General features: G+C 35.0%; 45 protein-coding genes and 1 pseudogene. 11 read left to right on the top strand and 35 right to left on the bottom strand.

All coding sequences use genetic code 11. The features are described from left to right. The 5 genes and pseudogenes from HMPREF1140_RS05125 to HMPREF1140_RS05105 form a co-directional block, all read right to left on the bottom strand. Positions 1–305, bottom strand: a pseudogene (locus HMPREF1140_RS05125) (N-acetylmuramoyl-L-alanine amidase family protein); the annotation flags it as partial. Between the two features lie 590 nt (positions 306–895). Next, positions 896–1,666 (bottom strand): ABC transporter ATP-binding protein, encoded by a 771-nt coding sequence (locus HMPREF1140_RS05120; protein ID WP_009662828.1) that lies wholly within the window; start codon positions 1,664–1,666, stop codon positions 896–898. After that, positions 1,663–2,739, bottom strand: a complete 1,077-nt coding sequence (locus HMPREF1140_RS05115) for a FecCD family ABC transporter permease (RefSeq protein WP_009662798.1) — start codon at positions 2,737–2,739, stop codon at positions 1,663–1,665. The genes HMPREF1140_RS05120 and HMPREF1140_RS05115 overlap by 4 nt, the downstream gene beginning before the upstream one ends. A 55-nt stretch (positions 2,740–2,794) precedes the next feature. After that, the gene (locus HMPREF1140_RS05110) at positions 2,795–3,850 is read right to left on the bottom strand and encodes an ABC transporter substrate-binding protein (RefSeq protein ID WP_009662819.1); all 1,056 of its coding nucleotides are present in this window, start codon (positions 3,848–3,850) and stop codon (positions 2,795–2,797) included. A 142-nt stretch (positions 3,851–3,992) separates the two neighbouring features. Further along, positions 3,993–4,808: an endo alpha-1,4 polygalactosaminidase gene (locus HMPREF1140_RS05105; protein ID WP_009662831.1), complete on the bottom strand. Its 816-nt coding sequence runs from the start codon at positions 4,806–4,808 to the stop codon at positions 3,993–3,995. 164 nt (positions 4,809–4,972) lie between these two features. Between HMPREF1140_RS05105 and HMPREF1140_RS05100 the strand changes: the two genes are divergently transcribed. Both HMPREF1140_RS05100 and HMPREF1140_RS05095 read left to right on the top strand, forming a co-directional pair. Further along, a complete protein-coding gene (locus HMPREF1140_RS05100) occupies positions 4,973–5,479 on the top strand; it encodes a hypothetical protein (protein WP_009662810.1) in 507 nt (168 codons plus the stop codon). Between the two features lie 9 nt (positions 5,480–5,488). Then, positions 5,489–5,686: a helix-turn-helix transcriptional regulator gene (locus HMPREF1140_RS05095; protein ID WP_007591857.1), complete on the top strand. Its 198-nt coding sequence runs from the start codon at positions 5,489–5,491 to the stop codon at positions 5,684–5,686. Between the two features lie 23 nt (positions 5,687–5,709). On the opposite strand, the gene HMPREF1140_RS13725 is transcribed toward HMPREF1140_RS05095, so the two are convergent. The 4 genes from HMPREF1140_RS13725 to HMPREF1140_RS05075 all read right to left on the bottom strand — a co-directional run bounded on the left by HMPREF1140_RS13725 (position 5,710) and on the right by HMPREF1140_RS05075 (position 8,357). Next, positions 5,710–5,865, bottom strand: a complete 156-nt coding sequence (locus HMPREF1140_RS13725) for a hypothetical protein (RefSeq protein WP_242822866.1) — start codon at positions 5,863–5,865, stop codon at positions 5,710–5,712. A 230-nt stretch (positions 5,866–6,095) separates the two neighbouring features. Further along, complete coding sequence (locus HMPREF1140_RS05085; RefSeq protein ID WP_009662807.1) at positions 6,096–6,338, bottom strand: hypothetical protein; 243 nt, start codon at positions 6,336–6,338, stop codon at positions 6,096–6,098. A gap of 94 nt (positions 6,339–6,432) precedes the next feature. Further along, on the bottom strand, positions 6,433–7,656 hold the full coding sequence (locus HMPREF1140_RS05080; protein ID WP_009662793.1) for a sensor histidine kinase: 1,224 nt from the start codon (positions 7,654–7,656) through the stop codon (positions 6,433–6,435). Next, the gene (locus HMPREF1140_RS05075; protein ID WP_009662813.1) at positions 7,653–8,357 is read right to left on the bottom strand and encodes a response regulator transcription factor; all 705 of its coding nucleotides are present in this window, start codon (positions 8,355–8,357) and stop codon (positions 7,653–7,655) included. The genes HMPREF1140_RS05080 and HMPREF1140_RS05075 overlap by 4 nt, the downstream gene beginning before the upstream one ends. A gap of 207 nt (positions 8,358–8,564) precedes the next feature. Here HMPREF1140_RS05075 and HMPREF1140_RS05070 point away from each other — a divergent pair, with 207 nt between their 5' ends. The 3 genes from HMPREF1140_RS05070 (at position 8,565) to HMPREF1140_RS05060 (ending at position 11,559) form a co-directional block, all read left to right on the top strand. Beyond that, on the top strand, positions 8,565–9,197 hold the full coding sequence (locus HMPREF1140_RS05070) for a flavodoxin family protein (RefSeq protein ID WP_009662811.1): 633 nt from the start codon (positions 8,565–8,567) through the stop codon (positions 9,195–9,197). Between the two features lie 137 nt (positions 9,198–9,334). Next, a complete protein-coding gene (locus tag HMPREF1140_RS05065; protein WP_009445948.1) occupies positions 9,335–10,051 on the top strand; it encodes an ABC transporter ATP-binding protein in 717 nt (238 codons plus the stop codon). Continuing rightward, positions 10,048–11,559, top strand: coding sequence for an ABC transporter permease (locus HMPREF1140_RS05060; RefSeq protein WP_009662805.1), 1,512 nt, complete (start codon positions 10,048–10,050; stop codon positions 11,557–11,559). The genes HMPREF1140_RS05065 and HMPREF1140_RS05060 overlap by 4 nt, the downstream gene beginning before the upstream one ends. Before the next feature lie 54 nt (positions 11,560–11,613). Here the strand turns inward: HMPREF1140_RS05060 and HMPREF1140_RS05055 are convergent, their stop codons facing one another. Next, the gene (locus HMPREF1140_RS05055; protein ID WP_009662820.1) at positions 11,614–12,036 is read right to left on the bottom strand and encodes a type II toxin-antitoxin system VapC family toxin; all 423 of its coding nucleotides are present in this window, start codon (positions 12,034–12,036) and stop codon (positions 11,614–11,616) included. Next, positions 12,011–12,307, bottom strand: a complete 297-nt coding sequence (locus tag HMPREF1140_RS05050) for an antitoxin (protein ID WP_009445945.1) — start codon at positions 12,305–12,307, stop codon at positions 12,011–12,013. The genes HMPREF1140_RS05055 and HMPREF1140_RS05050 overlap by 26 nt, the downstream gene beginning before the upstream one ends. Before the next feature lie 152 nt (positions 12,308–12,459). On the opposite strand from HMPREF1140_RS05050, the gene HMPREF1140_RS05045 reads away from it, so the two are divergent. Beyond that, positions 12,460–12,687, top strand: a complete 228-nt coding sequence (locus tag HMPREF1140_RS05045) for a type II toxin-antitoxin system HicB family antitoxin (RefSeq protein ID WP_009662794.1) — start codon at positions 12,460–12,462, stop codon at positions 12,685–12,687. Positions 12,688–12,755: 68 nt separating this feature from the next. Here the strand turns inward: HMPREF1140_RS05045 and HMPREF1140_RS05040 are convergent, their stop codons facing one another. Next, complete coding sequence (locus tag HMPREF1140_RS05040; RefSeq protein ID WP_009662804.1) at positions 12,756–13,286, bottom strand: GNAT family N-acetyltransferase; 531 nt, start codon at positions 13,284–13,286, stop codon at positions 12,756–12,758. A gap of 767 nt (positions 13,287–14,053) precedes the next feature. Here HMPREF1140_RS05040 and HMPREF1140_RS05035 point away from each other — a divergent pair. After that, positions 14,054–15,676, top strand: coding sequence for a malolactic enzyme (locus tag HMPREF1140_RS05035; protein WP_035619952.1), 1,623 nt, complete (start codon positions 14,054–14,056; stop codon positions 15,674–15,676). Positions 15,677–15,936: 260 nt separating this feature from the next. Here HMPREF1140_RS05035 and HMPREF1140_RS05030 read toward each other — a convergent pair whose 3' ends face one another. The 8 genes from HMPREF1140_RS05030 to HMPREF1140_RS04995 all read right to left on the bottom strand — a co-directional run bounded on the left by HMPREF1140_RS05030 (position 15,937) and on the right by HMPREF1140_RS04995 (position 22,705). Further along, positions 15,937–16,929, bottom strand: a complete 993-nt coding sequence (locus HMPREF1140_RS05030) for an SIR2 family NAD-dependent protein deacylase (RefSeq protein WP_009662795.1) — start codon at positions 16,927–16,929, stop codon at positions 15,937–15,939. 34 nt (positions 16,930–16,963) lie between these two features. Next, positions 16,964–17,584 carry an NUDIX hydrolase N-terminal domain-containing protein gene (locus HMPREF1140_RS05025; protein ID WP_009662827.1) on the bottom strand — a complete coding sequence of 207 codons (621 nt, stop codon included), beginning with the start codon at positions 17,582–17,584 and terminating at the stop codon, positions 16,964–16,966. Next, entirely contained in the window at positions 17,560–18,372 is an 813-nt protein-coding gene (locus HMPREF1140_RS05020) for a protein-ADP-ribose hydrolase (RefSeq protein WP_009662833.1), read from the bottom strand. Before HMPREF1140_RS05020 ends, HMPREF1140_RS05025 begins: the two co-directional genes overlap by 25 nt. 104 nt (positions 18,373–18,476) lie before the next feature. Further along, entirely contained in the window at positions 18,477–18,908 is a 432-nt protein-coding gene (locus tag HMPREF1140_RS05015; RefSeq protein ID WP_009662808.1) for an Rrf2 family transcriptional regulator, read from the bottom strand. Between the two features lie 72 nt (positions 18,909–18,980). Next, positions 18,981–20,036, bottom strand: coding sequence for a DMT family transporter (locus tag HMPREF1140_RS05010; RefSeq protein WP_009662826.1), 1,056 nt, complete (start codon positions 20,034–20,036; stop codon positions 18,981–18,983). 4 nt (positions 20,037–20,040) lie between these two features. Then, on the bottom strand, positions 20,041–21,372 hold the full coding sequence (locus HMPREF1140_RS05005) for a putative ABC transporter permease (RefSeq protein ID WP_009662802.1): 1,332 nt from the start codon (positions 21,370–21,372) through the stop codon (positions 20,041–20,043). A gap of 7 nt (positions 21,373–21,379) precedes the next feature. Next, positions 21,380–22,003, bottom strand: coding sequence for a methylated-DNA--[protein]-cysteine S-methyltransferase (locus HMPREF1140_RS05000; protein ID WP_009662806.1), 624 nt, complete (start codon positions 22,001–22,003; stop codon positions 21,380–21,382). A 9-nt stretch (positions 22,004–22,012) separates the two neighbouring features. After that, the gene (locus tag HMPREF1140_RS04995; RefSeq protein WP_009662822.1) at positions 22,013–22,705 is read right to left on the bottom strand and encodes a DNA alkylation repair protein; all 693 of its coding nucleotides are present in this window, start codon (positions 22,703–22,705) and stop codon (positions 22,013–22,015) included. Between the two features lie 113 nt (positions 22,706–22,818). Here HMPREF1140_RS04995 and msrAB point away from each other — a divergent pair, with 113 nt between their 5' ends. Further along, complete coding sequence (msrAB, locus tag HMPREF1140_RS04990; protein WP_009662818.1) at positions 22,819–23,949, top strand: bifunctional peptide-methionine (S)-S-oxide reductase MsrA/peptide-methionine (R)-S-oxide reductase MsrB; 1,131 nt, start codon at positions 22,819–22,821, stop codon at positions 23,947–23,949. A 72-nt stretch (positions 23,950–24,021) separates the two neighbouring features. On the opposite strand, the gene HMPREF1140_RS04985 is transcribed toward msrAB, so the two are convergent. From HMPREF1140_RS04985 to HMPREF1140_RS04955, 7 genes are all read right to left on the bottom strand, one after another. Then, positions 24,022–24,618 carry a DMP19 family protein gene (locus tag HMPREF1140_RS04985; protein WP_009662814.1) on the bottom strand — a complete coding sequence of 199 codons (597 nt, stop codon included), beginning with the start codon at positions 24,616–24,618 and terminating at the stop codon, positions 24,022–24,024. 115 nt (positions 24,619–24,733) lie between these two features. Beyond that, on the bottom strand, positions 24,734–25,942 hold the full coding sequence (locus tag HMPREF1140_RS04980) for an FprA family A-type flavoprotein (RefSeq protein WP_009662812.1): 1,209 nt from the start codon (positions 25,940–25,942) through the stop codon (positions 24,734–24,736). Between the two features lie 12 nt (positions 25,943–25,954). Continuing rightward, the gene (locus tag HMPREF1140_RS13240; RefSeq protein ID WP_009662796.1) at positions 25,955–27,865 is read right to left on the bottom strand and encodes an acyl-CoA dehydrogenase family protein; all 1,911 of its coding nucleotides are present in this window, start codon (positions 27,863–27,865) and stop codon (positions 25,955–25,957) included. A gap of 317 nt (positions 27,866–28,182) precedes the next feature. Continuing rightward, positions 28,183–29,370, bottom strand: a complete 1,188-nt coding sequence (locus HMPREF1140_RS04970; RefSeq protein ID WP_009662809.1) for a pyridoxal phosphate-dependent aminotransferase — start codon at positions 29,368–29,370, stop codon at positions 28,183–28,185. An 8-nt stretch (positions 29,371–29,378) separates the two neighbouring features. Then, positions 29,379–29,717, bottom strand: a complete 339-nt coding sequence (locus HMPREF1140_RS04965) for a NusG domain II-containing protein (protein WP_009662821.1) — start codon at positions 29,715–29,717, stop codon at positions 29,379–29,381. 7 nt (positions 29,718–29,724) lie between these two features. Continuing rightward, complete coding sequence (gene argH / locus HMPREF1140_RS04960; RefSeq protein WP_009662823.1) at positions 29,725–31,107, bottom strand: argininosuccinate lyase; 1,383 nt, start codon at positions 31,105–31,107, stop codon at positions 29,725–29,727. Positions 31,108–31,122: 15 nt separating this feature from the next. Next, complete coding sequence (locus HMPREF1140_RS04955) at positions 31,123–33,873, bottom strand: YfhO family protein (protein ID WP_009662816.1); 2,751 nt, start codon at positions 33,871–33,873, stop codon at positions 31,123–31,125. Between the two features lie 125 nt (positions 33,874–33,998). Between HMPREF1140_RS04955 and HMPREF1140_RS04950 the strand changes: the two genes are divergently transcribed. The 3 genes from HMPREF1140_RS04950 (at position 33,999) to ilvC (ending at position 36,521) form a co-directional block, all read left to right on the top strand. Beyond that, positions 33,999–34,796 carry a class B sortase gene (locus tag HMPREF1140_RS04950; RefSeq protein WP_009662830.1) on the top strand — a complete coding sequence of 266 codons (798 nt, stop codon included), beginning with the start codon at positions 33,999–34,001 and terminating at the stop codon, positions 34,794–34,796. Positions 34,797–34,939: 143 nt separating this feature from the next. Next, positions 34,940–35,437, top strand: a complete 498-nt coding sequence (ilvN, locus tag HMPREF1140_RS04945; RefSeq protein ID WP_007591794.1) for an acetolactate synthase small subunit — start codon at positions 34,940–34,942, stop codon at positions 35,435–35,437. 64 nt (positions 35,438–35,501) lie between these two features. After that, complete coding sequence (gene ilvC / locus HMPREF1140_RS04940) at positions 35,502–36,521, top strand: ketol-acid reductoisomerase (protein WP_007591793.1); 1,020 nt, start codon at positions 35,502–35,504, stop codon at positions 36,519–36,521. Between the two features lie 52 nt (positions 36,522–36,573). Here the strand turns inward: ilvC and HMPREF1140_RS04935 are convergent, their stop codons facing one another. The 8 genes from HMPREF1140_RS04935 to HMPREF1140_RS04900 form a co-directional block, all read right to left on the bottom strand. Beyond that, positions 36,574–38,733, bottom strand: coding sequence for an RNA degradosome polyphosphate kinase (locus tag HMPREF1140_RS04935; RefSeq protein ID WP_009662832.1), 2,160 nt, complete (start codon positions 38,731–38,733; stop codon positions 36,574–36,576). An 18-nt stretch (positions 38,734–38,751) separates the two neighbouring features. Then, a complete protein-coding gene (locus HMPREF1140_RS04930) occupies positions 38,752–40,269 on the bottom strand; it encodes a Ppx/GppA phosphatase family protein (RefSeq protein WP_009662815.1) in 1,518 nt (505 codons plus the stop codon). Between the two features lie 13 nt (positions 40,270–40,282). Continuing rightward, positions 40,283–41,554, bottom strand: coding sequence for an ATP-binding protein (locus HMPREF1140_RS04925; protein ID WP_009662803.1), 1,272 nt, complete (start codon positions 41,552–41,554; stop codon positions 40,283–40,285). Between the two features lie 19 nt (positions 41,555–41,573). Then, positions 41,574–42,464, bottom strand: a complete 891-nt coding sequence (gene pheA, locus HMPREF1140_RS04920) for a prephenate dehydratase (RefSeq protein WP_009662800.1) — start codon at positions 42,462–42,464, stop codon at positions 41,574–41,576. Between the two features lie 15 nt (positions 42,465–42,479). After that, positions 42,480–43,223 (bottom strand): lysophospholipid acyltransferase family protein, encoded by a 744-nt coding sequence (locus HMPREF1140_RS04915; RefSeq protein ID WP_009662824.1) that lies wholly within the window; start codon positions 43,221–43,223, stop codon positions 42,480–42,482. 16 nt (positions 43,224–43,239) lie between these two features. Continuing rightward, the gene (gene cls / locus HMPREF1140_RS04910) at positions 43,240–44,718 is read right to left on the bottom strand and encodes a cardiolipin synthase (protein WP_009662829.1); all 1,479 of its coding nucleotides are present in this window, start codon (positions 44,716–44,718) and stop codon (positions 43,240–43,242) included. Positions 44,719–44,876: 158 nt separating this feature from the next. Then, positions 44,877–47,468: an ATP-dependent chaperone ClpB gene (gene clpB / locus HMPREF1140_RS04905; protein WP_009662799.1), complete on the bottom strand. Its 2,592-nt coding sequence runs from the start codon at positions 47,466–47,468 to the stop codon at positions 44,877–44,879. Between the two features lie 266 nt (positions 47,469–47,734). Continuing rightward, positions 47,735–49,450, bottom strand: coding sequence for an IS1634 family transposase (locus HMPREF1140_RS04900; RefSeq protein WP_009662801.1), 1,716 nt, complete (start codon positions 49,448–49,450; stop codon positions 47,735–47,737). Positions 49,451–49,677: the final 227 nt, after the last annotated feature.

Here is a 49,677-nt window from a genome sequence, read left to right as displayed (position 1 = left end):
TCGATATCTTTTGCAAGAACCCAACGATTAGCTGCCATAGCTCCATCAGCATTCAAATAGTAAATGCCATCGCCTATTGTAACCATGGAATCTTTAACTATATTACCGTCATCACCTAAATAGTACCATGCGTCACCCGACATTCTCCAAGCTTCATATACCGGATTATTTGCGCTATCAAGGTATTTCCACTCCCCACTTGTACTATCCCATCCTTCTGCATGAACAGTAGTTGTAAAACCTAAAAAACACAGAGTAGAAACTGCCAGTAATCCTGCGTAATTAAGTATACTTTTCTTTTTCATATATCACCTCTATTTTTCTTTTCGTACAAAATAAAATCATTATCTTGTTATCCTCCATGAAATATAAAGAATCTAAAATCGTATTTTTCGCACCTTAAACAAGAGTTTCCTACCTAGCCCATGTAAGTTACCCTTGTTTTTATTCTCAAAATAAGGGTTTCTTACCTAGCCCAAGTAATCTGCCCTTGATTTTATATCCTTTATTTTACCTTTGTTTACCCTCTTGCATAGATAAACTGCCCAATTTAATTTAAAACAATCTTCTTAGTAGAAGAATGAAATTTGTTTATACGAATCTAGCCCTTATCCATATAAACAAAGACTTCATTTTATTGCATTCTTGCTTTGCAAAAAAATGAAAATTTACCCGATTAACCCTACACCTCCTTAATAACAATAAAATTTGATTTTTAAATCCCTACTATTCTACTCTATTTTTTATGTTTTTGGAACTATCAAATGATACTTTGAAAGTTTTTTTCTTAAACTTTTCTTATTTTTTATATTTATAATGTTTTATACAGCTGTCTATAAAGCAAAAAATAGTGCAAATGATAATCTCATTCACACTATTTATTATCCTGTGTCTTTTACAGCTCCGGCATAAAGATTATATTCAGTCTGCCGGTTTTCTCATTTTCTATTATCATTGTATCTATATCAAAAAGCGCCCTAATATTTTCTCTTGTCAGCATCTCTTTCGGACTTCCGACATCAAATATTTTCTTGTTTTTCATCAAAATAATTCTGTCACAATATGCTGCCGCTATATTAAGATCATGTACACAACAAAGTATTGTCAGGCTTTGTCTTTTAAGTATATTCATGATTTGATACTGGTATCCTATATCCAAATGATTTGTAGGTTCATCCAGAAGTATTAAGGATGCTTTCTGGCTCAATGCTCTCGCCAGTAAAGTTCTTTGCTTTTCTCCACCTGATAATGAAAGAAAATGTCTGTTTTCATATCCCGAAAGTCCAACCTCCTTGATATACTCATTTACAATAATTCTATCCTCTTCACTGCTTCCCGAGAAAAGTTTTTGATGTGCAAATCTTCCAAGCATCACCATATCATAAACTGTCATATCAAAATCCACAATATTTTCCTGTTGCATTACAGACATCTTTTTTGCCGTTTTTCTGTTGGAAAGTTTTGACAGATCCTCTCCGTCTATAAATGCCGCACCGCTATCCGGAGTAAATACCTTATAGATATTTTTTAGAAGTGTAGACTTACCGCAACCGTTAGGTCCTACAATACCTACAAGCTCTCCTTCTTTTACGCTTATATCTATTCCGTCAATTATGATTTTTCCGTCAATGGAATAAGTGATTCCCTTTGTTTCCAGCTTTATCATCCTCTTCCTCCGTTATTGGATTTTTTAATCAAGTATAAAAAGAATGGTGCTCCAAAGAATGCGGAAACAACTCCTATAGGCAATTCTTCCGGTGAAATAATAACTCTTGATATGACATCAGCCACCACAAGGAATGTTCCTCCCACCAAAGTTGCGGCAGGTATAAGCCTTGTATGCTTACTTCCGACAATTGACCTTGTAATATGTGGAATGGTAAGCCCGACAAATCCTATTACTCCGCTTATTGAAACGATAACACCGGTAAGCAATGTCGCCACCAATATCATAATCAACTTCAACTTTGAAGTATTTACACCAAGTGTCATTGCCACATCATCACCTAACAGCATCGCATCAAGCATTTTTCTTATGGAATAAATAACTATAAAACAAAGTAAAAATGTAATGCTTACGTATAAAAGCCTTTCCCATGTTGATCCGCTCAGCGAACCCATCATCCAGTACTGTGCGGTTTTTACTTTATCCGAGCCTGTTCTTTGCATATAAATCATCAGATTTGTTGCAGCTCCGAAAAGCGCGGCTACCGCTATTCCTGCAAGTATAAGCTGTGTTGCCGTTATCTTATTTCTTATTTTTGCTATATTAAGCGCAATGATTATAGAAATTACAGCACCTATAAATGCACCAAGCATTGTACCGTAAGGACCGTAAAAAAACAAAGATCCGTACATTATCATAAATACCGCACCTGCAGATGCTCCCTGTGAAATACCGAGTACATAGGGATCTGCCAATGTATTCTTTGTTAAAGCCTGCATTATAATTCCGCAAAGTGTAAGTCCTGCTCCAACAAAGAATGCAACGAATACTCTTGGGAATCTGATATCCCATACTATAGATTCAATACTTTTATCCCATGTGACTTCCACTACTCTCCTACCACTGAATTTATTGGCTAAAAATCCCGCAATGTCCTTAAGTTCAATGTCCACACTTCCTAAAATTATTGATATTACTATTGAAACACAAAGTATCAGTACCATAATTAATATAAATCCTAAATATGTACTTTTTGACTCAAGCGGTAAAAAGTGTTTTTTAAATTTTGACATATTAACTCCTAAAATAAAACTGCCACAATCAGTGACAGCTTTAAATGTTAAAATATTATTTGAATTTATCAGGATAGAATTCATTTGCCATAAGCTTTACGGCATTTGCAGAACCGGCAGAGCCCTGCATATCTGAACAACTTGCACTGTAAATTCTACCTTCCTTTACTGCACGAAGATTTTTTGTGAATTCATTTGTCTCAAGGAACTTCTTCTTTGCCTCAGTATCATGATCATAGTCAAGTATAAGTATTACATCAGGATCTCTTGCAACAACCTCTTCCCATGAAGGAGTTGCCCATCCCTTATCAATATCATTAAAGATTGAAATACCGCCTGCAAGCTTAATCATATCTCCCGGTATTCCTTGACAAGCTGTAAAAGGTGCATCCTCACCCGAGTCATATACAAACACTGAAACAGGGTTTTTATAAACATCTTCACCAAGCGTATTCTTTACTTCTTCTATTGTATTCTTCATAACCTGAACTCTTTGCTCGGCCAAATCACTTACACCGAAGATATGTCCCAGAGTATCATAATCCTTATATACATCTTCCATAGTTGCCTTATCTGAACATGAATATGGGAAATAAGGAATAATATTATTCTTTAGACACCAGTCTACAGAGAAATTGTCATCTGAGAAAAGAGAATCCCATCCTATCATAAAATCCGCATTTAAACTTAGGATTTGCTCCTTAGATGCTTTATTAAGATTTTGTCCGTCAGGTAGAATCTTATTTAATTTATCTCTTGCCGGAAAATCATTTACCGTATCAAGGCATGAACCTCTTGTAAATCCTGCTATATGATCTTCAAGACCTAAATCCAGAAAAAAATCAACCATCTGATCACCGTCTGCTACCACCCTCTTTGGTGCTGAGGTAAATGTCTCTTCCATATTTTGTCCGGCACCCGATCTCTCAAGATTTAAAGTGATTGTATATGGCTCATATTCCTTTTCTGAAGAGTCATTGTCAACCTTTTGTACATCCTTATTTACTGTATATTGATCTCCCTTGGAACCTACAACTCTCTTTTGATTACTACATCCTGCCAATGCAAATAACGAAATACCGATTCCGGCAAATAATGCTATTTTTTTCATTTTTCTCCCTTCAAGTAATTCAAATTAGTATATAAAAATAAAAATTTGTAACAAATAGATATTTTAGCATTCTAATAAATAAAGTCAATATATAATTCTATATTTTTATGCAATATGGCTATACCCCTTTGGGTATTATCAATTAACTTAATTCCAAACTTTTTGCATTATAAAAGTGAAATCCGTTTTCATTGCAAAAGTTTTTAATTTCTCTTAACATACTTTTGTTTGCACCGTATTCTAAAATATAAACTTTAAGTCCCTGTGATTTAACATTTTCCAGATATTTGATGAAGTACCCTCTTTCTTCCATGCTCTTTTCAGTATATGTTTTATGTTCAAAATCTATATCTGTAAATACACATTCCTGATTGACTCCATCAAACATTTCCTTTGCATTTTTTTCATCTATACATTTGCTTACAAATGTATCTCCGCCGTTTATTATAATATTAAGATTATATTTTCGAATTCCCTTAAGTATAGAACAAAGTCCGCCAAATATCTTTTCATTCTCAAACTGATAATACACATCACAGTTATCTATAAAAAATCCGTCAAAGCCTTTATCTGCGATACTTTTCCCAAGATCATCTACTATAAGGTCTTGCCAGTTCTTATCAGATACGTCCATCCATGACTCATCTTTCCAGTTCTCATATGTACCAAGTGTTTTATCTTTAAACTCCTCATAGTATGGACGATAGTTTTCCAAAGCCCCTATATTAAGATAGGCATATATCTTTTTATTTTTCTCATGTAGTTTCTTTATATCATCTTTATTAAATTCAGTCGGTTCAAGTACAAGGACTTTGTAATTATTAAGCTTCATTCCATCTTCTTTGCTGATTCCAATAAATACACCATAATATTTATCCGCCATAAAATCAGCTTTAGCAAAAGCAAAAAGAACAAGACCGCAGACAACAGCCACTACGATAAGCACGAATTTCTTCATAGGAAAACTCCTTTCTATTTTGATACATCCTATTTATATCAATTATAAATGCTTTAATCAAGTATATAATCTTACATAAGGTAAAATATACTTGACATAATGTAATTATAGAGTTATATTGATGATGTAAAACATATATGACATTTTGTCTGGAAGGAGTTTTTATGGAATATTTTATGATTGGTTTATTTTTTGCAGGTGTATTTGGAGTTTTGGCTTTTAATTCAAAAAAGTCGAAAGAAGAATATGATGAAAGACAGTTGGCTGTTAGAGGACGTGGTTATACTTATGCATACTTTACCGTAATGATACTTTCACCTTTACATGTATTCACAAAAGATATTGTATCATTACCTATTTCAAATGATCTCATAAGTGTTATAATACTTTTTATATCAGGTATTGTGCTGAATACTTATATTATTTTTAATGACGCCTGCGGCAGTTATAAAAAGAATAATTATATAAAGCAATTTATCACCTATATCATTATATTTTTATTAAATGCCTACTACTTAATAAGGTCTGTATCAGATCACACATTGTTTAAAGATGGAGTATTACAGTTTAGAGAAGGCATAAATCTTATTGCAGCTGTTGCCATTATTATTTTAGCTTTAAACTTGGTAATAAAATTGATTATAGACAGGTATAAAAAAGATGAGGAATAAGGGAGAACTATGAAAAACCTTAAATTAAAATCCGCCAGAGCTGCCAAAGACCTCTCCCAACAGCAGCTTGCGGATCTGGTAGGAGTCAGCCGTCAAACAATAAATGCTATAGAAAAGGGAGACTACAATCCCACAATTCGCCTATGTCTATCCATCTGCCGCGCACTTGATAAGACTTTAGATGAATTGTTCTGGGAAGAAGAATAAGAGGGTACTTGCCCTCTTATTTTTTAACCTACTTCTTCGCCAAACTTAGATAATGTAATTTTCTTGTATGCATTAGATTTATCATTAGGGTGCTGTTCCAATCCGATGACGGTAATATCGTTTTTTTCCGGTCCGTACACCCAAAAAATCCTACCTGCTCTCGGAGTATTATTTTCCAAATATGACTCCCACACCTTTAATCCATATCTATTTGATAAAGAATCTATCTCATGTGTTTGCAGACCCGGATATCTTGGATTTTCCGACAATAACTTAAGTGCTTTACCTATCTTTTTATATTGCTTTTATTCATCCTTATTTGCAGTTTTATTCTTTACCTTTGATGAGAGATTCTCCCAAAGACTTTTCATCTCAGGTACACCCAATTTTATTTTATGCATATCTCACCTTAGAACTCAGACAGGTCGATTTCATCTGATGTAATCCCGGCTTTAATATTTTCAACTGCTGTATCCATCATATGTAATGTATTCTCAGAAATTCGGAAAGGCTCTCTAAGTTCACGAGGCTCAAGCAGTATTGTACCGTCTTCTTTCTCTTTCACATGGTAGTACTCAAATATACATCCTCTTAAAGTAATCCTTTTCTTTGAATCTAACTTTGCATCATATTCTCTTATACTTGTATTCATAAGTTCCTCTAAAATAAATGCTTAATTTGTGGGAATTCCCACCTGTGTCTATAGAATAACATTATAATAAATCACTGTCAATCTTCACTACTACCTATTTTATTTCCATCCTACACACAAATCCCACATCCTCACCGTTATAAAATCTCACCTTCCATCTATGAAATGCTGCTACTTTCTTAACTATCTTAAGTCCAAGTCCATGTTTTCCTACACTTTTGGTCTCAGCATATGCATTTTGATTCAGCCTTTGCAAAATTTCAGCCGATACCCCGATTCCGCTATCTCCTATCTCCAAAATCGTTTTTTTATTTTCTTTATATAGATTTATATATACTTGGCATCCGTCGGGATTGTGACGAATAGTATTATTTAAAATATTTACAACAGCTCTCTCAAACAGTTCTTCATTTAATAAAACTTCATATTTTTGCATTTCGTCATCTATGTTCAGTTCAAAATCATACTTATACTGTGCGTCAATATCAAGTGAATTTATCGTATTACTTACAATCTTTCTAATGAGTACACTTAGAAAAACCTTAGTTTTTTCAAATCTTTTTGTACCGAAATCCAGCTTACTTGTAATATTTAAATTCTCTACCAAGGCTCTGATACGAAGCCCCTGACTTTCAATAATCTCGGATTTTCTTTTTATTTCATCAATACTGCTTTCTTTAGGAATCATTTGTGCATTACCTAAAATAACAGCAAGCGGTGTTCTGATATCATGAGAAACTCCGGCAATCCACTCTACCCTTTCTTCCTCTATTCTTCTTTGTCTTGCCTTATACATCCTTATCGAAACAAAGATAAACAAAATTATATTAAAAATAAATAATACAGGTGTTATTTCCAAGAATGTCAAAACATTATTTGCATCATATTCCAAAGTATATTTCCATATATCCGCATTCAACTTTCCGACTATAAGCAATCTGTCTTCACTGACTATATAAGTACGTACAGGATAGTCATCCAGATAATACCTTGTAAACTTAGCTACATCCTGTAAAGTATACTTTGATTTTTTTAAAGATTCAGGCATGTTTTCAGACCATGTAATATTTCCGGTACTATCAAGTAAAAAAGCAAATTCATTATTCTTTTGTAACTGTGTACTTTCTTCATCACTTAAAATATATTCACCGCTATTATATGATAAGCTGTCCATTATATCGCTTGCATCCGTATAGTTTATATCTGAGCTTTTGTACATCACAGCCATACAGATTATGAAATCCACAAACAATATGGCTATGGCAAAAACAAGTACCCACAGTATAAATTGTAATCTTCTCTCCGGGCTTTTTCTCATATCTTCTCCATCTTATATCCCAGACCTCTTACCGTCTTTAGAAAAATCGGTTTTGAAGGATCTTTTTCTATCTTTTCTCTTAAATGGCGCATATGCACAATCAAGGAATTTTCAAGTCCGAAACTGCCGTCCGGCCAAAGCTCTTCACAAAGCATATCTGTGGTTACTATCCTACCTCTATTTCTATAAAGAATTGAAAATAATGCAAGTTCTTTGGCTGTCAAGGTTATGACATCTCCATTCTTTTTTACAATACCTCCATCTATAGAAACTCTGCTTTCACCTAAAATAATATCTGATGTGTTTTCATCAAGTGAATAACATCTTCTAAGTACCGCACCGATACGTAGTAACAATTCTTTTGGAAGGAAGGGCTTTGTTATATAGTCATCCGCTCCCAATCCAAGACCGTGAAGTCTGTCTTCATCCTCATCTCTTGCCGACAGGAAGATAACAGGAAGTTTTGGAAATATGCCGACTCTTTTTAATTCCTCATAAAAATCAAATCCGTTTCCGTCACCAAGCATTACATCAAGTAAAATAAGATGAATCTGAGTGCTGTCTATTTTCTCTCTTCCTTTCTTTAGATTATCGGCATATTCTATATCAGTATATCCGTCACTTTTTAAAATATCTCCTAAAACCTTTGACAGTTCTGTTTCATCATCTATTATCAGGATTTTACAATCTTTCTTTTCCATATATACTCCTAAATTATTTTGTTTTCTTATTATATCGCATTTAAGTAAAGTCGCTATATAAAAATACTTTTCTTAATGTAAACATAATGTGAAGATAATCGGATCAAATTGTTCTTAGAATAAAACAAGATTTATACTTGTTGTCCGGAGAGACTTATACTATAATGTTTCACTATAAATTTGCTCAAATTTTCAGGAGGAAAATCAATGAAAGTCTTATTTGTAAACGGCAGCAGTCACAAAAACGGTACTACAATGCAGGCTGTAAAAGAAATGCAAAAAGTATTTGAATCACAAAATATAGAAACCGAAGTGATTCAGCTTGGAAATAAGCCGATACAGGACTGTATACAATGCGGATACTGCTACACACATGCTAAATGTGTATTTAATGACGATGTAAACGAGTTTATAGAAAAGGCAAAGGAAGCTGACGGTTTTATCTTTGCAACACCTGTATACTATGCTCACCCTTCAGGAAGAATACTTTCATTTCTTGATCGCGTGTTCTATGCGGCAGGAGGTATTGAAGAAAATCCTTTTAAGTTTAAGCCGGGGGCATCTGTTGCTGTAGCAAGAAGAGGCGGAACAACAGCATCTTTTGATGTGCTCAATAAATACTTCGGTATTACTCAGATGCCGATAGCAGGCTCAACCTATTGGAATATCTCACATGGGGCAGTAGCTGAAGATGCCGCTAAAGACCTTGAAGGAATGCAGACAATGAGAAATCTTGCAAAAAACATGATTTGGATGATGAGAAGCTTTGCACTGGCAAAAGAAAACGGTATCCCTTATCCGGATACTAAAAAAGACGTACATACAAACTTCATAAGATAAAACCAAGCGATATGGGATATTCCATATCGTTTTTTAGTTTCAAGTTTAAACTCTTAATGTAATCATAATGTAGAGATAATCTTCCTTTAATCTTCAGTTATTATCATACTCACATATCAAGCAAAAGGAGAAAAACAATGACTGATACAATACTTGAAACAAAAAATTTATCTAAAAAAAATCGTGTACATGATTTATCCATGAGTGTACCTAAATCCTGTGTATACGGATTTCTTGGACCAAACGGAGCGGGAAAAAGTACTACATTGAAAATGATTTTAGGACTTATAAAGAAAGACTCGGGAGAGATTAAACTCTTTGGTGAAAAAGTTTCAAACAAGAATCTTTTAAATCTGCTTCATCAAACAGGTAGTCTTATAGAAAATCCCGGCGGATACCCTCATTTAACAGGACTTGAAAATATGCAAATCATAGCAAAGTTAAAAGGTGTCAAAGAAGCTGAAATAGAAAAAGCTCTGAAAACAGTAAGACTGTATGAACAAAGAGATAAAAAGCTTGCCGCTTATTCACTCGGTATGAAGCAAAGGCTCGGTATCGCTATGGCACTTCTGGGAAATCCGAAATTACTTATATTGGATGAGCCTACAAACGGCCTTGATCCTGCCGGAATAATGGAGATAAGAAAACTAATAACTTCCCTGCCTAAAGAAAGAGATATAACTGTAATTATCTCAAGCCATCTGCTTAATGAGATAGAACAAATGGCTGACTATGTGGGTATTATAAATCACGGTCAAATGCTCTACCAAGGAAAGCTGTCAAATCTTGAATCATCAGGTCAGAGTTTGGAGCAGATTTTCCTTAAGCTTACCGGAGAAAAGGAGTCATTATGAAACAAATCAGCTTAAACAAGTCACTATCCATTGAATTTACAAAAAATAAATTCCTGATTTCATTATCATTATTATTTATTGTAACAGGACTAAACTATTTCTACATCTCATATGGAGATTTACCTAAAGGACAGGAATGGCAGATGATTTTCAGTTCGATTCCGTTTTTGAATACAATGTTGATTTCCATTATGATGTCGGTACTGGCAAGCAGATGCATTGATATAGAAAATAAAGGAAATATGTGGAATACTCTTCCTACACTGGAAAGCAGGAAAAAACTCTTTTCTTCCAAACTTTTATTCGGCTTAATACATATAGCTTTATTTTGTTTTATACAGACAATAATAATTTTATATTTAGGTATTAAATTTATGATTGGTGGAGGATTCCCAATCTTTGCATTACTTCAGACTGAATTTGCAGAGATTATTTTCGGAATGATTATATTTCAGCTTCAATGTCTGCTGTCATTAAAGTTCAGGAATCAATTTGCAGCACTTTCAATCGCATTCGGAGGCACACTTGCAGGTGTATTTATTGCTTTTGTAAGTAAAGCGGCACTTACTCCATGGTCCGTACTCTTTTCTTTAAGTACAGTTACTATGGATTATGACTCTGCTACAAGAGATATGCTGCTTTCATGGAATGCAATAGATATAAAAGCGATATTTATAAGCTTTTTATATTTCTTTGTTACATATAAGCTTAGTCTATCCGTATTTAATGATCCTGAAACAGGTAATTTTAAGATTGCTCATGTACATAGGAAAAGCAAAAACGCTCATACACTATTGCCGGCCGAACTTATCAAGATGAAGAGAAACCCTGTATGGATTCCGTTTGCATTGATTCCGTTAATATCTGCCGGCATCGGTATTATAAATTTCCTTTCAAATCAAGGAGTATTATCATTTGACTGGGCAGCCCTTTGGACACAGGAGTCATTATTTTTAGGTTTGTTTTTCTTATCACCTTTAATTGCCATACTTGCAAGCCTTGATTTTCGTATGGAACATCTTGGAACCAACTGGAATATAATGCTTACATCAAGCTCACGCTTCAAAGTATTAAAGGATAAATGGCTTACTGTAGCTGTCATTTCAACTGTTTGTATGTTATGGATTGCATTTATCTATGTTGTTTCAGGAAAGCTTATCGGTATTACCGGAAGCATACCGAATGAATTCTATTTAAGAATCCTTGCAAGTATACTTTGTATAATTGCCGTTTCAAGTTTTCAGTGTATGCTTTCACTGATAATACCTTCATTTGCAATACCTGTAGGACTTTCCTTCCTTGGAAATATTTTAGGACTTCTCCTCACAGTAAAGGGATTTTTCTATGCAACACCTTTTTCAATGCTTATATACTCTATGGGCAGCACAAATATAACCGGTGAAATAAATCTACCTGTTGTAATAATAACTTGTTTACTTTATATTCTTATATCTTTTGCTATAGGATTACTTTATCTGAACAGAACCGATATAAAAACGGGAAGGTAGAGGAATATTTAACAAAAATACAGCCTTGATACTTATTGAGATTGAGGCTGTATTTTATTTGAATATTCGGTAAAATTCATCCGGTGTTACTGCCGGAACTTCAGAATTTTCAAAGTCTCTAATATTACAAGTAATAATATAGTCCGCTCCGATATCCTTTGCACATTTATCTTGTAGGCAATCTTCAAAATCTGAAAAAGAATCATTTTCTATTGCAGAAAGAATTTCTGATTGTGTGGCAGATGCAACTGTAAAAATCTCACATAAATCTTTTAAGCTCTGTCTTCTTTTACAATCATCCCATTTTCTAAGCACATACCAAATTGTAGGTAATGTATGAAAGGCAATATACCCAATACATTCTCCTGTTGCACATAATCTAACAATATCACAAGATTGTTGACCGTATATTGCATCTCTATTTGTCAAATAATTTAAGAGAACATTTGTATCAATCAACAATACCATACTTTTCATTCATTGCCTCCTCTCTTTCTTTATTAAAATCAATTTCTTTTTTATTTTCTCTTCTTATTGCCTCTAATCTTTCAAATGCTTCTATTTTTCTGTTATTATTATTGCTTTGATCTGCTAAAGGAGCTTTTATAATAAAAGGAATACTTCTCTCTCTCAACGCAGTTCTTGTAAATGTCTCATAGAAAGTTTGCTTAGTCTGTCCCATTTCATCAAGCATATTTCCTAATTCTTCATAAATTGAATCTTCCAGTCTAATACTTATAGTCTTCATAGCTTTCTCCTTTTCCTATTTTGACTCAATTATCTCATTATTTGAGTCAAATAGCAAGCTATACATTTCAAATCATCAAAAATAATATTGCATATATTTTGTGTTGTTCAATCAACTTTAATAATATACAATATAGATTAGGAGGGACTCATATGAATAATACTATTATGTATAAAGGATATATAGGAAGCGTTGAATTTTCTGAAGAAGACTGTATTTTCTTTGGAAAAGTTCTAGGTATAAGATCGTTGATCTCTTATGAGGGTGAAAATGCTAAAGAACTGTTAGATGATTTTCATGGTGCTGTTGATGACTATCTTGATATCTGTAAGTCCGAAGAAACTTTAAATAATTCTGCTGCTGCCAAGATAAACATATAAAATGTCCCCACATCAGATTTTTTATCCGGTGTGGGGTTATACTCTTTTATCTATTATTGTTATTGTATCTATTTCTCTCTTAAATCGAGATACATCAAATCCGCATCTATATACTCACCTTTTATTTTTGAAAAAGCAGGCATTTGTCCGATTTTTACAAAACCGAACTTTTTATAGAGGCTAATCGCACGGATATTATCACTCCTTGTATCGAGGTTTATTATTTCTATTCCGTTATCTTTTGCAAAAGAAATACATTTTTCTAAAAGTGCACTTCCAATTCCGCTTCCCCATTCCGATTTGGCTACACTGATAGCAAAGTTTGCTCTATGACTCATTCTTCGCTTCATACCGCTTATATTTGCACATCCGACTATATCATCATTTTTCCATGCAAAATACATCACAGACCTCGGATCTGAATTAATTCTTTCGATAAATTCTTTCTCTACCTCAAGTGCATCTCCTATACCTTCTTTTCCGAAGCTTAGATTATCGGTTTGTGCACCTACAAACTTTGTGTATTCAATCAGCTTAGCTGCATCTTCAGGTTTTGCTTCTTTTATTATTATGTTTGCTTCAGGTGTAAATATACTCATTTTTTCTCCACTCCTTTACTCTTCCATCTCACTTTTATCATTATAAAATAAGAATAAAAGCTTATCTTTAAATCTCGGGTAAAAGGATAAATAATAATCCTTACTTGCTTCCTTCACTATTTATTTTTTGCATACAGACTTCTAATTTTTATATTGTACTTTATCTGAAAATCATTGTAAACCGTCCGTAACAACTGTAAGTAGAATATGTTATGAATAAGGAAAAAACATCGCTATCTTTTTTGATTATCTTAAGTGCTTTTATGGCATTTACATCTTTGTCAACCGATATTTATTTACCTGCTATGCCTTCTATGCAGGCGGATTTAGGAGGTCGTGCGGAATTGACTGTAACAGGTTTTGTTATCGGATTTGCACTTGTTAATATAAGCCGGCTTCTTGCCATATCAACTTCTCCGGCCTTTATTTTTTCTGTGATTTTGGCTATAATGGGAGTAACACATTCATTTGGACTGTTAGGAATTGTTATACCTATGTTTTTGGTATTCAGTATGAACGGAATCGTTGCGGCATGTGCAAATGCCGCCGCACTAAATACTGTATCAAGTGATATGTCAGGTTCTGCCGCAGCCCTCTTAGGATCCCTCCAATATGGAAGCGGCGTTGTACCGTCAGTGCTTTTGGCTGTATTTGCAGATAAAACTGCGGCCACTATGACAATTATTATTGCAATTTCAATTTTTCTGTCAGCATTAATGGCTTGGTTAGAAAGAGAAAAATTATCGTGTACAAAAGGAGGTATTATTATGACTGCACATGATATTTTAAATAACCCTTTCCTTAATAAAGGAACTGCCTTTACATTGGAGGAACGTAAAAAACTTGGGCTGATTGGACTGTTGCCGCCTTATGTTCAAACTATTGAAGAACAGGCGGCGCAAACTTATGCACAAATGCAAACAAAGGTAAATGATTTGGAAAAAAGAATTTTTTTGATGGAAATCTTTAATACAAATCGTACACTTTTCTATTACCTTTTTTCTCAACATTTGGAAGAATTCAATCCTATTGTGTATGACCCGACTATTGCAGATTCTATTGAAGGTTATAGTGATCTCTTTGTAAATCCTCAGTACGCCGGATATTTGGATATTAACCACCCTGAAAATATAGAGGATACTTTAAAAAATGCGGCGGGTGAACGTGAGATTCGTTTGATTGTTGTAACAGATGCAGAAGGAATACTTGGTATTGGTGACTGGGGAACAAACGGTGTGGATATTTCTGTTGGAAAATTGATGGTTTATACTGCTGCAGCAGGGATCGATCCTTCTATGGTGCTTCCTTTAGTTATTGATGCAGGTACTAACCGTGACGAACTTCGGAACAATCCAAATTATTTAGGAAATCGTCACGAACGTGTCCGTGGTGATCGTTACTACAACTTCATTGACCAATTTGTCAAAACTGCAGAACGTTTATTTCCTAAGCTCTATCTTCACTGGGAAGATTTCGGTCGCTTAAATGCTGCAAATATCCTTGAAAAATATCGTAAACAAATTCCAACATTTAATGATGATATTCAGGGTACAGGAATTGTAACTTTGGGAGGTATCTTCGGTTCTCTTGATATTACCGGTGAAAAATTAACGGATCAAATTTATCTCTGTTATGGTGGCGGTACTGCCGGAGCAGGAATTGCCTCTCGTGTTTTACGTGAAATGATAAATCAAGGTCTATCAGAAGAAGAAGCCTATAAACGCTTCTTTATGGTTGATAAACAAGGTCTTCTCTTTGATGACATGGAAGACTTAACCCCTGAGCAAAAGCCTTTTGCCAAGAAGCGTTCAGACTTTGCTAATGCAGATAAGTTGACAGATCTTTTGGAAGTGGTGAAGACAGTCAAGCCGACTATTCTTGTAGGAACTTCAACTCAACCTAATACTTTCACTAAAGAAATTGTAGAAGCTATGTGTAAGAATACCGAACGTCCAATGATCTTCCCTCTCTCAAACCCTACAATTCTGGCAGAAGCAAGTGCTAAAGATTTAATTGAATGGTCGGACGGAAAAGCATTTGTTGCAACGGGAATTCCTTCCGGTACCGTTTCTTATAAAGGTGTGGACTATATTATTGGCCAGGCTAATAATGCCTTGATCTATCCGGGTCTTGGACTTGGTATGTTGGCCTCTGAAGCAAGTCTTTTGACAGATGAAATGATTGGAGCAGCCGCACATTCATTGAGTGGTATTGTAAATCCCGGGCAAGCCGGTGCACCTGTCTTACCACCATTTAAGTATGTAGCCGATGTTTCTATTAAAGTTGCCGAAGCGGTAGCTAAAAAAGCACAAGAACAAGGTCTTGCCCGTTCACAAGAAACAGATATGGCAAAAGCGGTTCATGACTTAAAGTGGTACCCGAACTACTAAAATATTAATTAAATAACACAGGAATGAAGTGTACTAAGCCTGATTCTATACTGCTTAGTACACTTTTTTTAAAATTTAAGAAAAGATTTGCATAAAGATATTATTAACTTCTGTTGATTTGATGGGGTACACTTCTGTCATTAAGAATTTCCGGATAAAAGACTTCTCCATAATTTAAACAGGCATATATCGCTTTTTGATTGTCATATGTCATCTGCCAAAAAGGATATTATATCTGTAATAAAGTAGCCTTATAACTATTACTTTTCTTTAATCTGTGACAGAATTTCACCAATATCCCCGTCAATACATATACTTCTATCATTTATCTTCTCAGGGCAGAAGGCTTCTCCATAATTTAAACAGGCATATACCGCCTTTTTATTGTCATATGTCATCTGCCAAAAAGGATATTTTATGATAACAGGTGTATTTGCTCCTACTCCAAGTTCCAAAAAGAGTATATGCAAGTTTTCATGTCTTCTTATAAAATCAGCATAATTACTTGAAGCATTATGCCAGCCTTCATCCTCTACGAAAGTATCATCAGCTCGAAGATTTGTAGTCACATTATCACCGGTTGGAGTCTTCGGTATAAGGTCAGTAGGTATTTCCATAATAATCTCTCTATCATTAGGTACTATAAATACACCGCTCTCATCTTGAATAAATCCCTGTGCTTTTAAGGCTTTTTCTACCCACTCCTTATTATCAAAGGTAACTTTACAATCCGGATTTGTACTTTGAAAAAGTCCGTAATCTCCCTGAGTGTAGAAAAGTCTTTTCTTATCAAATCCTGCTCTTTGAAACTGATGGTCTACATTTGTGGTAATTACAAAATAGTCCTTATCCTTAACCAAGTTAAATAAGTCCTTATATACAGGTTTTGGCGCATCAACATATCTGTTAAAATAAATATGCCTTGCCCACCATGCCCAAAATATCTCTTTTTCAGGAAACGGATAAAAACCGCCTGAATATATATCTTTTATACCGAAAGCCTTTCCAAAATCAAAGAAATACTTATCAAATCTCTCACCGGAGTATGATAATCCTGCAGATGTGGAGAGACCTGCACCGGCTCCAATCAAAATTGCATCACAACTTCTAATTTCATTCTTTAATCTTTGTAACTGCTCTTCTCTGTCGCCGGTTCCATAATTGACTCTGCCCTTAAAATACTGTATTGCAGCTATTCCTTTGCTGATAGACTCTCTGTAACCGTCAGATATTTTTAAAACTTCAATATCCATAGTTCTGATCCTTTCTGTGAATTTTCTAAAATAATTAATCCAATAATGTTTTCCAATTATCTGATTTATAAGCCTCAAAACACATTTTGATTTGTTCTACAGTATTTTTCTCTGTTGCCAGTTCAGGTAATTCTGATATTGAAAAATAACGATATTCCGTCGTTTCATTATTCTCTTCAAATTTACCACCAATTACAGAACATTGGACAAAAATTTTACATATTCCATATGCATAGACGGGTAGATTATGTTTTGATCTGTCTTGAATCGCTATTACTTTCTCTGTGATAACATCCAACCCTGATTCTTCCTTAACCTCTTTTACTACATTTTCGCCTACTGATACATTAACATCCACCCATCCTCCGGGTAAAGACCATTTGCCGTCATTTTCATGTACAAGAAGAATTTTTTCATCTTTAAAAATGGCGGCTCTGGTGTCAAGTTTTGGTGTCTGATAACCACTTTCATTGCAGAAAAGATCTTTAACTTTCATATTTGGAATATCTGTCATAAATGAAACTATTTCTGCAGAAATATCTCTAATCCTCTGATATCTTTCTTTATCATATATATCTTTACAATAATTAAGACCTATCTGTGCCAGACTTTGTAATTCTATTGCCCACTTTAACCAACATTCTTTTTTATCCATAGTTCCCTCTCGTAATATTTCTTATCCTCATCCTTAAATACATTAAATATTATTCTATCAATTTTGCCTTGATTTTCTTTTAACCATTCTCTTACAGTTGCTACTGCAATTTCTGCCGCCATTTTATTCGGAAAATGAAATACTCCGGTAGATATACAGCAAAATGCCACGCTTCTCAATCTGTTTTCAACGCAAAGATCTAAAGTGTTTTTATAACAGTTTTTAAGATCTTCCTCATTCCTTTTGCTAAGTCCCCCTTGTACAATAGGGCCGACTATATGAACAATCTTTTTTGCGGGAAGATTGTAAGCATCTGTGAGCATAGGAATTGCTGTAGGTTGTTCATAATCCCTGCCATAACGAATCCTTAGCCGGTTCATTTTTTTGTTACATTCATTTCTAAGCTCCACACCGGCAAATGTATGTATACAATTATCAATACAGGTATGCATAGGAATAAAGCAACCGAGCATCTGTGAGTTTGCAGCATTAACTATTGCATCCACCTTTAACCTTGTAATATCTCCCTGCCATATAGAGATATTATCTTCCACTGTATCTATATCCGAAAGATATACTATACCGTTTTCATTTATAGCTTCTCTAAGATATTCATCTTGTATTTTTAATACCTCAGTATTCATTTCCCTTGGCATTCTGATATTCATAAGAGAACGCAGTATTCTTTTCTTCCCTTCTGTATCTACAGGTACTTTTAAGTTCTTATACTCTACGGAATCTTCTTTAAAAGCTTCTATGAGATAATCAAGTCTTTCATTTTGATTCATACTTGCCTCCTTCAAAAACAGAACACATGATAGTTGTAATATAAAATATTACATCAAACTTGTCAATACTTTATATTAAAAAAGATGCCTGTTATAAGCATCTTTTAGTCTTTAATCTCTTTAATACCCTTTTCAATATCCAAAAGAGTATAGCTTTTCATCTTGTTTTCCATCGCTTCCTGTATTTCACTAAGCTTACCGTCCAATATTCTATGTATATTTTTTCCCACAGGGCAAGCAGGATTCGGCTCCTCATGGAAATGAAACAGTCCCTCTTCTTTGACTGCTTCAACCGCCTTATAAACATCGTAAAATGTTATCTCAGACGGATCTTTTAAAATCTCTATACCTCCGGTTCCTCTGACTACATTTATAAGCCCGGCTTTCTTTAACTGAGAAAGAATGTTCCTGATAATTACAGGATTTGATCTTATACTGCCTGACAGAAAGTCACTGGTTATCTTCTCTTTATCTTTAAAATATTCTACACATGCAAAAATATGTAATGCTATTGTAAATCTGCTGGATATCTGCATTTGTATACTCCTTTTTTAGTAAAATAATATAACCTATTTAATGTAATGTCAACATTTACATTAAATATAAATCTACACACCCGTCTCATGCATCCTCTTATGCTCCACACTGTTTATATAATCATCATGACTGTGAGAATGTTTTTCTTCTGAAACCAAATGAGAGTGAGTATGCTCATGCTTAATTACATGCTTATGTGTTGAGCCGTTATGTGTATGAACAATCGTATGTATATGGTAATGAATATGATTTTTTAACATCGTATCATATACAACAATCACGCTTCCTATTATCATAAATATAAGTCCGATAAAATAAACTTCTGTCAATCTGTCACCGTCTACCACAAATGATAAGAATGTACCTATAAAAGGAGCTATTGCATAATATGCACTTGTTTTTGCGGCTCCCAAATCTCTTTGTGCCCTGATATATAAAAATATACTGAGACCATATGCCACAAACCCAAGCAACATTGAAATCAAAATATATTTTATATCCGGTATCCACTCCCCAAGTATTATTGCAATTATAAATGAACCTGTACCTGAAAATATTCCTTTTAATATTACTATCTCATAAGTACTCTTTTCCGAAATCATTCTTGTACAGTTGTTTTCAAGTCCCCAACAACATGTTGCAAGTATTACAAACAATGAGCCCAAAGAGAATTTAAAACTTTCGCTTCCTTCAAATGATAGAACTATGCTTGATAATGTAATAAATCCTATGGCAAGCCACAGCCTTGATGTTACAACCTCTTTGAATATCAAAAGAGCGATGAGTGTGGTCACTACGATTTCAAAGTTTCCAAGTAATGATGCATTTGAAGCCGAACCTATATTTATTCCGATCATTAAAAATATAGGTGCCAAAATATCAAGAACAATCATCCCTAGAGTATATGGCAAGTCTGTCTTTGACAGCTTTTCAATATTCTTCTCTCTTTTTGAATTAAACAGATACATTATACCTACACCGATACCGGCTCCCAGATACAAAAATGAAGCCATAAATGTCGGTGTAACATTTTTCAAAAGTACTTTAGAAAAAGGAGTATTTATCGCATAGAATGTTGCCGCAAGTAATGCCATAATTACAGCCATACTTTTTTTGCTCTTTTTCATATATCTACTCCTCCAAAAAATTCATATTCGGCCAAAGCTTTCTTACCACTTTATTTGGATATTCATCATCTATGAACTGCTCTATCACATTCCTTGCTTCAGGGTGTTTTTTTCTGTCTGTAGTCCTTATCATCACCATTGAAGTAACCGTTCCGTTACAGATAAAAAACAGCGCTATAAATACTGCAAGGACTGAACCTGTGACAGGCGGAATTTTCTCTATAAACTTTGAAAAAGGAGGGTATATAAATTTAAACCATACCAAAGCCACTATGCCCCAAAAGAACATAAACAAAAGATTTGTTCTGCCGTCAATATTAAAAGGCATATGTGAATAGTCCCAAAACTTCATACCGAAGAATACTTCAGTAAATACGGAGCACAAGTATTCAAATACTCCTCCAAAAAAGAAACCTGATATAAATATAGACAGATTATTCTGCCTTTTTACTTTTGAAAGTGCTAAAGTAAGTATTACCGCACCCAGTCCCCACACAAGGCTGAAAGGTCCGAGTACAAAGCTTGAGCGTCTCATAAGTTCATGGCCTACAATAAGTACATATATGGTTTCTACGATATCTCCGATAAGTGAGGATATAAACAGCACCCAAATAAGCTTAGCGGCATTTATTCCTCTTGCAAATATAATGCCCTGTTCTTCAAGTAATTTATCCGCATCTGAAATACCTTTATTGCTGTCTTCAAAATCATCTGACAAAAGACTTGGGTAAATTTTATAAATTCTCTTCCAGATGTTTTTTGAAATCCATTCTCCAAAAGTATTTTTTCTCTTGGCTATATTGCTGTCCATACTTTGCATAGGGTATTTTCTGACAAAAATATATGTAAACACAATATCCGAAATCAGAAGCAGTAAGAGAACAATGGCAATTATATTTACTATTATTCTTGGAATCAGCGATACCAAAGAAAATATAATAGGCTGTAAAGTTTTTAAACAGGTAAAACATACAGCTGTTATAATAATCGCATTTATTAAACTAATCTTCAGGTTCTTACCATATCCCAGCCTTTCAGGGCTTATTTCCTTTTTTAAAAGAAGCCTTTGTGAGAAGAACAGTCCTAACTTATCCAGTATAAAATAATCTATAAAAGCCATCATAAGCATTCCGTAATAGCTGACATTTTTTCCTGATGATACTATTATCATCAAAATCATAATTAAGGCAGGACATATAAGAATCGGAATATTTAAAACACCTGTATTTATATACTTTTGTTCTTTTAAACTGTATATGACCGTATTCAGTACCCAAGCCAAAAGCCCATATATAAAGAAATATATAATTAGGTCCGCACCTCCAAATAACTTCATAAGACTCCTATTCTAAACCATACTTTGATAAATCCACTTTATTATCTTTAACTTCTATTCCCTCAGCCTCTAAAAGCTTTCTCTGTTCACCGATTCCTCCAAAGGCAAATTCAGGTGCAAGCTCACCTTTTGAATTGACTACACGAAAGCAAGGAATATTGTCAGGATCCGGGTTTTTATGAAGAGCATTTCCTACCGCTCTTGACATCTTTTTATTTCCCGCCATCTCTGCCACCTTGCCATAGGTTGCAACCTTGCCTTTAGGTATTCTCTTTACCGCCTCATATATCCTTTTTGTAGGTGAATCCGTTACCAAATCATAGCTTTCGGCAATCATCCTCTTTATATCATCTTCCTTTATACTGCCGTCAAGTATTATAGTATTCCAATGCTCCTTATTCTGATGATACCCTGGAATTACTGAAGCATATGTACTTCTCCAAAAGTCTCTCCACGCAGGGTCAACTTTTACATTTAAATTTACAAAACCGTCTCTTTCATAAATACAAAGAAAGGCTTTCTTATTGTCCTTTACTCTGATCAGTTGCCAATCCGCCTTTCTAAAGGGCTTATCCAAGTATGTATTTTCAAATTCCAGCCCGAAACTACAGGCCTCCTCTCTTGTCCTCAATAAAACACCTTATCCCTTCTTTACTTTCAGCTCTTTTAAATAAGTTTTTCTTTCTGTACTTATTCTATAACTTTCCACCGCCTTTTGTATAGCCTTATTATGGGTCCATATATCAAGCCTTCTGTTTTCAATAAAGGGTAGTACACTCTCATACCGCTTTACCAGTGCCGTTGCAAAATACCAGGCAATCATCATATTTACATAGTATTCATCTGACCTTATATTTGAAACCGTCTCGAGGTAACTTATATCGAAATCCTCATCCAAGAAATGTTCCATAAGCATACCGATACCGAATCTAACAGTATATACTTTATCAGATTTTAGCCATATTTCTATATAGTTTATCAACTCCTTATGATATTTTTTAAATACTTTCGGTGAGAGCTGGTCACAAGTCGCCCAGTTATCTACATAAGGTAAAAATTCATTCACTTTATCAACGCAGCTCTTAAAATCCTTTATTTCAGATACAATAAATGCATGAAGCTGATTCTCATCAAAATATTTATGTGGTAATGAATGCAAAAATTCTTCGATATCTTCTCTTTTAGCAAGTTGCTTGGCATACTTTCTAAGTTCAGGTGTTCTTACCCCTATAAAAAGACTCTTATCAACCGTAGGTATCAACTTACTGTTAAAATCTCTATACGCTGTATCCTGCATTTTAAATAATTCATTTCTTATTTCATCCAAAATCATATCACACCCCTTTTAAAAGTTTTACCAATCCTTTACCTTGTAAGTCGTATTATAATATATATCATTACCAAATCCAATATATTGGAAGTCAAATATAATAGAAAGGAACAAAAATGAATAAAAACAAATTACTTTTGATAATACCGGTACTTTTAGTAGTAACAGCTGTATATGTTTTTGCCATGTATTTTAAAAACAAAGATAAGACTCTTACAAATGACGATACAACCGAATTTACAGTTAATGATAATAATACTGTAGATTCAGTAAAGCTTAAAGAAATCTATCTTGCCGGAGGATGTTTTTGGGGACTGGAAGCATATATGCAAAAGATTAAAGGTGTTGAGGATGCCGTAAGCGGATATGCAAACGGTAAAACCGATAATCCAAGCTATAAAGATCTACATACAAGCGGTCATGCTGAAACTGTAAAAGTTGTATATAATCCTGATATGGTAAGTCTTGAAGAACTGCTCGAATATTATCTTCGTGTAGTAGACCCCGTAAGTATTAATAAACAAGGTAATGATACAGGTACTCAGTATAGAACCGGGGTTTATTATACAAATAATTCGGAAAAAACTATAATAGAAAAAGTTTTAGCAAATGAACAAAATAAGTATGATAAGCCTATAGCAATAGAAGTACTCCCTCTACAACAATTTTTTATTGCAGAGGAATATCACCAAGACTACCTTGATAAAAATCCCGGTGGATACTGCCATATAGATCTGTCTCTTGCAGACAAACCGCTTTCTGATAAAGATATATCAAAAAACAATGAACCTGAAATAGATGCTTCAAAATATCCAAGACCTTCAGATGATGAACTCAAAAAACAGCTTACAGATGAGCAATACCAAGTTGCTATTAACAGTGATACTGAAAGACCTTTTGCAAATGAATATTGGAACAATTTTGAAAAGGGAATTTATGTAGATATTACAACAAAAGAACCACTCTTTGTCTCAACAGACAAGTTTGAATCAGGTTGCGGTTGGCCAAGTTTTTCAAAACCTATAAATGAGGATGTAGTAAAATACAGTGAAGATGACAGCTTCAATATGAACAGAACAGAGGTAAGAAGCAGAAGCGGTAACGCCCACTTAGGTCATGTTTTTGATGACGGTCCAAAAGAATCAGGTGGCAAAAGATACTGTATCAACAGTGCATCTCTTGAATTTATTCCATATGAAAAAATGGATGAACGAGGATATGGATACTTAAAATATCTGCTTGAATAATATATTTTAAAGGCTGAGAATACATGTAAAAATGATCTCAGCCTTATCTTTACTTATATATTTTCTATACCATTAGACAATCTTATTATAATATCCCTCAAATACAAACTTATCAGGATGCTCTTTTATATATTTCATCTCGAATGCATAGTCATAGTCATACAAATCGTATACAACACTGTCGGCCTTATCCAAAAGTTCCTCAAAATTTTCACTCATTTTATCCATAGCTTCCCATCGCTCTTCTCTGTCAAATGGAATCTTTCCTCCAAACAGTTCTACAATCTTTTTGAAATTATCAGCCAGTTCTTCCATGCCGAACTCCTTAAGTCCGTTTAGGGCATCTTCCCATACTATTCCTGTAGAGTTGTCAAAAAACTGAAAATGTCCTCCGTTATTTACTTCCATAAAATACCATGATATTGCGTTAAGATATCTTTGCTCCAATGTGAAATCCTTGGCGGAATTTAAGTACTTCTCATATGAACTGTAAATATCTACAGTCCAGTATATCGGATCCAAAATATCCCAAAATTCATCCGTTTTTTCAATATCCTCTACAGTTATTTTTGCATAGGTTTTTCCGGCTATATCTTTATCAAGTTCCTTCTTACTGTTATGCACAGTTGTAGCATTCTCTTTATTATCAAAGTTGTTAAATGAGTTCATACTACTCCTCCAATAATATTTTATTATCTGGTCATATTCTTAAACCAAAAATTCTTTTTGTCAATATAAAAAGGTCGGAGAATACTCCCCGACCCGAAATTATAATTATATTAAATTATTTTTTATTAAATGAAGCAACAAGAGCGTCTACCAATGCATCCATATCACTTTCATTGTTCTCTCTGTATGAAGATGTTATATTCACTTCATCATCCAAAATATCCATATGCTTCATCTCTTCAAGCTCTGCCTTCATCAAATTTCCTGAATTTGGTGCCCATGAGCCGTTTTCAACTATGGCACATGTTCTCTTTTGCAGATTGAGAGCCTTAAGATCCATAAGGAAGTTGTGCATCGGAGGGAATATTCCAAGATTATATGTCACAGATGCAAGCACCAAATGGCTGTATTTGAACAAATCCGAGATAAGATAGCTCATATGTGTACTTGAAACATCATAAAGTCTTGTCTTTGTAATACCTTTTTCACAAAGCTTTCTTGCTAAAACTTCTGCAGCGGCCTCAGTATTTCCATACATAGAAGCATATACTATCATTATACCCTTCTCTTCAGGCTCATAGCTTGCCCAGTGCATATATTTGTCCAAGATATAAGGAATATCTTTTCTCCAAACCGGACCGTGAAGCGGGCAGATATACTTAATAGGCAGAGTAGAAGCCTTTTTTAATACCTGTAAAACCTGCGGACCGTATTTTCCGACTATATTTGTATAGTACCTTCTGGCATCATCAAGCCATTCTTTATCAAACTCTACTTCATCAGCAAAAAGTTTTCCGTCAAGTGCTCTGAATGAACCGAAGGCATCTGCCGAGAAAAGTACACCGTTTGTAGTATCAAAGCTGACCATTGCCTCAGGCCAATGTACCATCGGAGCCTTTACAAATGCAATTGTATGTTTTCCGAAACATCTGCTGTCGCCTTCTGTAACTTCATCAACCTGCTCAGGTCTGATATTGAAACCGAACTGACGAAGTATCATAGCCGCCTTCTCAGTTGTAATAATCTTCACATTCGGCCAACGAAGTAAAATCTCAGGAATAGAAGCCGCATGGTCAGGCTCTACATGGTTTATAAGTAAGAAATCCAAGTTTCTCTCACCTAAAACACCTTCTACATTGTCAAGGAACTGTCTTCCGACCGACCAGTCGGCTGTATCTACCAGAACTGTTTTTTCATCCATTAAGAGATATGCATTATAAGATACTCCATGATATATAGGATGAATATTTTCAAAAAGACTTAATCTATGGTCATCTCCACCTACCCAATACAAATCATCTGTAACTTTACGGTAATTATACATACTCTCCTCCTCTTATACTTCAATCTCTATGAAATTGTCTGCAGCTTCACCACAGTGTGGACATACCCATTCCTTCGGAAGGTCTTTAAACTCCGTTCCCGGTCTTACATCGCCCTCTTCATCTCCCAGAAGTACATCATATTCATAACCACAACCGTTACACAGATAGAGCTTTCTTGAAGGTGTATGTTTCTTAGCTACAGCTCTCTTGATTTTCTTCATCGGTGGCGCAGGTTTCTTCTCACCTGTATCAAGTGCTTTTGTAAGCGCAGGTAATACCTCATTTACATCACCGACTATACCGTAATCACAATTTTTAAAGATTCTCGCATTCGGGTCTTTATTAATAGCAACTATTGTAGAAGCATTCTTGATACCTTTTAAATGCTGTAATGCACCTGATATACCGCAGGCTATGTAAAGATTTCCTTTAAACTTTTGGCCTGACATACCGACATATCTGTCAAGCGGTAAATATCCAAGAGTCTCCGCTACAGGTCTTGAAGAACCTATTGCGGCACCTGCAGCCTTGGCCAAATTCTCTACAAGTTTCATATTCTCTTTTGAACCGATGCCCTGTCCTGCACTGACAACTCTTTCTGCAGCTACGATAGGTGTATCCATAGGAATGCCGACGCTAAAGTCATAGCCGTCCTTTTGAAGATTTGATACAAGCACATCAATTTTTTCTTTTATTGAACCTTCTCCTATGATCATTCTCTTTCTCTCACCGGTTTCAGGTCCCTTTGTTTTCTTAACGGCAGCAGTTTCACCTCTTGATATCTTACCTAATATATGAGCTGCTATAACAACTCTTTGTATCTCATTTGTTCCCTCATATATAGGAGTAATTCTGGCATCTCGATACATTCTCTCTACAGGCATTCCCTTTAAGTATCCGTTTCCACCGAAAATCTGAAGTGCTTCTGAAGTTATCTCAAGTGCAACATCAGATGCATACTGCTTTGCCATAGCCGATTCCATTCCGTACGGAGCATGAGCTTCTTTAAGTTCCGCAGCGGAATATACAAGCATTCTTGCACATCTGAGCTTTGTAGCCATATCCGCAATCTTAAATGCAATTGCCTGCTGTGCGGCTATAGGCTTTCCAAACTGCTCTCTTTCCTTACTGTATTCAACAGCTTCTTCAAAAGCTCCCTGTGCAATACCAAGTGCCTGAGCTGCAATTCCTATTCTACCGCCGTCAAGTGTAGCCATTGCAATCTTAAATCCCTGACCTTCTTTACCAAGTAAATTCGCCTTTGGAACCTTTACATTATTAAAGTTAAGCTCACATGTAGCGCTTGATCTGATTCCGAGCTTGTCGTAGTGATCACCGAATGTAAATCCTTCCATACCCTTTTCCACTATAAGTGCTGAGATACCTCTTGTACCTATATTAGGTGTGGTAAGTGCAAAGATTACATAAACATCGGCTTCACCGCCGTTTGTGATAAATATCTTATTTCCGTTTAAGAGATAATAATCTCCCATATCCTCAGCAGTAGTTTCCGTGCCTCCCGCATCGGATCCGGCATTCGGTTCCGTAAGTCCGAAAGCACCTAAAAGCTCACCGCTGCAAAGTCCCGGTAAATATTTCTTCTTTTGCTCCTCATTACCGAAAGCCGCTATAGGATAAGTACCAAGCGAGGTGTGTGCTGAAAGTATAACACCTACACCGCCGTCAACTCTTGAAAGTTCTTCTACCGCTATGGCATAGCTTATAACATCAAGACCTGCTCCACCATATTTCTTTTCATATGGCAATCCCATAATGCCAAGCTTTCCCATGTTCTTCACGATTTGAGTAGGAAATTCGCTCTTTACATCAAGACTGAAAGCTACAGGCTTTATTTCTCTCTCCGCAAACTCACGAACCTTCTCTCTAAGCAACTCATGTTCCTTTGTTGTTTGATAAGACATACATTCCCTCCACTTATATTGTTGTATCGACATAAAGTCGATATTTTGAGCTGTATATTACAACTCCGATACATTATAGAAAACTTACTATAATGTAATAAACACATATCTGATTATATGTATTTTTAAAAAGTTTACTCTTATAGTAAAGTATAAAACATTATATATAATAGTCAATATACTTTACCAATAAAGTATAAATTCGGGGTAATGCACAATAAAAGGCTATAGAACTGTTCAACATTACAGGTTCTATAGCCCTAACAGGAGTATTATTTTGTATATTCTTACAAATGTTTTAGTTTATTTTATACATATCAGAGATTGTACTCATCCATTAACTTCTTAAATACATCTATTGACTTTTCTATCTTCTCTGTATCCACACAAAAAGACAGTCTGACATATTCTTTCATTCCGAATCCCTCTCCCGGAACCAAAAGTATATGATATTTTTTTGCTCTTTCACAAAATTCGTTTCCGTCGCCGCTTGGTGACTTGATAAACATGTAGAAAGCTCCTCCCGGATTTGCAACCGTATACCCAAACTTCGGCAGTGACTCAAACAAGATATTTCTGTTAGTCCTGTACACTTCAATATTAGGCTGTGCGTCTACACAGTTTTTTATCACATACTGAAACATGGAAGGCGCACAGACATACCCGAGTACTCTTGCCGCTCCGCCTACCGCCGCGAACACATCTTCATGACTTTTAACCTTATTTGGAACTAGGATATAGCCGATTCTCTCACCCGGAAGTGATAGAGATTTTGACCATGAATATGCTACAAGTGTATTATCATATATATTCGGTAAAAACTCAGGTTTCTCATTTGTAAACACAAGTTCTCTGTACGGCTCATCGCTTATTAAAAATATAGGATGTGAATATTCTTTTTGTTTTTCCTGCAAAAGCTCTGCCAGTGCTTCCAAATTCTCCTTAGGATAGATTACACCTGAAGGATTGTTTGGAGAGTTTATAAGTACAGCCTTTGTATTTTCATTTATCTTGCTTTCAATTTCGTCTATATCCAGATGAAGATTCTCACTGCATTTTACAAATATCGGCTTCCCCCCCTGTCCCTCTATAAAAACTTTATATTCAGGAAAATACGGAATATTTACTATTATCTCATCATCATCCGACTCTATAATTGCCTTAAATATAATATTAAGTGAAGCTGCGGCACCGCAAGTCATAAAAATATTGTTTTCATTATAGTCTGTAGCAAAACGCTTATTCAAGTTTTTTGCAACTGCAATTCTTGTATCGGTGTTTCCTGCTGATGATGTATAACTGTTGTACTCCTTTGGAGAAAGCTCCTCCACCATATATTTTATAGTATTTGCTACCTCTCTCGGAGCCGGAGTGCTTGGATTGCCAAGGCTGAAGTCAAGTACATTTTCCGCTCCGATCTCCTTTGCAAGCATACTTCCATACTCAAATATATCTCTAATAACCGACCTCTTTGTACCGAGGTCAAGCATCTTTTTTGAAACCATAATCTCTCCTATTCACTGATAATCGTGACTGAAGCCTGTGCCGGCAAGCAGATTGCCGACTCACCGATATTTTTTATATAACCGAATCTTTCACAGATGTGGTCGGGGCATTCACTTTGAATAAATGCTATTGCACCGTCCTTTATATCAAGATGTATATCTATTCCGTTACTTTCCAGATTGATTTCCCTGTCCTTTGACAGATCGATATCCATACTTTGATTATTTCCGTACTTTAAAACGGCTTTGCCGCCCGGCTTCTTATTTAAGTAAATATAAAGTCCTGCAACAATTCCAAGAATAACTGCAACAATTATCAGATATATATCATTCTTTCTTAATTTCATAAATTTCCTATTTCTTTATAGACTCTAAAAGCTTTTTTGATTCTTTTATTTCATTCATTATAGCTGTAAGTCCCGGAGCTCCCTTGGTATTTCTCTTTTCCACGCAAGTTTTTAAAGAAATAGCATCATAGATATCATAATCAAAATATTCAGATATATTTCTAAACTCCTCAAGTGAGAAATCATCAAGTGCCTTTCCATGCTCAATTCCGTAAAGTACAAGCCTGCCGACAATCTCATGTGCATCTCTGAAGGCAACATTTTTCTTTACAAGATAATCTGCCGCATCGGTTGCATTTGTAAAGCCTCCTCTTGCACTTTCTGCCATTCTTTCATTATTGAACTTCATACTTGAAAGCATTCCGCTCATAAGTTTTATCAAACTTTTTACAGTATCTATAGCATCAAAAGACATCTCCTTGTCTTCTTGCATATCTTTGTTATATGCAAGCGGTAAGCCCTTCATTGTTGTAAGAAGAGATATCAGACTTCCGTATACTCTACCGCTTTTTCCCCTTATAAGCTCTGCAATATCAGGATTTTTCTTCTGCGGCATTATAGATGAACCTGTAGAATATGTGTCATCCATCTCCACAAATCTGTATTCATCTGTATTCCATACGATAATTTCCTCTGACAGCCTGCTAAGATGCATTGATATTATAGCAAGGTCAGATAACAACTCCAAAAGATAATCTCTGTCACTTACGGAATCCATACTGTTTCTTGTAGCAGTCTCAAACTCCAAAAGGCTTGCCACATAATCTCTGTCAAGATCATATGTCGTTCCTGCAAAAGCTCCTGAGCCCAAAGGTGAAAGATTCATTCTCTTTCTTGTAGAGCGTAGCCTGTCAAAGTCTCTGATAAACATCTCAAAATATGCACCGAAATGATGTGCCAGAGTTGTAGGCTGTGCCTTTTGTAAATGTGTAAATCCCGGCATATATGTTGTAGTATTTTCTTCCATTATACGAAGAACTTCACTAAGCAGTTCATATAGAAGGTCCTTAAGCTCATCAATCTCATCTCTTACATAGAGTTTCATATCAAGTGCCACCTGATCGTTTCTGCTTCTTCCGGTATGAAGCTTCTTACCTGTATCTCCTATTCTCTCAATCAAATGTGCTTCAACATATGAATGAATATCCTCTGAACCGTCATCAAATTTTAATACACCGCTTTCTATATCCTTTTCTATAGAATTCAGTCCTTCAATGATTTTATCTCTCTCATCATCTGTAAGTATATTTTGTTTTGCAAGCATCTTTACATGAGCTATACTTCCTCTGATATCCTGCTTATAGAATCTATGGTCAAATGAAAGTGATTCATTAAAACTCTCCACCAGTTTATTTGTTTCTTTTGTAAATCTTCCACCCCAAAGTTTCATATATACACCGTCTTTCTATTTCAAATCTTCATCATTTGTATTTTCATCAGTTTCAGGATTATAGTTTTTTGTAAGCAGTTCAACTACACCTTTTCCACCGCCTGTGGTTATATCAACGTATACACGTTTATTTTCACCGTTTTTTTCTTCAGATTCGTCATCGTATTCTTCATCATCATCGTCTTCATCGTTATCTTCATCATCATCCGAATCTTCTATATCAAGTTCTTCAAACTCATCGTCTTCAATAACTTCTTTCTTTTTGAATTTGATTCCGCCGTTTTCAATAACTTTTTTCACAAGGCATATCAGTAATAATAAAGCCAATGAAGCCGCACTTATTATTGCACCTTCAATAATACCTGAACTTAAATATTTAAATTCTATTTCATGCTGTCCTTTTTCAAGTTTTAAGCCGATAAAGGCATCCATAATCTTTATCTTTTCAGCTTTCTTTCCGTCTACATAAACACTCCATCCTTCATCATATGGAATAGAAGTAAACAATGTGGTATTTTCAACCGCATGAACATTTCCTGACAGGTATGAATCTGAAATCTTACTGAGATATAAAGGATTCTTATTTAGGATATAATACAATTTCTTCAGAGAATCATAGTTGACTCTATAAACTCTTGCATCAATTGATTCATCCTTATCATCCGTACTTACAAATCTTCCGTTTTTCTCTCCCTCAAGAGTTCCAAGCTCCAATATATAATGTCTCTTCAGATTCTTAAATGACTTTTTAACATCTCCGTCTCCATAACTGAATTCCACTTCGTCAATTGCCGGATTTGTAACATAGGCATAGTATTCACCGTCTATATCGGTCTGAAAGTTTACGGAAGTAGACTCCTTTATAGTCTCTATTTGCTCAAATATATCAGGTAAACCGTAAACGGCGGCCAAATCATTTTGAACATCTATAGGATCTCCGAGATTCAAGTTCCAATCATCTGTAAATCTTTCATCAACCATATATCCAAGAGGCAGAGTATAAGGATTTTCATATAAATAACTGTTTCCTGATATATCCACATAAGAAATATTTGTATTTCTTGACTCACCGGTATATATTGCATATTTTACCGCAAAAAGCATATCTAAAAGAGGTGTTTCTCCGGTTATAGAATATGCATTTGTAGATGCTTCATTTCCAAGTTTTTCAAATAATTCAGTAAGTGAAGCGTTTGCCGTAGATGAAAAAATAGATACCGATTTAAAATTCAACCATGCACCGTCATCCTTTGTCTTTCTGTCCACCTTATCTATACGATAAAAATCATCCATCGGCAATTTCTTAAGCAAAGCTCTTACATCGGCATTGTCATTTATATAATTACTTCTGTTTATTGTTGTCACACTTGTAACCGACATATTGACACTTGATTCAATTACCACTATTGCAAGTGTAATCAAAAATAAATATGTTTTTGATATTCTCTTTGCCATATGCAAATACATTAACATCGCATATATGCTTATAAAAATCATTGCCGCATAAAATACTGCAAAATGGAAATCCTCATTATTTACTATCTTTTGTGCAAGCAAAATATATATCATACTGATTCCGAATGCCAATCCAAGATCCTTGGTTGTATTCGCACTGAAATTATCATATGCCTTTGCACATATAAAGAGTACAAGGAATATATAGATAAAACTCTGTCTCGCAGGTAGTGAGTTCGGGTAATGAAGTCCGTGCCATATATAATTCAATACATTTATTGAAAAACCTGCAAGAAAAAATACAAGCAATGAAATATAAACCGCTTTTTCTTTCTTGGAAATCTTTCTGTTCAATATGTACAGAACAACAAATAAAAATATTCCAACACCACAGAATATATTCGGCCAATGATCAAGTCCGATTTCAACTTTTACATTGCCCATATGTCTGGCAATCATATCGAAAATAGAAAAATATGAATTAAATGTACTTGGAAAGTCAAAGTCTCCCGAGGCTGTAAGCTTAAGTGCATATATTTCAGGCAATAAAACAAGTGCACTCAGTCCTCCTGCAAGCAATGAATAAACAGCAAATCTGATTGAAGCAATTACAAATTTTCTCCAATTGTTTTCATTATCCATTAGATTAAGAGAAATGAAGTATATTACCATAAACAGACAAATCATTATTGAAATATAATAATTTGACAGTATACATAGACCGAGTATTAGTGTATACAGTAAACCTTTTCCTGTTTTTACAAGTCTTTCAATACCCAAGCATACTATCGGAAAAAGTATAATACAATCCAGCCACATAATGTTCCAGCTATATGCCGCCATATATCCTGAAAGTGCATAGAATATTCCGAAGAATAATATTCCGGCTTTGTTTCCTGAAGTATGTTTAGATAAATAATATGTGAAACCAAGTCCTGAAAGTCCTATCTTTGCAACTATCATATATGTCATAAACTCTATCACATATTTTTGCGGACATAGAATAATAAGCCAGTTTAGAGGGCTGGCAAGATAGTAGGCATAAAGTGCCGAGAAATTTATTCCCATACCGAGGTCCCAACTGTAAAGAAGTGAACCTCCATTACTCAGCTTATATTTAAACTCTGAAAAAAACGGAGCATACTGATGATACATGTCAGTTCTCAAAAAGCTCTCATCACCAAACGGGAATATTCCTCTTTGTATGAATATTAATATCATTATAAAAACCGGTATTAAAAAAGATAAAGCAAATATTGCCCTTTTATCCATTATAATTTCATCTCTCTGATTCAAATTCAAATCGTTCATTTTTCTCCTCCGTCTTCTCACTAATTATAGTAGAGGATTTTTTTTTTATCAATCTAATTCATAAGATTTATATACAATAGTAAAAAAAAATGCTATACTTCTACCTAAAAGTCGTTAGGAGATATATGAAAAAGAAAATTTTATTACCTATTTTAGCTTTCGCAATATTACTTACAGCGATTGCAGTCATATTTTCAAATATAAAAAACAAAAATAAAGAACCTGAAACTACTCTTGAAACTACCACCACTCAAGAAGAAACTACAACCGAGCCGCCTACAAAGGCTTATGAGACTGATGAAAATTATACAAGAAAAATTGATTTTGATTCGTTAAAGGCTACAAATCCGGATGTTATCGCATGGGTGTATATTCCCGGAACTGTAATTGATTATCCGATATTATGGAAAGAATATGATATAGAATATTATTTACATCATGATATAAACCATCAGGAATCATATTATTCCGTATATATGGACGGCTACAGTAATTCGGATTTTTCAACTCTGAATAATATTATCTACGGTCATCATATGAAAGACGGTAAAATGTTTACCGATATCACTAAGTTCAAAAAAGAAGATTTTTTTAAAGAACATAGAATGATATATATTTATACTCCGAATAAAACTTATAGATTAAAGACTGTTGCCGCTCTTTATACCGATTCGGCACCTGAAAGAAGACAGACATATTTTGACGATATGGATTATTTCCACAACTATGTGGACAGAATGACAGAAAAATGTACCTTCAGAGAGATTCCTGAAACCGGTGTAAATAAGATTTGGTCTTTTATAACCTGTTCATATGAGGGTGATGATACAAGAACTGTTTTATACGCATATGAATTGGATGATAATGATGAACCTGCACAATATGATTTATCAACTATTGATTTTGGAGAAGATCACAGGTAAAATATATACTGTTTTTTTGTATTATAACCTCAGGTTATAATAATTATATTATATAATAAATTGACATTTATCATAATGGTGCTATAGTAAATTGAAAACCAATATGATTTTATTAATTACTACTTTTAATATTGGGAGGTAAAATGAGACGAGTATTTTCACTTATTGTAGATAATTCTGCAGGTGTTTTAAGTCGTGTGTCAGGTCTGTTCTCAAGGAGAGGATACAATATCGACTCTCTCACTGTTGGAGAGACAGCCGATCCGCGCTTTTCAAGAATGACAGTTGTTTCTATCGGAGACGAGGATACACTTGATCAAATAGTAAAACAGCTGAGAAAACTTGAAGATGTAAGAGATATCAAGGTTTTAGAGGAAGGCAAAAGTGTTTTCCGTGAAATTATAATGATAAAGGTAAAAGCCGATGCTTCACAGAGACAGGATATCGCAGCTCTTTGTGATATTTTCAGAGCTACTATTGTAGATGTAGCCAAGGATTGTTTGACAGTTATGCTTACAGGTGATAATTCAAAACTTGAAGCGCTTTCAAATCTTCTTTCCGATTATGAAGTTTTGGAACTTGCCAGAACAGGACTCACTGCTCTTTCAAGAGGAAGTGATGATGTAGTTGTTTTCAACTAGTTTTTATTTTGATGGTTCCCCAGCCTAAATGGGTTAAAATAGAAGTTACTTAGGAGGTATTTATATGTCTAAAATTTATTATCAAGAGGATTGTAATCTTTCAATGCTTGAGGGTAAAACTATCGCAATCATCGGTTACGGTAGCCAGGGACATGCACATGCATTGAACTTAAAGGAAAGCGGATGCAATGTAATTGTCGGCCTTTATGAAGGAAGTAAGTCATGGGCAAAGGCAGAGGCACAGGGACTTAAGGTTTACACAGCTGCAGAGGCTACAAAGAAAGCAGATATCATAATGATTCTTATAAACGATGAGCTTCAGGCTGATTTATATAAGAATGATATCGAGCCGAATCTTGAAGCAGGAAATATGCTTATGTTCGCTCACGGTTTCAATGTTCACTTCGGTTGTATCACAGCACCTAAGGATGTGGATGTTGCAATGATTGCTCCTAAGGCTCCTGGACATACTGTTCGTTCAGAGTATCTTGAGGGTAAGGGAACACCTTGTCTTGTAGCTGTAGAGCAGGATGCTACAGGTAAGGCTCTTGAGCTTGCACTTGCTTACGGTGCAGGTATCGGTGGTGCCAGAGCAGGTCTTCTTGAGACAACATTCCGTACAGAGACTGAGACTGACCTTTTCGGTGAGCAGGCTGTTCTTTGCGGCGGTGTTTGCGCACTTATGCAGGCAGGTTTCGAGACTCTTTGTGAGGCAGGCTATGACCCTAGAAATGCATACTTTGAGTGTATCCATGAGATGAAGCTTATCGTAGATCTTATCTATCAGTCAGGATTTGAGGGAATGAGATATTCTATCTCAAATACAGCCGAGTACGGTGACTATATAACAGGACCTAAGATCATTACAGAGGATACTAAGAAGGCTATGAAGCAGATTCTTACAGATATCCAGGACGGTACGTTTGCTAAGGACTTCTTACTTGATATGTCTAATGCAGGTCGTCAGGTTCATTTCAAGGCTATGAGAAAGCTTGCAGCTGAGCATCCTTCAGAGAAGGTTGGTGCAGAGATCAGAAAGCTTTACAGCTGGAACAATGATGATGAGAAGCTTATCAACAACTAATAATTTAAAAGTTTATAGCCACCGCTTTTGCAGTGGCTATTTTTTATTCCCTTTATAAAGGTATAAAAGTTCTATCAGCTTCCACCTTATTTATTTTAACAGCATTTTCATATATTTGATTTGCTTCTTTAATAAATATCATCTGTGAGTTTTTCTTTGCACTTCCCCCTCTTTCCACTTTTTCATATCTACCGTCAGTTAAAAGGATGGAGGCCTTTACATTATCCTCAAGTTCCACATCCAGGTAATGCTTTATACTCTTTATTATATCCTCATCCGCCACCGGAAATACAATCTCTACTCTCTTTTCCAGATTTCTGTTCATCCAGTCGGCACTGCCAAGGAAAATCTCCTCTTCACCGTCTATACGGAAATCAAATATTCTGGCATGTTCAAGAAATGTTCCGACAATTGATCTGACCGTTATATTTTCAGAGACTCCTTTTATTCCTACCTTAAGACAGCATATGCCTCTGACAATCAAATCTATCTTTACTCCTGCACAGCTTGCCGAATAAAGCGCGCATATAATATCCTTATCTGAAAGCGAGTTCATCTTTGCTATGATTCTTACCTCGGATCCTCTCCCGGCCGCCTCTGCACATTGGCTTATCTTCTTTAAGAATATATCCTTCATCCAAAGCGGTGCAACCACATATCTTTTCCAAAACGGAGGTTCTGAATATCCGCTTAACATATTAAAGACTGCCGTAGCATCCTCACCATAGCTTTCTCTTGCTGTAAACATACCAAGGTCTGTATAAAGCTTTGCAGTAGAATCATTATAGTTTCCGGTGCCAAGATGTACATATCTTCTGATACCGTCTTCTTCTCTTCTCACTACAAGAGTTATCTTTGAGTGAGTCTTTAATCCTACAAGTCCGTAGATTACATGACAGCCTGCTTTTTCAAGCATCCTTGCCCAGTTGATATTATTCTCCTCATCAAATCTTGCCTTAAGCTCCACCAAAACTGTAACCTGCTTACCGTTATCAGCAGCATTTGCAAGCGCCTTAATAATAGGCGAGTTTCCGCTGACTCTGTATAAAGTCTGCTTTATAGCAAGAACATTTTTATCTGCCGCAGCCTTTGAAACAAAATCTATTACCGGATCAAAGCTCTCATATGGATGTGAAAGTAAAATATCCTTCTTTTTTATCTCCTCAAATATATCCTCACAGTCTATAAGCCTTTGGTTCATTACAGGAACATGCTTTTTATCCTTTAGCCTCTCAAAACCTTCGAGAGAATATATTTTCATCAGAACTGTCAAATCCAGAGGTCCGTTTATCTTAAATATATCCTCTTCATCAACATTCAGCTCACTCTTCAGGAAATTTAAAAGGCTTGCATCCATTCTTTCTTCGGCTTCAAGTCTGATAGCCTCTCCCCACTGTCTCTTCTTAAGTTTTTTCTTTATTTCCTCTAACAGATCCGATGCATCATCCTCATCAAGCTTAAACTCCGCATTTCTCATTACTCTGAATGTTGCTGCGGATATTACTTCATAGTTTAAGAAAAGTTTATCAATATTTTTCTCTATGATATCTTCAAGATAGATTATCTTTCTCTCCTCAGACTCACAAGGGATCTCTACAATTCTTGGTAGTACAGACGGTACCTGCACCATCGCAAAATCAAGATCGGCATCTACATTTCCAAGATACACATCCTTCTTTTTCTTTTTAGAGTTTTCTTCTTTTCTCTTTCTTATAAGGGCTGCAATATTTAAAGTCTTATTTCTGACAAGCGGGAAAGGTCTTGAAGCATCCACTGCCATAGGTGTAAGTACCGGATATACAAATTCATCAAAATATTCATCTATAAATTTCTTTTCATTTGCATCAAGTTCATCACCATGACTTATTATATGCAGATTTTCCTTCTTTAAAAGCGGAACCAAAGATTTGTTATAAACCTCATACTGCTTTTTAACAAAATCGTGAGTCTCCTTAGTCAGTATACCAAGTTGCTTTTCCGCACTCATTCCCGAGATATCTTTTTTCTTATAATCAGCATCCACCATATCCTTTAATGAAGCAATCCTTACCATAAAGAACTCGTCAAGGTTTGAAGATGTTATACTTAAAAATTTCAATCTTTCAAAAAGTTTAACATCATCATCCTCAGCTTCATTTAAAACTCTGATATTGAACTTCAGCCAGGACAGCTCCCTGTTTGTAAAATATTCTACATTATCAAACTTTTCCATAATAGCCACTCCTTCCTATCAAAAAGTTCTTATCTGCTTCAAAATAAATTCTATTCCGAAGATTTCTCTGAAAAAATCTCTGTGAGAATTAAAGCTTAATATTTCAAGACTCAAATCACCCATGTAATTCACTTCCAGTTTCAGCTTATTTTCATCTAATTTCAATATAAAATTCTTTATTTTCTGCTTATGAGATCTGTCAAGTGCATTTGCCATTTGCAGTATTGCACTTAATTTTGCAAGCCTGATATCTCTTTTATTATAAATATTTTCTTCATTATCAATATTTGATATTTCCGCCATAAGCATTCTCTCATCATGAGATATACCTATAATTTCTCCTGATGATATGATATTGTATGTGGCTGTATCACTGTTTTTCATATTTATAAACTTACCGATATTATGAAGTATGGCGGCTATTTGTACCAAGAGTCTGTCTCTTTCCGTTAAGCCGCTGACCTCTTTTATGGCATCAAATATAAGAAGAGCATTCTTTTCCACCGCACCGGTATGTTTGCTGTTTCCTCTGTATCTTTTGGCAAGATTTTTTGATGCCGCAATTATATCTTCTTCAAAATTATGACCTACACTTATGATTCCGGTTTTCTTTGCATACTCCGCCGCAATACCGTCTATCAAAAGTGTACCCGGCATCCATATTTCCTTAGCATTAAACAGATCAAAAATTCTTTGAAAAATAAGCACACTAGGCAAAATCATCTTTGCATAATTTTTACTTACACCAAGTATATTCTCTATTTCCTCAACACTCTTTCCGCGTATTCTATCGAATAATTTAATAAATCTCTCATAATCTATTATCATATCTGTGGATTCATGATCCATATATCTGAATACATGCATAAGAGGTTCTCCGATACCGATTATAGTCTTTACCTTTTTATTCTTAAGATAAATCTTCTTAAATGTATTAAGGTCGTTATCTATAAGCTCTGTAAGTACATTATGCTTTTTTTCGTTGATATTATCAATCTCTTCCACCATCTCTCGAAGTCTTAAAACTCCAAGTGATAAATTTTGTGTGCTCTGTATTGCACCGTTATCGTAAAGAGTAAGCTGCATACTTCCAAATCCGACATCGGCAATAGCGGTACCGCTCCTTATATATTTCTCAAACAGCTCACCTTTTGAATCGATAGACATATAATTGATAAATCTTTGCTCGGAGTTTGATATTATACTTATATCAATCCCTGCCCTTACCTTTATCTGGTCAAGCACCTGCATATTGTTTGAGGCTTCTCTCATGGCGCTGGTTGCATATGCCTTATACGCATCCACCTTATAGCTATGCATTATTTTCTTAAAATCCGATAAAATATCACATAGCTCATCTATCATTTCATAACTGATTTTTCCGAATTTATAGGTGTCGCTCCCAAGCGCAATAGTATGCTTGACATAATCAATTCTCTTTATTCCTGATTTACTTGATATCTCATAAATTCCAAGTTCAAGCTCAAATGAGCCTACATCAATTGCTGCAAAATATTTTATCCCACTCTTTTCCATACGCTCTCCAAGTCTATTGACTCTGTAAATAAGTTATAAATTGTGTTGCACTTCTTCCTGACATACCTCCGTGAGACAATTCCCACATATTGGCTTTTGAAAGTATTTCACCCTCATCCATATCTATATTATGCTTCTTTGCCAAAGAAAGTACAATAGAGTTAAACTCTCTTTTATCAGGTGAACCGTAATAAATTTTTTCACCGAATCTTGCAGATAATGAAAGCTTTTCCTCCACAGTATCTCTTGTATGAAGTTCTTCATCTGTTTCAGTCTTATCTCTGAAACTTTCTCTGATAAGATGTCTTCTGTTGCTTGTAGCATATATCAATACATTCTCAGGTCTTCTTCCAAATCCTCCTTCCAGAATCGCCTTTAAATATTTATATTCAAGCTCAGACTCTTCAAAGCTTAAATCATCCATATATATTATAAACTTGTAATTCCTGTCTTTAAGCTGCTCAAGTATATCGGATAAATATCTGAATTGATGCTTATAGATTTCAATAATTCTGAGCCCTTTATCATAGTACTCATTTACAATAGCTTTTACACTTGAAGATTTTCCGGTTCCGGCATCTCCGTACAATAAACAGTTATTTGTAGGTTTACCGTTTATAAAACTCTCTGTATTGTCTGTGAGTTTTTTCTTTTGAAGATCATAACCGATTATATCATTCAAATAAACATGCTCGACTCTGGTTATCGGTATTATATTTGCGGTCTTTAAATCAGTACCTTCTTCTATACGAAAAGCTTTATTTAAACCAAACTTCCCTACACCATACTCCTTATAAAATTCAGTTATTATATCTTTAAACTCATTGTCTGAGTCCGCCTCAATAAGTTGCTTTGAAAGTCTTAGAATCCTGTCTCTTACTCTGGTGTTTACAAGCTTTGAATCTCTTCCGTTACCTTCATAATTATATATCTCTTTTAATAAATCACCGTTAATATTAGGTACAAAATGAATCAACTCTCTTAATATTCTAAAATCATGTATTGCAAATGTATTTATACTTCCTGAAGTTTCACCTACAATCTCTGTAGCTTTTGAGTATACATTCTCATTGTATGCAAGTGCCAAAGCAAGTATATTAGCCCAAAGATTTCCGTGAAGACCGTACTCACCGGCAACTTCAATCATCTTTGATATGGTTTTACTTACATTGTTGCTGTTCTTATCCAAAGCACAAAACATTCTTATTGTGTCTTCAAACTTCAAGTCTCTATATAATATCAAATCATCTATCTTTGAATCTTTACATGCTTTTATACTGTACATTTTTCCTCCTTAAGCTGCATTAATTATTGGAACAATAGTTTCCCAAAATCTTTAAAAAAGGGACTTTCTCACTAAGTATTTCCAGTACATTTGAAACATTTTCCGAGTTTAGATTTGCCTCAACATCTATAAAAAATCTGTACTCAAATGTTTTTTCAGGTATAGGTCTTGATTCTATCTTCACAAGGTTCAATCCGTTTAATACAAATATTCCGAGAATATTATACAGCATACCCTTTTCATGTGGAAGTTCCAATATAAGGCTGAGTTTATTTGAATTTTTCGAAAAAATCTTTTCCTTACTTAGTACTACAAATCTTGTGGTATTATTGGAGTTTCTGTTAATTCCCCTGTCTAAAATATCCAGATTGTAAAGCTTTGCTGAAAGCTCGGAAGCAATTGCCGCCTGCTCGATCTTGCCTTCATTTTTTACTTTTTTTGCAGACACTGCAGTGTTTAAAAGACTTATCTGACTCCATTCAGGATGTTCTTTCAAATAAGAAGCACATTGCATTAAAGCCTGGGGATGCGAATATACTCTTTTGATATCAGAAAATTTTGCCCCCTTTATACCCAAAAGACAGTGACTGATATGTAAATCATATTCCGCTACAATTACCACATCCTTTTTTAAAAGCAAATCGAAAATATCTGTAACAATCCCGGCAGATGAATTCTCAATCGGTACAACACAGTATGACGCTTCACCGTTTAAAACGGAATTTATAGCATCTTCAAAAGTATTTACATTCTCTGTATCTGCATCCGGAAATAATGTCTGTGTTACTATATGTGAATATGCACCTTCCACACCCTGATACACTATTTTTTTTATATTGGAATCCATATACTCTTTGCATTTAAATCCGCTTGGCATTTTGTTAAATTTAATTTCCTCAAGTCTTTGCATAGTACTCCCATAGTCTTATCTTTTTTCTTTCACCATGTTTTCAAGCATATTTACAATTTTATTTCTTGCATATGCACCAAGCTTTTTCTTCTCCTCATCAGACAATTCCGATATTATTATCGGCTCACCATACTCAATTATTACATTGCTCTTTTTCATAAAAGGTAAATGCTGTTCCCATATCTCATATGTACCGTAAATAGCTACAGGTATAACAGGAACCTTTCCTTTTTCGGCTATCTTCAATGAGCCTTCTTTAAAATCCTTTACATTTGTGACATCATCATTTAAGTTTCTTGTTCCCTCAGGACAAATCCATATCGAAACACCTGATTTAACCTTTTCTACACCCTGTAATATTGTCTTAAGTCCCTGTTTTATATCTTTCCTGTTTAGGAAAAGGCAATTGAGCAAATCCATCCACTGTTTAAGAAGCGGAACCTTTATCATTTCATACTTTGCAACAAAACCGAGCGGTTTATGAGTATATGCATATCCTGCAAGTATATCAAAATAACTTCTATGATTACTTACAAATAAAACTCCTCCGTCTTTTGGAATATTTTCAATCCCCCTTACTTCCACTTTTGCACCTGCCAAAAAAAGTAAGATTCTGAAAGTTATACGCACCATTGTTTGTGCAATAGCGGAAGAAGTAACAGGTTTAAACCTTTTTACTATAAGTAAAACAAGCATTGTCGGTATAAAAAGTAACAGGTATAAAAGTAGACACAGTGCTACCAAAATAAATCTAATCATTTGAAAAAACCTCTCGTTATAATAATGGACTAAGGAGTCTGCTCACCTGTTCTTTAACTCTTTGAATAAGTGAACGATTCTTATACATGGAAAGCGTATACTCCTTCGAATCATAAATATCTCTCATAAAATTGTCTTCAAGTTCTATTGCAATATCCTCATCATAAATCATTGCATTGACCTCAAAATTAAGCTCAAAGCTTCTTATATCCATATTTGCCGTGCCCACACAGGCCACCTTGCCGTCAGCCATTACGGACTTTGCATGTAAGAATCCCTTCTCATAAGTATATACCTTTCCACCCGCTTCAAGAAGAGTTCCCGCCCAGCTAAGCGTAGCGGAATATACAAATGGATGATCAGGCATACATGGAATCATAAGTCTTACATCAACTCCCGATCTTGCCGCGATATTCAGCGCACTTATAAAAGCCTCATCAGGAATAAAATAAGGCGTGTGGATATACACATGATTCTTTGCATGATTTATAATCTCTATGTAATTATCTCGTATAAGTTTAGTCTCGGAATCCGGTCCGCTTGAAATTATCTGCATTCTGAGAATATTGTCACCTTCCTCAGGTACAAAATCCATCTCATCCAGTTCGGTAAAATATTTGTCATTTAAGAAAATATCTTCTTTTGTCGCGTACTTCCAATCCAGTCCGAATCTAAGTTCAAGTCCGTTTACAGCCTCTCCTACTATTCTAAGATGTGTATCTCTCCAGTGTCCGAATTTCTTTGAGCCGTCAACATATTCTTTTCCGATGTTAAAGCCTCCTACATAACCGATTTTACCGTCTATTACGGCTATTTTCCTATGGTTTCTGTAGTTTATACGGAAGTTGATTCTTCCCAAAGTTGCAGGAAAAAATACCCCCAACTTTATGCCATGAGATTTTAAATTTTCTAAAATCTTCTTTGACATAAACCTTCCGCCCATTCCGTCAAACAGAATCCTTATCTCAACACCCTCATCTGCTTTTTTTATAAGCTCCTTGGCTATATTTAGGAAAAGATAGTCCTGCTTTATAATATAATATTCCAAGTGTATATATTTTTCGGCATTCTTAATATCTTCAATCAGTGCATCAAATTTATTATTTCCGTCCGTGAATATATCCAAAGAATTTTTCATTGTCAAAAGTGAGCCTCCGGACATAAGGTTGTACTGCATCAATCTGTGATATTCCTTTGCATACAAATCATTCTTCATCATTTCACTTTTTGTGAAGAATTTTTCCTGCCTGATGGTGGCTCTCCTTATGCTGTCCTCAACACTTTTTAATTTAAACATTCTGGATTTTCTGTAATCCTGACCTATAAATAAATACAGTATTATTCCTATAATCGGCAGAAAATTAAGTACTAAAATCCATGTCCAAACCGTTCTGGGATCTCTTCTTTGAAAAAAAACAATTATCAACGAAAGTATCAAATTCAGGTAAAATAAATGTACAAATCCAAAATGACTTGAAGTCAAAAAATCAAACATAAAACTCCTGTTCCATTGATTTTATCACAATAAGCAGTATACTTTAGTAATATCCGTTACTATAGCTCTGAAAGTTTCTATAATCCTGTCTATTATACCACTAATATTGTTTTTTTACATTAATTAAAAAAAGAGCCGGTTGCCCGACTCTTTAATATTTATTTTTGTACAACTGCAGTCAGCTCATTATAAGGATCCAAGTCGATATATATTATATCTTTCGCTTTCAACTCGCTGTCTGAAAGTATTAGCTTTGCAACCATGGTCTCGACATTCTTTTGCAGATATCTCTTTAGCGGTCTTGCACCATATGCAGGGTCATATCCGTTATCAATGATATAGTTCTTTGCCGCATCGCTAAGTTCCACTTTAAGTTCCTTACTTTCAAGTCTCTCATTGAGCTCGTCCATTAACAGATTTATGATATTTCCGATATTATCCTTTGTAAGCGGCTTAAACATAATGATTTCATCAAGTCTGTTTAAGAACTCAGGTCTGAAGCTGTTTCTAAGCTCATCCATTACTTTCTTTCTTGCATCTTCAGTGATATCACCATATGTGTTGATACCGTCAAGTAAGTATGCAGAGCCCAAATTTGATGTCATTATTATGATGGTATTCTTAAAGTCTACAGTCTTTCCAAGTGAATCGGTTACTCTACCGTCATCAAGCACCTGTAAAAGTACGTTAAATACATCAGGATGTGCCTTTTCTATCTCATCAAAGAGCACTACTGAATATGGCTTTCTTCTTACAGCTTCTGTAAGCTGTCCGCCCTCATCATATCCTACATATCCCGGAGGAGCTCCTATAAGTCTGCTCACGGAGAATTTCTCCATATACTCACTCATATCGATTCTTATCATATTGTTTTCATCATCAAACAGAGACTTTGCCAGAGATTTTGCAAGCTCAGTCTTACCTACACCGGTAGGTCCTAAGAAAAGGAATGAACCTATAGGTTTTGAAGGATCTTTAATACCGGCTCTTGAACGAATTATAGCATCGGTAACCTTCTCAACAGCCTCATCCTGTCCTATTACTCTCTCATGGAGAGTGTCTCCAAGGTGAAGAGTCTTTTCTCTTTCACTCTCACTCAGTTTTGAAACAGGAATATTTGTCCATCTTGAGATAATTCTTGCAATTTCTTCATCTGTTACAGACTCACGAAGAAGTCTGAGGTCTTCTTTTTTAACCTTTTCCTCTTCAATCTGAAGCTGTTTTTGCAGCTCAGGCAACTTTCCGTATTGGAGCTCTGCAGCTCTGTTAAGGTCATAGCTTTGCTTTGCTGCATTTATCTGTCTGTTGACCTCGTCAATTTCACCTCTGAGTTTTGCAAGACCTTCAACACTCTTTTTCTCATTTTCCCATTTTGACTTTGCTTCATTTAACTCGTCATTAACCTCTGCAAGTTCTTTTTGCAAAGCTTCAAGTCTTTCCTTTGAAAGATTATCGTTTTCTTTCTTAAGTGCGGTTTCTTCTATCTGAAGCTGCATCTGTCGTCTTGAGAGTTCATCTATCTCTGTAGGCACCGAATTAAGCTCAGTCTTTATAAGAGCACAAGCCTCATCTACAAGGTCGATGGCCTTATCAGGAAGGAATCTGTCACTTATATATCTGTCTGAAAGTACAGCCGCACTCACAAGGGCACCGTCAGTTATTTTAACTCCGTGATATGCCTCATATCTGTCCTTCAAACCACGAAGTATTGATATAGTATCCTCTATTGTAGGTTCTTCTACAAGCACAGGCTGGAATCTTCTCTCAAGTGCAGGGTCCTTTTCAATATACTTTCTATACTCATCAAGTGTGGTGGCACCGATACAATGCAATTCACCTCTTGCAAGCATAGGCTTTAACATATTTCCGGCATCCATACTGCCCTCTGTTTTACCTGCACCTACTATTGTATGAAGCTCATCTATGAAAAGAATAATCTCACCTTCGGACTTTCTTACCTCATCCAAAACCGCCTTTAATCTTTCTTCAAACTCACCTCTATACTTCGCACCTGCTATAAGCGCACCCATATCAAGGGCAAAGAGTTTCTTATCTTTAAGATTATTAGGAACATCACCTGCCACAATTCTTCCTGCAAGTCCCTCAACAACTGCGGTTTTACCTACACCGGGCTCACCTATAAGTACAGGATTGTTCTTTGTCTTACGGCTTAATATCCTTATAACATTTCTTATCTCACTGTCTCTTCCGATAACAGGATCAAGTTTTTGCTGCCTTGCACGCTCAACAAGGTCATATCCGTATTTATTCAAAGTATCATAAGTAGCTTCGGGATTGTCGGAAACCACTCTTTGATTACCTCTTACCTCGGAGAGTACCTGTAAAAACTTATTTTTATTTATTCCATACATTCTGAAAATCTGTGCCACATTAGAAGACGGATTTTCCAAAAGATTTAGGAAAATATGCTCTACTGAAACATATTCATCTCCCATGCCTTTTGCTACATCCTCTGCAGTAATAAGCACATTATTTAAATCATTACTGATATAGGAATTTCCGCCGCTTACCTTCGGAAGTTTTTCTATGGCGGATTCCACTTCGTTTCTAAATTCATTTTCATTGATGCCCATCTTTTTTATAAGATTAACTATCAATGAACCATCTATATCTAATAGTGATGCCAACAAATGTATTTGTTCTATTTGCTGATTGCCATGAGTAGCTGCCACCTTTTCCATGTTTTGGACAGCTTCAATTGACTTTTGTGTAAATTTGCTTATATTCATTATATCACCACCTTTGTTATCTTTGTTATACACGTACTATAACAGACTTATTTTTATATGTCAAGCGAATTTTAAATATTATTTTAAAATTATTTTATGTCCCCTGTTAATTAATTTCTTTTTCCATTTTAGGTCTTGTAAAAGTGTAAAATTTGGACTATAATCCTGTCTTTGACAGTTTCAAAAGTTAAAATGCCCTTGAACCCCAGTATTTTACTGGCTTTCAGGGCATTTTTATTTCGTTTTGAAAATAAAAAAATAGTATTTTATTTTCCTTTGCTTTGTTTTTGTATTGTCCGCATTTGACTTTTTGTTATAAATTCAAAATCTGTATTAAAATGACAAATCTCATGTAGTTTGTCTGTGAGCTCTGTTCGTTTATATAGAGGTATGAAACCTTGCTCTTTCACATATGCAAAATTAAAATCTTTTAAGGTCTTTAGAATCTCTTCGCATGTATACTTGTGGTCTAAAAATTTTTCGAGATATCTGTAAATAATCAAGGCTAAAAAGCAGGTTAAGAAGTGAGACGTAATTCTATCAGTCCTTTGTAAAAATACCGGTCTTGCTTCAAACTCGGTCTTCATAATTCTAAAGCATTCTTCTATTTGCCAACGCTTTTCGCTTATATTTAGTATTTCACTTACATTATCATCAAGTAGGTCTGTTGAGACGGCATACATACCATCATACTTTGCTTCCTCATCTATTTTGTCTGTATTAAGAAAGCTATGTACCTTTGCCTTTTCACCATCATCAGTTACTGCGATACTGCCAAGAAACCTGGCCGGATCATTAGGATTTCTTCTTTCTTTTTTGATACTGCCTTTTTCAAGCATTAACTTAGCTCTGTCAACTTGTCTTTCTCTAATAGCCGTTTGGTATTTGGCATATTTTGGTGAATATGTGATGATAAGTCTTTGAGATAAATCTTTTGGTGTATAGGGAGCATCTTTGTAATATATAGTCTCATCATCCTTTGAGATTTCAGCCAGGTCTACCACTTTATTATCGTACAAACTTTTAAATCCTTTAGTATCTAAAGCCCATTGCCTATCCTGTGCATTAAGCTTTTTTATTGATTGAGTGACTACAAAAGCTCTTTCACCCATGTGATTGTATTTTCTTATTTTTTCCGAACCAAGTCCGGCATCACTACAGTAAATAAACTTTTGACAATCAAACTCATTTAAAATTTTTTCTTCAAGTGGTTTAATAGAGGTTTGTTCATTTGCATTTCCGGGAAATAGAGAAAAAGCAAGAGGAATACCGTCACCATCCATAAACATACCCATTTGTATTATAGGGTTTGGTCTATGTTCCTTACTTTTGCCGTATCTCTTAATGCCATCTTCATCCTCAATCTCAAAATAATAGTTAGTACAATCATAAAAAAGAAGATTATCATTACGCTTACCTACTAAATGACTATTTCTATAAGTTTCAGATTGTATAAGGTCACATTCTTTACCGAGTACATTTAAAGAGCGATATACATCATGTAATTGGTAAGACGGTGGCTCTAAAAAGTCCATAGAACAAGAGTAACTTGAGCGTTTGCTGGAAGGTTCGAGTATTCTGGAGTAAATCAAATCGGATAGTATCGAGTTGATATCAAACTTGAAGTTATACTTATCCCTTATCTTTCTGCAAACTTTGTTTAAGCCAAGTTGATAATAAAAGTACTGTAAAAACAGGTAACCTCCACGATAGAAGACCTGTTGCTGAGGCTGTAGTCTTTTGCTTGAGTTAAAAGAAATATTTACTGTTTTATCTTCTTTGTACTTCTGTGTTTCAAGTTTTGCCTCGGCACGAGCCCATTTCATGACGTCATCTCTAGTGGGTCCATGCTCTTTTAATAAATCAGCGAGAGTACCAAGTTTGCGTACATTTACAGAGGTGCTAACCCCTTTGTCATTTATAAAGCTTTTGGAAATATAGAATGACTCTGCATTTTTTGATTTTGATGTAGTAACTTTCATAGATAACCTCCACACCTTATTATAACATAAAATACTAGAAAATACTATATAATAAAACGAATATTTTGACAAAAATTTCAACTGAAGAATGTAGGTTATATGCGGGTTGTAGGACTTTTTTAATGATTATTTAGGTGAACAAACTGTCAAAGACCCGTATAACAGACTTATTTTTATATGTCAAGCGAATTTTAAATATTATTTTAAAATTATTTTATGTCCCCTGT

It is taken from the genome of Lachnoanaerobaculum sp. ICM7 (genome assembly GCF_000287675.1).
Lineage (GTDB): Bacteria > Bacillota > Clostridia > Lachnospirales > Lachnospiraceae > Lachnoanaerobaculum.
Note: the sequence above shows the minus strand (reverse complement) of the source record. Positions and strands in the feature narration are given on the sequence as shown.

Bases quoted from the DNA above. Each gene is read 5' to 3' on its own strand.
- HMPREF1140_RS04995 (WP_009662822.1), bottom strand. From the start codon at position 22,705: ATGATTTTGGATGAAATAAGAAATGAATTATTTAAAATGCAGGATACA.
- HMPREF1140_RS05060 (WP_009662805.1), top strand. From the start codon at position 10,048: ATGAAACAAATCAGCTTAAACAAGTCACTATCCATTGAATTTACAAAA.
- HMPREF1140_RS04970 (WP_009662809.1), bottom strand. From the start codon at position 29,370: ATGGTTTCAAAAAAGATGCTTGACCTCGGTACAAAGAGGTCGGTTATT.
- ilvN (WP_007591794.1), top strand. From the start codon at position 34,940: ATGAGACGAGTATTTTCACTTATTGTAGATAATTCTGCAGGTGTTTTA.
- HMPREF1140_RS05085 (WP_009662807.1), bottom strand. From the start codon at position 6,338: ATGAATACAAGTATAAGAGAATATGATGCAAAGTTAGATTCAAAGAAA.
- HMPREF1140_RS04900 (WP_009662801.1), bottom strand. From the start codon at position 49,450: ATGAAAGTTACTACATCAAAATCAAAAAATGCAGAGTCATTCTATATT.
- HMPREF1140_RS05010 (WP_009662826.1), bottom strand. From the start codon at position 20,036: ATGAAAAAGAGCAAAAAAAGTATGGCTGTAATTATGGCATTACTTGCG.
- HMPREF1140_RS04985 (WP_009662814.1), bottom strand. From the start codon at position 24,618: ATGAACTCATTTAACAACTTTGATAATAAAGAGAATGCTACAACTGTG.
- clpB (WP_009662799.1), bottom strand. From the start codon at position 47,468: ATGAATATAAGCAAATTTACACAAAAGTCAATTGAAGCTGTCCAAAAC.
- HMPREF1140_RS05080 (WP_009662793.1), bottom strand. From the start codon at position 7,656: ATGAGAAAAAGCCCGGAGAGAAGATTACAATTTATACTGTGGGTACTT.
- HMPREF1140_RS04925 (WP_009662803.1), bottom strand. From the start codon at position 41,554: ATGTACAGTATAAAAGCATGTAAAGATTCAAAGATAGATGATTTGATA.
- msrAB (WP_009662818.1), top strand. From the start codon at position 22,819: ATGAATAAAAACAAATTACTTTTGATAATACCGGTACTTTTAGTAGTA.
- HMPREF1140_RS05035 (WP_035619952.1), top strand. From the start codon at position 14,054: ATGACTGCACATGATATTTTAAATAACCCTTTCCTTAATAAAGGAACT.
- HMPREF1140_RS05095 (WP_007591857.1), top strand. From the start codon at position 5,489: ATGAAAAACCTTAAATTAAAATCCGCCAGAGCTGCCAAAGACCTCTCC.
- HMPREF1140_RS04965 (WP_009662821.1), bottom strand. From the start codon at position 29,717: ATGAAATTAAGAAAGAATGATATATATCTGATAATTGTTGCAGTTATT.
- pheA (WP_009662800.1), bottom strand. From the start codon at position 42,464: ATGCAAAGACTTGAGGAAATTAAATTTAACAAAATGCCAAGCGGATTT.
- HMPREF1140_RS05020 (WP_009662833.1), bottom strand. From the start codon at position 18,372: ATGAATCAAAATGAAAGACTTGATTATCTCATAGAAGCTTTTAAAGAA.
- ilvC (WP_007591793.1), top strand. From the start codon at position 35,502: ATGTCTAAAATTTATTATCAAGAGGATTGTAATCTTTCAATGCTTGAG.
- HMPREF1140_RS04935 (WP_009662832.1), bottom strand. From the start codon at position 38,733: ATGGAAAAGTTTGATAATGTAGAATATTTTACAAACAGGGAGCTGTCC.
- argH (WP_009662823.1), bottom strand. From the start codon at position 31,107: ATGAAACTTTGGGGTGGAAGATTTACAAAAGAAACAAATAAACTGGTG.
- HMPREF1140_RS05040 (WP_009662804.1), bottom strand. From the start codon at position 13,286: ATGAGTATATTTACACCTGAAGCAAACATAATAATAAAAGAAGCAAAA.
- HMPREF1140_RS05115 (WP_009662798.1), bottom strand. From the start codon at position 2,739: ATGTCAAAATTTAAAAAACACTTTTTACCGCTTGAGTCAAAAAGTACA.
- HMPREF1140_RS05120 (WP_009662828.1), bottom strand. From the start codon at position 1,666: ATGATAAAGCTGGAAACAAAGGGAATCACTTATTCCATTGACGGAAAA.
- HMPREF1140_RS04980 (WP_009662812.1), bottom strand. From the start codon at position 25,942: ATGTATAATTACCGTAAAGTTACAGATGATTTGTATTGGGTAGGTGGA.
- HMPREF1140_RS04930 (WP_009662815.1), bottom strand. From the start codon at position 40,269: ATGGAAAAGAGTGGGATAAAATATTTTGCAGCAATTGATGTAGGCTCA.
- HMPREF1140_RS05030 (WP_009662795.1), bottom strand. From the start codon at position 16,929: ATGGATATTGAAGTTTTAAAAATATCTGACGGTTACAGAGAGTCTATC.
- HMPREF1140_RS05100 (WP_009662810.1), top strand. From the start codon at position 4,973: ATGGAATATTTTATGATTGGTTTATTTTTTGCAGGTGTATTTGGAGTT.
- HMPREF1140_RS05105 (WP_009662831.1), bottom strand. From the start codon at position 4,808: ATGAAGAAATTCGTGCTTATCGTAGTGGCTGTTGTCTGCGGTCTTGTT.
- cls (WP_009662829.1), bottom strand. From the start codon at position 44,718: ATGTTTGATTTTTTGACTTCAAGTCATTTTGGATTTGTACATTTATTT.
- HMPREF1140_RS04950 (WP_009662830.1), top strand. From the start codon at position 33,999: ATGAAAAAGAAAATTTTATTACCTATTTTAGCTTTCGCAATATTACTT.
- HMPREF1140_RS05045 (WP_009662794.1), top strand. From the start codon at position 12,460: ATGAATAATACTATTATGTATAAAGGATATATAGGAAGCGTTGAATTT.
- HMPREF1140_RS05070 (WP_009662811.1), top strand. From the start codon at position 8,565: ATGAAAGTCTTATTTGTAAACGGCAGCAGTCACAAAAACGGTACTACA.
- HMPREF1140_RS05005 (WP_009662802.1), bottom strand. From the start codon at position 21,372: ATGAAGTTATTTGGAGGTGCGGACCTAATTATATATTTCTTTATATAT.
- HMPREF1140_RS05055 (WP_009662820.1), bottom strand. From the start codon at position 12,036: ATGAAAAGTATGGTATTGTTGATTGATACAAATGTTCTCTTAAATTAT.
- HMPREF1140_RS05110 (WP_009662819.1), bottom strand. From the start codon at position 3,850: ATGAAAAAAATAGCATTATTTGCCGGAATCGGTATTTCGTTATTTGCA.
- HMPREF1140_RS05050 (WP_009445945.1), bottom strand. From the start codon at position 12,307: ATGAAGACTATAAGTATTAGACTGGAAGATTCAATTTATGAAGAATTA.
- HMPREF1140_RS04915 (WP_009662824.1), bottom strand. From the start codon at position 43,223: ATGATTAGATTTATTTTGGTAGCACTGTGTCTACTTTTATACCTGTTA.
- HMPREF1140_RS05065 (WP_009445948.1), top strand. From the start codon at position 9,335: ATGACTGATACAATACTTGAAACAAAAAATTTATCTAAAAAAAATCGT.
- HMPREF1140_RS05075 (WP_009662813.1), bottom strand. From the start codon at position 8,357: ATGGAAAAGAAAGATTGTAAAATCCTGATAATAGATGATGAAACAGAA.
- HMPREF1140_RS04955 (WP_009662816.1), bottom strand. From the start codon at position 33,873: ATGAACGATTTGAATTTGAATCAGAGAGATGAAATTATAATGGATAAA.
- HMPREF1140_RS05025 (WP_009662827.1), bottom strand. From the start codon at position 17,584: ATGGATAAAAAAGAATGTTGGTTAAAGTGGGCAATAGAATTACAAAGT.
- HMPREF1140_RS05015 (WP_009662808.1), bottom strand. From the start codon at position 18,908: ATGCAGATATCCAGCAGATTTACAATAGCATTACATATTTTTGCATGT.
- HMPREF1140_RS13240 (WP_009662796.1), bottom strand. From the start codon at position 27,865: ATGTCTTATCAAACAACAAAGGAACATGAGTTGCTTAGAGAGAAGGTT.